A 56,548-nucleotide genomic window follows, 5' to 3' on the forward strand; every position below is an offset into this window, starting at 1 on the left:
ACCGGGGCAGCAACCGGAACAGGCGCCAGACTAGCCGGGACTTGTCAAAGGGAGACTGCTCCGGCACCCCCGCCGGCGTCAGCACCGCACGATAGGCCTGCCAGATAAACCTGGCGGGGAAAAGGAAGTCCATGCCTGCGGCGACCCCCATACCCCCATCCCCTGTGTCGGAGGGATCTTCCGCCAGGGCAAGCTTCAGCCACTGGGCAATGCCATTGCTCTGCACCAGGAAGGTTTCGCTTTCCAGGGGCGGCAGCGGACTCTGCCGGCAGATCCAGACCACTGCCCGTCTCAGGTCCTCCAGATGGTTCGCATGGATGGCGTGAAAGCCGGGCTCTATGGTTGGCGTCGCTGGCATACCTGCCCTGTATTGTTCCGGGGTAAGAACTGAGAGCCTATCACAACTTGAGCAGGCTGCCGGGACCCGTAGCGTTCAGCCCCATGTAAATTTGCCAATTTCTTGCGAAATCGCCATTGTTTTGCCAGTCTAAATAAATGTAACAGATCATTTCAGCAAAAAAATAAGCGGAGACAACGCGATGAGCACCATAAGCAAGTTCAAGAAACTGGCAGGATTTTCTGCGTTTGCATTTGCCGCGATGACAGCGGCAAATTCGGTAAATGCCGCCAACTGGCGCTATGCGCACGAAGAATACGAGGGTGATGTCCAGGACGTATTCGCTTACGACTTCAAGGAATACATCGAGGACAACTCCGACCATACCATACAGGTCTACCGGTTTGGTGAGCTTGGCGAATCCGACGACATCATGGAGCAGACCCAGGCTGGCATCCTCAACTTTGTGAACCAGTCGCCCGGTTTCACCGGCTCCCTGATTCCTGAGGCGCAGATTTTCTTCATTCCGTACCTGATGCCGACCGACATGGATACGGTGATTGAGTTTTTCCGCGAAAGCGAGGCCATCAACGAGGATTTCCCGGAGCTTTACGCTGAAGCCGGCCTTGAGTTGCTGAAGATGTATCCGGAAGGCGAAATGGTGGTTACCGTTGATGAGCCTGTTACCGAGCCGGAGGACTTCAACAACAAGAAAATCCGCGTAATGACCAACCCGCTGCTGTCGGCAACCTATGAGGCATTTGGTGCCACACCAACGCCGCTTCCCTGGGGTGAGGTCTATGGCGCACTGCAGACCAATATGATCCAGGGTCAGGAAAACCCGATTTTCTGGATTGAATCCGGCGGTCTTTACGAGGTATCTCCGAACCTGGTCTTTACCAAGCATGGCTGGTTCACCACCGCAATGATGGCCAACAAGAACTTCTATGATGGTCTGCCCGAAGAAGATCAGAAGCTGATCCAGGACGCAGCCGACTACGCGTTCGAGAAGATCATTGTGCACATTGACGGCCTCGCCGATCGGTCCCTTGAAAAGATCAAGGAAGCCAGCGACGAAGTGACCGTTACCCGCCTGAACGATGAACAGATCGAAGCCTTCAAGGCCCGTGCACCACAGGTCGAAGACAAGTTCATCGAGATGACCGGTGAAAGTGGCAAAGAACTGCTGAACCAGTTCAAGGAAGACCTCAAGGAAGTTGAGAACAACTGAACCTGAAGGAAGCATTCCCGCCGGCTCCGTCCGGCGGGAATCAGTTTTAACCCCGCCCCGCCGGGGACCTCCTACCGGCCGGGAGCGATATGTTCTGGAGCAGAACCCATGTCCGAGAACTCCCCGGATCTAGAAGACGACACCGGTACCTTTGAGTCCGGCCTGCCCGGATTTCTGGGGACCATCGATGTCTTCATCAGTAAAGTAGAAGCCGTCATGCTCGCTATGGGCGTAATTCTCATGGCAACCAACACCTGCGCCAATGTTATTGCCCGGTTTGTGTTTGGCGAAGGCATGTTCTGGTCAGGTGAGGTCAACCGGATACTGATTATCCTCGTTACCTTTGCCGGCATCGGCTATGCAGCCCGCCACGGCCGGCACATCCGGATGTCTGCCATCTACGATGCCATTCCCCCCAAGGGCCGGAAAGTACTCATGATCTTCATTGCCCTGCTGACATCTGTGATCATGTTTTTCCTCTGTTATCACTCGGTTGGCTATATCGAAACCCTGTATAGCCGCGGCAGGATTCTCCCCGCACTGGGGATCGAAATCTGGTGGATTTACATCTGGGCACCGGTCGGTTTTGCGATCACCGGCATTCAGTATTTCCTGACGGCCATCAAAAACATCACCAGTAAGGATGTGTACCTGTCCACCGGTGTGGTCGATGGCTACACGGATACAGAGTCCGAGGTCTGACCCCCCTGAAGTTGCACTAATAAAGGATAGAAACCATGGCAACTATTATGATGGTGATCATGATCGGGCTGCTTCTGCTGGGCTTCCCGATGATGGTTCCTTTAATCGCCGGTGCCGTTGTCGGCTTCGTAATGATGTTCGATGGCTTCGGGCAAATGAACACTTTTATTCAGCAGATGATGGCAGGTATTCGGCCGGCGTCGCTGATTGCGGTTCCGATGTTTATTCTCGCGGCGGATATCATGACCCGCGGTCAGTCCGCTGATCGGCTGATCAACATGGTGATGGCATTTATCGGCCATGTGAAAGGCGGCCTGGCAATCAGCACCGCGACTTCCTGTACTCTCTTCGGTGCGGTTTCCGGTTCTACCCAGGCCACTGTTGTGGCCGTAGGTTCGCCCCTTCGGCCAAAACTGCTCAAGGCAGGTTACTCCGACTCCTTCTCGCTCGCGCTGATTATCAATTCCAGTGATATTGCTTTCCTGATCCCCCCCAGTATCGGCTTCATTATTTATGGGGTTATCTCCGAGACATCCATTGCCGAGCTGTTCATTGCGGGCATTGGCCCGGGCCTGATGATTCTGTTCATGTTTTCGGTTTATTGCCTGATCTACGCTCGCTACAACAACCTGCCCACCGAGGAAAAATCCACATGGGGCCAGCGAGCCGTCGCCATGCGTGAGGCCTTGTGGCCGTTGTTCTTCCCGGTCATTATTGTCGGCGGTATCTATGGCGGCATTTTCAGCCCCACAGAGGCAGCGGCAGTCTGCGTGTTGTACGCCTTCCTCCTGGAGTTCGTGGTGTTCCGGTCACTCAAGTTGCCGGACATTTACCGGATCGCAAAGTCCACCGGCCTCATTACCGCAGTGGTGTTCATCCTGGTGGCCGTGGGTACCGGCTTCTCCTGGATTATTTCCTTTGCCCAGATCCCTCAGGCCATTCTTGACTCGGTCGGCATCAGTAATATGGGCCCGGTTGGCGTCATGATCACCATCTGTATTGCCTTTTTCATTGCCTGTATGTTTGTTGACCCGATTGTGGTAATTCTGGTGCTTACACCCATCTTCGCGCCGGCCATCGAAGCCACAGGCCTGGACCCGGTACTGGTAGGTGTGCTGATTACCCTGCAGGTGGCCATCGGCTCGGCAACACCGCCGTTTGGTTGTGACATTTTCACCGCCATAGCGATATTCAAGCGTCCCTATTGGGAAGTTATCCGCGGCACACCACCGTTTATCATTATGCTCATAACCGCTGCGGCGCTGCTCATCACCTTCCCGCAGATTGCTTTGTTCCTGCGTGACATGGCATTCCGCTGAGGGCTGTAGAGACCGATTTCAGGGAGAAAATCATGTTCAAGAGAATCCTGGTGGCTGTTGACGGTTCCAAGTCGTCCTTCAACGCCGTGGATAAGGCCATTGCGTTACAGAAGCTCACAGATGCGGAGATCTATCTGATCTGCGTTTACAAGCACCACAGCCTTTTTGAGGCATCGCTGTCGATCGGGCGCCCTGAAGGCATGGACATCCCTGACAAGGTTTTGTCTGATTACGCCAAGGAGATCGTCAACCACGCCAAAGAAAAGGCAAAAGAAAAGGGGGCTGTGAAGGTCCGGGGATTCGTGAAAGCCGGGCGCCCCTCCAGTGTGATCGTCAAATTTGCCCAGGATAAAGAAGTCGACCTGATCGTGGTCGGCACCCGCGGCACTCACAGCGACAAAGAAGGCGTGCTGCTGGGCAGCGTGTCGCACCGCGTCGCGTCCAAGGCAAAGTGCCCGGTACTTGTAGTCTGAGGAAGACCGTTTAAGAACGAACAATGACGGCTATCGTGGACTTTCTTAACCCCATTTCTCTGGGGTTATGTTCTGGTATAGGGCACCTAGGCAATCTCTACCCTGTCCCGGCCAGCCTCCTTGGCCCGGTATAGTGCCCGGTCAGCAAGCCCCAGCAGACTATCCGGGGATTCGCTGCACTCAGGCCAGCTTGCTACCCCTACCGAGATTGTAACGTGGTCGAGGTTAGCGGCGCCGTGTTCTACCGCCATTGATCGGATTGCCCGAGCAAGCTCTCTTGCCTTGTCGTAGGCGGCTTTGGCATTGGAGCCCGCCATAATGATGACAAACTCCTCACCACCAAAGCGACACACCACATCGCTGTCGCGGAAGTGCCTGGCCAGCATTCCCGCCACGGCCTTGAGGGCCGCGTCACCAGCCTCATGGCCGTGGGTATCATTGAACTGTTTGAAATGATCAATATCCACAATCAGCAACGACAGTGGCTGACCACTACGCAGAGCAACGGCCGACTCATGCTCAAGCAACTGATCGAAATAACGACGGTTTTTTAGGCCGGTAAGCGCATCTTCATAGGAGTATCTGTGCAATTCCTCCCGCAGGCTGATACTTGAAAGAGCAATACCGATTTTCTGGACACCCTGGTTCAACGCCTGAATCAGCCTGGCTGTGCCGTAATCCGGGCCATCACCTGCGAATTCTTCCGGCACTTCCACAAGCAGGAGTGCCACGGTCACCTGCCCTGCCGTTGCCGATTGGACATTGATCCACATACAAAGAGATCCATGCGGCTCCACCTGTCCCTCAGATCGGGGGTAGTGGAGTTCCGCGCCGGGGTGGGCCGGAAGCAGATTCTGTGGTGGCGGGCCCTCGGGAGTTTCAATTCGGGCGGGCGATTCAGGTTCTCCCCTATAGCCCCAGCGGGTCAGCAATGCATAAGCCTGACCGTCTTCAACCCGCTGGTAGAGGGATCCTCTCAGTGGGCTGCAGAGATCGGGGAGCCGTCGTGCCAGCACGGGGAAAGTCTGATTGAGGGTAATGCAGTCCTGTAGCTCGGAAATAATGTCATTGAGAACCCGGCTTTTCTCGTTCTCAAACGTCAGTAACCGGGCCCTGGCTTGCTCAAGGCGAACCAGGGACTCCGCCTTTTCAGTTCGCTCGGCAACTTGTTGTTCAAGCGACAGGTTCAACTGGTGCAGTGCCTGCTGGGTACGGGCATAGTGCCATAATGAAATCAGCACAACAGCCAGTGAAAAGATCAGCGTGCCCCAGCTGACCGGAACCCGCCACCAGGGTACAACTCCGTGAGCGACTGCCATATCCACCACCAGAAGGGTGCAGAAGACGCCGTATGCCGCAAGGATCACCCGCTGCTCAATTCTCAGATCCCTGAAGCGTCTTGCCACAACAACTGCAATGGTTGTCAATGAAACCAACAGGATCCCGTCAAACACCGGAAACGTTGATGACAGATCAACCACACCTGCCAGCGCCAACCCGATAGCCGCCACCGCATAGATCAGATGTATTTTCCAGACCAGATTGATGATCCTTGGCCGGCGATCACTGAACCATTGTTCCAGTAAGAGCGCCATAGCGACGGGCAGCAGATAGTAGGAACCTGCGGCAAGATAATCCCACACCAGCGGTGCGTTCCAGAGCAACTGACTGGCCTGGCTTTCAGCCACAAGCATTACAGCCGATGACAACGAGAAGAGCGCAATACTGCCAAAACTCTTCTTCTCGGTCTGCAACAGGGCAAAGATCATCGCAAGAAGGGCAATCAGGGCTGAGAAGCCCGCAATAACCAAAGCTTTGAGGGAGTTCTCCAGGATAAAGAGGGTAAGGTCCGGCCGGTCCATGATGGAGACCTCTCCCCAGAGGCCTATATCGGTGTAATCGGAGAATATTCGGAAATAGGCTCGCTTGCCCTCAAACCCCTCTGGCAAAGGAACCGCATGCCAGGGCCAGCCTTCAAATCGCCCCCTGCCCTGGTCGTCAAACGAGCCGTATTGGTAGACCTTCTCACCGTCAAGCCAGACCTGGACAATCAGATCAACACTGAAGATATAGAGCACCGGTTCCTGCCATTCACCCTCGGGCAGGGTGACGCGGTACCACACGTGCTCCCGGCCGTTGCGGTCAGGTGGATTGGATGGAAAATCAATAGCGTGCCACTGCCCGGAGTCCTGCCCGAGAACCCATTCCGGAACGCCTTCTTCAGTGAATGGAGAATCGCCCCAGCGATATTCCCATCCCTCATCCAGATCAACTGCAGCATAAGCCGTCTGTGGAAGCAGAAAGCTGAAGGCAATCAATAGCATCAGCCCTACGGCGTTTGAGGGATACAGCATCTGCATACAGTCAGGTTGCCTGTCGCTAAAAAGTACATCAATATAATTATATACCAGCTATGCCGCCAGGCCCGCGCAATAAATCCTGGCGCTAAAGGTAGGCACAGCGGTATGCTAGGCTAGCTCCATGACCGATACCCACCCTACTTCCTTTAAAGGCACCACACCCACCCCGGCCTGGGCCTTCCGCCAATATGAGCAGATCCGTCGCTGGCTGCCGGATGGCCTGCCAGCAGCGCAGCAACCTCGTCCGCAAGTTCTGGAAAATCTCGCCCCGCTAACCGATCAATTCCAGGTGTTTGTGTTTGACGCCTTTGGCGTGCTTAACGCCGGCCCGAGGGCTTTTGTCACCGCCGTTGAACGGTTCCGGGAATTGCAGAGACTGGGCCGAGAGGTTCTGATTCTCTCCAACGCCGCCACCGCCAGCCACCCCAGGCTGGTGGAAAAATACCTGCGGATGGGGTTCGAGATTACACCGGACCAGCTGATCTCCAGCCGTTGGCTACTGGAGCAGTCCCTCGCCAACCCGGCCCGGCAAGGCACCTGGGGCGTGATTGCTCCAGAGAAGTCAGAGCCGGCCACGTTGCCGGTGGACTGGCACCCGGTCCGGCCACCGGTAACCAGCAGACAGAAACGGGAGCTGAAAGGCTACGATGGGCTCATCATGCTGAGCAGCGAAGACTGGAACGAAGAGATGCAGGCGGCTCTTGAGGCCAGCCTGCGTGAAAAGCCGAGACCACTGGAAATAGCCAACCCTGATCTGGTCGCACCCCGCGGTGACTGTCTCACTCTTGAGCCGGGTTTCTTTGCCCACCAGGCAAGGGAAGCGAGTGGTGTAATCCCGGGTTTTTACGGAAAGCCCTACGCACCGGCTTTCCGGGCAGTGTTGCAGAGGTTTGCGGGGGTACCGCCGGAGAGAATGCTCATGGTGGGAGACACCCTGCACACGGATATCCTCGGGGGGCAAAACGCCGGTATGAAAACCCTGCTGATAACAGCCGCGGGGTCGCTGCAGGGTCTGGATATACCGGCATGCATTGCCCAGTCCGGCATTGCACCGGACTTTATCGCCCCGGAGATCTGACCCCGGGGCCCGTTTCAGTCCCCCGAAACGCTGTTCAGATAGGCCTTGTCGGAAATATTGGTCCACTGGCGTACCTGCTTCAGGTACTCCTGCTGGGAGTTGATGATTTCCCTTGCCAGCTCGTCCTTCTGTGCCTCTTCCGCCAGCAATTTTTCTGTGGCTTCGCGCAATGCTTCAATAACTTCCGGCGGGAACGTCTTGTGGGTCACGTCGGGATAGTCTTCTTTCATGCGGTCCCAGGCCACGCCACTTTCATGGGTGCTCTTGATATACATGTCGTAGGCAGCGGTGCGCATGGCGACCCGCAGGATTTCCTGCAGTTCAGGAGAGAGCTTGTTCCAGGTTTTGTCGTTAATCAGGAACTGCACTTCCGCGCCCGGCTCCTGCCAACCCGAGTAGTAGTATTTTGCGATCTGGTGGAACCCCATCTGGAAATCGAGTGCCGGGCCAACCCATTCAAGAGCGTCGATCGTGCCCCTCTCCAGCGCACTGTAAAGTTCGCCAGGGGGTATATTGGTCACAGCCACGCCCAGCTCGGACATGACTTCGCCGGCAAAGCCGGGGGTACGCATTTTCAGGCCATCAAGGTCTTCCACGGATTCGATTTCCTCGCGGAACCATCCCCCCATCTGATTGCCGGTATTACCGCCCGGAAACGACAGCAAACCATGAGGCTGGTAGACCTTTTCCATCAGCTCCATACCGCCGCCGTAGTAAAACCAGGCGTATTGCTCCGGCGCAATCATCCCGAAGGGTACCGTGGTGAAGTACATGGCGTTGGGAATCGTGCCCTTGTAGTAATAGGACGCGGTATGCCCCATATCGTACTGACCCGCCTTCACCATATCGAAGATGCCAAACGGTGCCTTATGCTTGTTGGAAGAATCTATCCGGAACTGCAGGCGGCCACCGGACATTTTCTCCGCCATGTCAGCCATGTGCCGGGTGGTTTCGCCCAGAATCGGCGAGTTGGGCCCCCAGGTTTCAGCCAGGCGAATGGTGTGGGTTTCTTCTGCCATCGGCGTGGTACTGACCAGGGAGAGCATCAGCGCAAACGCCACAAAGAACGGTTTGCGGATAGTCATCGTTGGCATCTTGTTACCTCTTATCGGTTGTTTTCTGGTAATCCCGACAATAGTAGCGTGCCAGATACCGCTTAGCCAATGCGGCGGCCGCTCATCCCCTGCGACCGCTACATTGAATGCGACTAACGCGCCGGTTCCACCAGGCGATACTCTACGAGTGCCGGGTCACTCTCGATAGCTTCCTGAGTGTAAGGAAAGCGTATCCACTGTTTCCCGGAGTAGGCCTCCGTCATATCCCGGTAGTACGGCGATGCCGGATCGGTTGACTGGGAGTAGGTCACGAACCCTTCAGCAACCGGCTGACCTTCGTCATTCCAGGTCACGGTCTGGATATAGCTGTTGCCGTATTTTACGTCGTATCGACCATCGCTGATATCGTGCGGCCGCGAACTGGCGATGGTAAACGCTCCTTCGAATCCCTCACCGCCAAACAACGGAATTACCGTGTCGTGAATGCCGGAAATCTGGAGATCACCCATAGCGGCCCCCATCGCCATCGGCGAGTCCTGAATGGTTTTCACCCCATCGGCGAACGCCGCCTGGACCAGGGGGCTGAGGACATTGAGGGTGGCCGGGGTGTTGACCGGGTCAGATGGGTCAAAGGGGGTTAACCACTTTTCCGGGGATTCCACCGGCAATGGATCGATATGGCGCCAGAACTCACGCCAGATATGACCGCCCACGGAACCAAGGTTGTGGGTACCATCCCAGCTCCGCAGGATCGAACAGGCCTCGGAGATATCAACCGACTGACCATCGCTTGCCACCGCGACACCGAGCGGGCAATAGGCGTTCAGCACGTCATCACGCGCCAGCTGCTCAGACTGAAGCGAACTGTCGAGGACAATGCCCTGCAGATTGGCCAGGTCGAAGCCGGTACTGCCCGGCTTGCCATCAGAACCATCCAGGCGCTGTATGACCTGCTGCATACATTTACGGGTACGCAGGCTTCGCGGTGTTTCCTCATCACCGATAATGGCGGCGAATCCGGTGAGTGGTTCAGCGGGGTTGGTCACCCAGTAACTGTCATTACAGTTATGCACCCAGTCATCCCGTTGCAGGGACGGCAGATTGGCGCGGCCAAAAATGCCTTCCGCAGGCGCATCCGCATCCGTATCCCACTGGCAATCGGCACGTGCCCCATCCATCAACGGCAGGCCCGGGGCTAGTAGATCAAATACCGGAGATAACGCCGTGGCACAGGCCTGCGCCTTTTCATCCGGCACATTGGGCACCACCGTCAGGTCACCGTAATAGGCCGGTTTTCCCGGTCCGGTTGCCACCGTATTTACCCAGGGCACACCGAGTACACTGCCATGCAACTCCACAAACTCGTCGAAACTGTCAGCCTGGTTCCAGCGAAAAAACTGGTTCAGCAACCGGTCATTCTCGGCATTGGCATCACGCAGGGTGTAAGCCTTGGCGTTTGACCAGTTCAGGATGGGAACACCTGCTGCCTCAAAGGTCAGCATGGGGCCGTACCGGGAATCGTAGAGTGTGCGGGTAACATCACTCACGTTCCCGTTTTCGTCCATTGCCTGCACGGTAATCTCGGTGGCTTCCATATCCACAAACTCACCCTCGTAAAGATATTGGGTGGGATCGGCGGGGTTCAGGGTCAGCTCGTAAAAGCTGAAGCGGAAAGCCGTGGAAACCGTGTGGCTCCAGGCAAACTGATCATTGAAGCCAATCAGTACCGCCGGGAGGCCGTAGAGTGCTGCCCCCATAATCTCCGCCTGGTCACCGACCTTGAGATGGGCCAGGTAAAGGCGTTCGGTTTTCTCCCACGGGAAATGAGGGTTGCCAAACAGGATGGACTCACCGGTTCGGCTGGCCCCGGCGGACAGTCCATACATATTGCTGCCAATGGGCAACTCATCTGCAAACGGGAATGGCAGGTCTCCACCACCCTCAATGCCCACTTCGGCCAGGGCATCCAGAACCTGGTCCGCGGACAGTTCCGGCACGTCTGTTTCTGGCGGCTGAGCCGTGGCCACACCATCAACAAAGACTGATGAGGATGCCAGTACCGCAAGGCGGAGATAACGACGATACATGTCGTCCTCCTCCATTGGCATCAGCCAGGGCTCGTCACGGCAGGCCTCGTGCCGACCCGGGTGTTGCCCGTCGCGCAGCTCCCGCAGGTAGCGGTTAAACCCGGCAACGTATCCACGGGATGCTCCGCCGACCTCAGGATCACTGCCGGTTTTAAGGGGCTGAATGGCTCCGTCCGTTGCGGTTGCCCGCCAGAAAAAATCGGCGTTTAGGTTGGTTGTCGTCGCACCGTTGGACGGGATCTGATAGGTACCTTCACTCCCGAGGAAACGGGCGCGCAGGCCCCGAACGGTCAGGGTATCTTCGGCCAGCAGGCAGAGATTGTCTTCTGCCTGTGCGTAACCATAGGCGTACCCCATGCTGGCGAAGTCATCCGCTTCGATGTGGGGGATACCGAACGCTGTACGTTTGAGGGTTGCTTTGAAAACTTTTTGCCCGGCACCAACAAGAGGTGCCGGAGCCTCGGAGTCATCGCCATTGCCGCCACCGAGGCAGCCGGAAAGGAGGATTGCCGTCAGTGCAATCCCGCCCAGTCTGATTTTATGGGTCATTGTCTCATCCGTCGTTGTTATTGTCGGTCACAAAGCTGATGCTCTGTCACCATCGCACGGACGACGGAGAGAAAGGGTTCCAAATTTATACCTTGAACTGGCCCACCAGAGACCGCAGGCTTTCACCGAGACGCGCCAATTCCTGGCTGGCTTCGTTGGTCTGGGTGACGCCGGTATCGCTGCGCTGTGCCGCATCGACGATGCGCACCACGTTCTGGTTGATCTCCTCTGCCACCTGGCTTTGCTGCTCTGCGGCGGTGGCAATCTGGGTAACCTGGTCGTGGATATGGCCCACCGACTTCTCAATGGTACGCAGGGCATCGTTGGCGTGATTGATGCGTTCAACGGTCTCGCTGGATCGCGTACGGGAGGCATCCATCCGCTCTACAGCTGCGCGGGACTCGGTTACGAAGCCATCGATCATACCGCGAATCTGGTCAGCGGACTCGGCACTTCGCTTCGCCAGTTGGCGCACTTCGTCCGCCACTACCGAGAAGCCACGCCCGTGCTCACCCGCGCGGGCGGCTTCAATGGCCGCGTTCAGGGCCAGCAGGTTGGTCTGGTCCGTCACCGCGTGAATCACGTCCAGAACCTGGGTGATCTCATCGGTTTTCTCGGCCAGGTTACTGATGCGGGTGGAACTTGCTTCGATTTCATCGGACAACTGGTTCACGGAAGACTGAGCATTGGCAATGGTCTCACCGCCGTCCCGGGCCAGCTTGTCGGCATCGGAGGCGGCGCTCTCTACCGAGTTGGCGTTGCCGGAAATCTGCTGGATGGTAGCCGCCATTTCGTTGATGGCGGAGGCGATCTGGTCGGTCTCCGAGCCCTGCTCCTGGACCGAGGCCCGGGTTTCGTTGGCAACACGACTCAGCTCTTCAGCGGCAGAGGCAACCTGATCGGTGGTAGCTCCCACTTCACGGATGGTTTCCTGGATTTTCACCACGAAGGCGTTGAAGCGACGGCCCAGCTCTGCCAGTTCGTCATTGCCCTCTGCCGGCAGGCGGTGGCGAAGATCGCCCTCACCTTCGGCAATGTCTTTCATCATGGCAATAACGCTGTTCAGCGGATTGGTGACGGTGCGTCCGACGAACATGCCGATAAGCAGAGCGATTATCACCACGACCACTGTTACCAACCCAATAAAGCCCAGTGCTTCCGCAATCTCCTCGTCAATCTCAGCATGCGCTGCAGACACTACCCGCTCAACATCGGTAACATACACCCCGGTGCCAATCATCCAGTTCCAATCCGGAATAATGGTCGAGTAAGACACCTTCGGTTCTACCTCACCGGATTCAGGGTTCGGCCAGTCATATCCGAAAAACCCTTCATTTTTGGCCGCATCAAATAGCGACCGCACCAGCTTCTGCACATCCGGATTGGTAGTAGGCCCTTCCCGGGATGGGTCCGGTGCATAAGCCAGATTTTCCAGGTCACGGGCATAGGCGAACACGTAGTTGCCACCTTCAAAGCTAATGGAACGCAAGCGGCTTCTGGCAGCTTCGCGGGCCTCCGCATCCGACAGATCGGGATCATTCTTGGCTTCGAGAACCACAGAGCGGGCTGCATCAACCAGGTTCTTCAAACCTTCCTTTCGGGCCTCAAGCAAGCTTGCTTCCAGGCGTTCCAGCTCAGCCTCACCGCCACTTTTTATCTGAGCGACTGTGGTCCAGGCAAGGGCTACCGCCGTAATAAGTACTGGGATAAGCACGCCCAGCAGAAGACGGGAACGAATGCGCAGCCGGCTCAGTAATGTCATTGGTTTTGTACTCCATGAAATATTGGATAATGGGCGCAATTATCCACAAAGGCGCGCCAGGGTGTGTTCCAGTTTGTAAAACGCATGCATGCAGGCAGACTGCATCCTGGTGGTGCGCATACCTCAACCAGTTAATCTGCCAGCATTTATTGTTTACAGTGTTATCGGCCAGAAGGTCAGGAGCTTGAGCCCACTTAAGACTAAATGGGTAGCCCCTGCCTTGCTGAAACATCAACCCAGACGCCCAAAGGTTTTTTAGAGCAACAGATGAAATACCTCTATCTGATTCGACATGCCAAATCCAGCTGGGCCGACGACAGCCTTCGTGATGATCAGCGCCCCCTTAATAGCCGCGGGACCAGGCAGCTCGGCGCCATGGGCAGAGCGATCCGGGCCGCGGGCGTCCTGAATGGCCCGATATTCTGCAGTAATGCGACCCGGGCCCGGCAAACCCTCGACGGGCTGATACCTGAAGACCTGCGCCAGAACACCCATATTGTCCCGGAGCTCTACACCTTTAACTACAAGACTCTGATTAACTGGTTGCGCAACAGACAGGACGAAGACAGCATTACCCTGATTGGTCACAACCCCGCCCTGGAAGAGCTGGCGAGTTATCTGTTGCAGCAGGCGCCGGATAGCTTCCCCACCTGCGCTTTCATGCAGATCGCGCTGCCAGTAAAACACTGGCATAAGCTGGCACGGAACAAGGGCCGGCTGGAACAGTTCCTCACGCCCAAGGATGTCAGCTACGAGCAATTCAACCGTAAGCGCAAGAAGATGCCAGGCGGCAACGACACCCCCCTTGCCCGGCACATCCCTGAAACATTGCAACACCAATACCTGCGAATGCGGGATCTGGAAACGGGCGTAATCCGAGGCTTTGATAGCGAGTTCCTGCACCAGTATCGCATTGCCATCAGGCGCAGCCGCGCCATCGCCGAATCCGTAAGCGAGATCAGCGGGGATTCCAACCTGCGCAAGGCCACCAGGGCATTGAAGAGGCATGCCCAGGCAACCAGCCAGCTCAGAGACCTCCACGTACTGTTGGCAGACCTGGAACGATGGCAACTGGAGGAAGGTACAGAGTCGGCACTAATCAGCTCCGGAGCGAGAAGCTATTTTGCCAATCTGGCAGATCTTGAGCACCAGGCACTCGCCAAGCGCCTGTGCAGCAGGAAATACCAAAAAGACATGGATGAGTGGTTCCAGCTCATCACCTCCCACCACTTTGAGAAAACAGGCCGGAAACTGACAACCGGAGACATCCGGAAAGCATTGGACAAGCGTATAAAACAGCATAACGCGCAAGCGCGGCAACTGAGCACGCAGTCCCCGGACGATGACTACCATAGCCTGCGAAAGTTGCTGAAACGCATACGCTACCTGGCTGAACTGGACAAACCGGCGTTCCGGGCAATGCTCAGGCAGTTGAAACAACGCCAGCAGCGATTCGGAGACTTTCAGGATCTGCACGTACAGATAGAAATGCTGACAACCTTCCGTGACGGTATTGCCACCGAACCCGATATGTTTGAGCCCGTGGCGGGGCTGAATGACCTGATTGCAGGCCTGGCCTCGGAAAAGGCGGGCGTACGGAATGACATCCTGACTCTTGGAGGTATTGATGGACACCCTGTTCTATGACGGACGATGCCCTTTGTGTGCAAAGGAAATCAGTACCCTGAGAAAACTGCAGCGCGGTGAGCTGGTTTTTGCCGACATCCACAGACAACAGAACCGCAAGGGTATGCTGCCAACCCGGGAAGCGCTGCTGCGCCGGCTTCATCTACTGACTGGCGAAGGAGAGTGGGTGGTTGGCCTGCCTGCCAATGTCCGCGCCTGGTCACATACCCGTGTCGGATTCTTTTTCAGGCCACTGTTATGGCCGGTCATTTACCCCTTGGCAGCTCGCATCTATGAGAACTGGGCAGACAGGCGCTATGAGAAAAAATATGCCTGCGAGACGTGCCAGGTGTAGCAAGAAACATTGGAAGCGGAGTTACGCATAGCGCGCCCGCCCCATCCAGGCTGACCAGGAGTACAGCCCCAGGGCGACCCATATCATCACGAAGCTCAACAGCTTTTCCCCGCTCATCGGCTCATCAAACACAAACAGGGCAATAAAGAACTGCAGCGTAGGGTTGATGTACATCAGAAAGCCAACGGTGGCCAGGCGTAAGCGTCGTGCGGCACCGGCGAAGAACAGTAATGGGACAGCAGTGACGATACCGCTGGAGATCAGCAGCCAGGTGATGATTGTACTGTCGCTGAAATGGGACTGGTCGGCTGCCCCCAGCCATCCGAGAGCCAGCAGGCCTACCGGGAGCAACAACAGTGTTTCCACGAACAGGCCGGACAACCCATCCAGTTCCACCTGTTTGCGTAGCAGGCCATAGGTACCGAAACTGAAAGCCAGCACCAGGGTTATCCAGGGCACCAGGCCCAGCAGGAAAAACTGGTACAGAATCGCGATGGCTGCCAGTGCTACGGCCACAACCTGTAACCGTGAGATGGTTTCCCGCAAAACCAGCATGCCCAGCCCCACGTTCACCAGCGGCGTGAGAAAATAACCCAGGCTGGCCTGGAGCACGTGGCGGGTCTCCACCGCATAAATGTAGACTCCCCAGTTCAGGGCAATAAAGACCGCACACCCAAACACGAAGCCGAGTTTTCTCGGGCGCGCCAATGCGCCTATTATCGGCTGCCAGCGTTTGAGAGCCGTCACCACAATGGCCAGAAAAATGCAGGACCAGACAACCCGGTGAATCAGTACCTCGTAGGAGGGCACCCCTGCGAACAGGGCAAAGTACAGTGGGAAACAGCCCCATATGGTATAGGCGGAAAGGCCATATATAACGCCTTTTGTGGCTTCGGGGGTTGCGGTTTTCATAGCTTCCTCATTGTCCGGTGCGTCAATTTAGCACACTGCTGGTGACGCCTGCCCGACAAATACCTTACCCTCGATGCATCACTTCACCGCTTTGGAGAACGACCATGAAAACAGCCCACGATCTTGTTGCACAGGCCAAACAGGAAATTCACGAAGTCCCTGTGGACCAGGCGGACGATGCCATCAGAAAAGCCGATCTGCTTCTGGATGTGCGAGATGCAGACGAATATCGCGCCAGCCATATTCCCGGAGCCGTGAATATTTCACGAGGCATGCTGGAGTTCAAATTCACCAACGATCCGGCACTGGAAAACCGTGATCTGAAGATTGTGTGTTATTGCAAAACTTCTGGCCGCGCGGCGCTCAGCGCGAAAGCTCTTAAAGAGATGGGCTACCTGCATGTGACATCAATTGCGGGCGGATTTGATGCGTGGCAGGAGGCGGGCAAGGATGTGGTGCAACCGGATCTGCCATCTTTCGACTAGCCTTAGCGTGACTGATCTTACCCTGCTGCAGATTATCCTCGCCAACCTTGCCCTGCTGGCAGGCGCCTGCCTGCAAGGCGTGGCCGGCTATGGTATCGGCACGCTTGCAGCACCGCTACTCTTCCTGATCAGCCCCATACTGGTGCCGGCTCCGCTGATACTCAACGCAGTGATACTGACGATACTGATGGTGGTGAGAAACCGCGGGGCACTGCAGATTCGGGAGGTGCGTTTCGCCATCGGCGGTGGGGTTGCCGGGACGTTGCTGGCAGGGGGGACACTGGTGCTCATATCACCCAAAGGATTCGAGCTGGTATTCGGAATTCTCATCCTGATCGGCGTGCTTCTGAGCGTCGCCGGTTTAAGACCTACACTGAACGCCCGCAACAGCGTCCTGGCGGGCGCAGCCTCCACGTACATGGGCACTATTACTGCAGTGGGCGGCCCGCCGATTGCACTGATTTACCAGAACCAGAAAGGCCCGCTGGTGCGGGCCAACATGTCTGCGTTTTTTCTGGTGGCAAGTTTTTTCAGTATCGCCGCCCTGGTGGCCTCCGGTTACCTTGGACAGCGGGAACTGCAGCTGTTTGCCGTCACCTTCCCCGGTGTGCTCATCGGTTTCTGGCTGTCGGGAAAGCTGGTTAACCGCATGCCCTTCGATGGACTGAAGCCCATCATTCTTGGCATTGCTGCTGTCGCTGGAGCTGCCGCGCTGATTCGCGGCCTGATGTCACTGTAATTCCTTATTCAGCCCACAGACGTGCCCGGAAGCGACTCTGTTTCCATAGTACGGCGATCCAGATTGCATGCAGGTTGATCAGCAACGCCAGCACCCATTCGAAGGCATCGTCTATCTGGCTGTAGATCTCCGGCACCACGGCCGTCAGGATCACCGACAGTATGCCCACTGCCAGCGCCAGTTCGCATAGCCATAGCAGATTCCTGCCACTTCGGTGCCAACGAGGGAGGCCCCTCAGAGCCGAGCTGATCAACAACTGCGCGATGTAGGTGAGCGAGAAGTAAAGCACCACTCCAGTGCGGCGAATGATGTTGAAGCCGTCCCCCTCGTGGCCCAGCGCCAGGGTGTAGGCCGCAAGTGATGCGCAGGCGACAAACCCCAGCCAGGGGATCCAGGGACGACCCCGGGTTGCAGCGCCCAGTTGCAGCAACCAGCGGCCATTCAGGTACCAGAACAGAATACCGAGAAGCGCCGCCGGCAGCATGGTGCCCTTGAAAATAAAGTAGCTGGTACCGTAGCGACCGGTTCGACTGATGCTGGTGCAGCTGTCCCAGTAGGGAATGCACCAGGAAATGTGTCCTTCCAGAATCGACACGGCAAAGGTGGTATGAATGGTTATCAGCGGCGTCAATGCCGCTGCCATGGCCAGCCACCACAGTGGTATACCATTCTTCATGTTGGTCATAGCCTTGTCCCCAATACCCTGGCGCACACGCGCAAGCGGCACGACTATCGGTTTCTGCTACTCTTCGATGATACACACCCGTTTTCGTTACAGCATTTGACAATGTTTTAGAAAGAGGACGATACATTGAAGCCACTTTCACATCATACTTTAGTCTAGGCCCCTGTAACCTGACCCCCTGTGTGATACGCGCTTTGCATCGCGGTCCGAAGAGTACGCACTATGAATCCGGCCCATAAAGACATCGTCGAAACCGAGATTTCTGTCACCGAATTGAAGATCGGTATGCACGTCGTTCGTCTTGACCGGCCGTGGGAGGACACCGACTTTCTGCTGCAGGGTTTCATCCTGCAGACCGAGGAAGACGTTCTTGCTATTCAGGAACAGTGTGACAAAGTCATAGTGTTAGGCAAGGTGGATCGCCCCAGACAGCCCTATGACAAACCTTCGGCCAGCAGAGCGGGGAAGTCACCCCGGTCAGATGCGCCAGCCACAGACCGCCAGGCTTCATCCATTCCCAAGCGTAAAGTCACCTACATCAATAAAATTGACGCCAACCGTGAAATGGCCGCAGCGAGAATGAGCTATTCCGACGCCAAGGCCACCGCAAAGAACATCATGTCCAGCCTGCGGTTGGGGCGAACACTGGAAATGAACCATATTCACAAGGTAGTGGACAGCTGCGTGGACAGCGTGTTGCGTAACGATAACGCCCTGCTACTGCTTACCAAGATCAAGAACAAGGACGAATACACTGCCGAACACTGCATCAATGTATCGATTCTTTCGGCAGCGTTCGGCAAACATCTGGGGCTTCTGGAAGGAGAGATCAGGAATGTCGCCCTGTGCGGCCTGCTTCACGATGTCGGCAAGATGCGAATTGACGATCAGATTCTTAACAAACCCGGTGCCCTGACTCCTGAAGAATTCGCAGTGATGAAAAACCACACCACCTACGGGCGTGACGTGCTGGCCGCCCTGCCCCGGCTTGCCCATTCGGCGGTTGATGTGGCCTACTCGCATCACGAACGGATGGATGGCAAAGGCTACCCAAGGGGTCTGGCGGGGCACCAGATTCCTTTGTTTGCCAAGATCGTGGGGTTAGTGGACACCTATGATGCCATCACCAGCTCCCGGGTTTACGATAAAGGCCGCGCTTCCATGGAGGCGCTGCAGATCATTCACCGTAACAAGGGTTCCCAGTTCGATGCCGGCCTGGCCGTGGAATTTATTCGCATGGTCGGCGTGTACCCACCCGGCTCCATCGTGGAAATGACCAACGGGGAAGTCGGTATTGTGGTGGCAACTCACAGCACCAGCAAACTCAAACCCCGTGTTCTCATGGTGCGGGATGCGAACAAACACCCACTGGCCACCTTCCGCGAAGTGGATCTTCTGAAAGGCATCCTCGACAGCGCAGGACAGCCCTACAAGATTGGCCGGGAAGTGCCGGATGAAAGCTATGGCATCGTGATGAAGGAGTTCATCGAGCAGGGCATTCTCGGCCGCAAGGCGCCGGAGATCTCAGCCCCGGTCGATGACAGCCATGGTGAGCCTTGAGATACAGGTCAGTTTGCCGTCCTCGTCTTCCAGGCGTATTTCCCACACCTGGGTTGTACCGCCAATGTGAACAGGGCGTGCCGTACCATAGACCCAGCCCTTGGTGACCGATCGAATGTGATTGGCGTTGATATCCAGCCCCACTGCGATCTGGCTTTCCTTCCTCAGACAATAGTTGGCAGCCATGCTGCCCAGCGTTTCCGCCAGCACCACTGACGATCCGCCGTGGAGAATGCCAAATGGCTGCACGGTGCGCTCGTCCACTGGAATCCGGCCAGTTACATAGTCATCTCCGATCTCCACGTACTCAATGCCCATGGTCTCAACGGCAGTGTTTCTGCTAGCCTCGGCCATTTGTTCAAGGGTGGGAATGCTACGGGTCCAGATCGCCATGGTGGTACTGCCTCCTGATGCGGGTGAATAAGGTTAGAGCAGGAATGAGTTTATACAGTTAGGCTGCGAACGACTATTGGAAATTTGTTGATGCAGCTCAAATATTAATGATAGTCATTTGCATTTAACCCATGCACTGCTATGCTCGATCAAATCAAGTCAACACGCATCCCTGCCGGGCAGGGGGAGGAGCGCGACAATGAGCAACAGCGCCATTCAGATAGCCGGTTCACCCAGCCATATTCTCAACGCCTGGCGGATTTTGAAGTCATCGAGGAGATCGCCTGAAAGCAGACTGCTCAATCAGCGCCTCAAACGCGGATACGGGCAACGGCCGGCTAAATAGATAGCCCTGAAAGCGTTTACAGCCCATCTGCAACAAACGCTCCCGCTGCCTTTCCGTTTCCACACCTTCTGCCACTGCAGATAACCGAAGCGCGGACGCAAGGGCAAGGATGGTTTCTGCGATTGCCGCATCGTTGGGATCATCAAGGATGTCCCTCACAAAACCCTGATCAATCTTGAGCTCATCCAGTGAGAGGCGTTTGAGATAACCGAGTGATGAATACCCGGTGCCGAAGTCATCGAGAGAGACTCGCACGCCCATACTCCTCAAGGTACGGAGGGTTTCCTCTACTATTGTCAGGTCATAAGCCAGTGCGCTTTCGGTAATTTCAATCTTCAGATTTCGGGGCGAAGCACCAGTTTTTCTCAGGATCTCCATTACTGTTGAACAGAACGAGGGGAGGTGAAACTGCTTCGCGCTCACATTGACCGCGATCGGAAGTTCTGACAACAGATCGCCCCGCAACTGCCAATTGGCAATCTGGAACAGAACATCCTCCAGAACCCAGTAGCCCAGTTGTCCAATCAGTCCACTTTCCTCTGCCAGCGGAATAAACTCGGAGGGCGATACCATGCCGCGACCGGGGCACTGCCAGCGCAACAAGGCTTCTGCACCCACAGAGTTTCCGTCCTCATCCACCTGCAACTGGTAATGGACCGAGAACTGGTTTCCCCGGATCGCTGCCCGTAAGTCAGACTCCAGCGCCAGCCGTTCGGACACTTTCTTCTGCATGGTGCCGTCGTAAAACCTGATGCAGTTCCTGCCGTCTTCCTTGGCGCGAAACATGGCCATGTCAGCCTGGCTCAGGAGCTCTTCAAGGGGAGCGTCATGATCATGGAACAGGGTTATGCCAATACTGGGCGAGCCGTTATATTCAACACCATGAAGGTTGTATGGCTCATTCAGGGCATCACGTAGTTTTTCGCACACCTTCTCGACCCTGGCAGCTGCTCTCGCCGGATCAGAAGGGAAGCCTTTCAGGACAAGAACAAACTCATCCCCACCGATTCTGGCGACGGTATCCCATTCACGAACCGAATTCTGTAAACGTTGGCCGACCTGGACCAATAACTCATCGCCAACGACATGGCCGGCTGAGTCGTTGATAGTTTTGAAGTTATCAAGATCTATGAAGACCAGAGCGCCACTGTTACCCTGCCTTTTGCTTCCCGCGAGAGCCTGCGCCAGGCGATCACGCAGCAAGCGGCGATTTGGCAGACCGGTCAGCGGATCATAGAACGCCAGTTGCTCTATTTCAGATTCCGCCATTTTCTTCTGGGTAATATCGTAAAAATAGCCGTGCCAGACAACACTTTTGTCCGCCAATTCCGCGGGCACTGAGCGCGCCTCAATCCATGCAGTCTCGCCATTGCCTTTGATTGCCTGGAACTGGACCTCAAACGGAGTCAACGTTTGCCACGACTGGTCGATGCCACTGAAAACAGCCGCCTGGTGCTCGGGGACAATGCATTCGAGCAGAGGCGTGGCATCAGGTTTTACACTCGCCTGTGACAGGCCAAACATCTCCTCGACCTTTCGACTGATAAAGGGAAACGTCATTCGGCCAGATGGGTAAACGCGGAATTGAAAAATAACGCCCGGGAACTGCTCGGAATAACGGAACAAGCTGTGCTCGAACTGCTGGTTTCTCACAGATAGTAGCTGCCGGTGAACCGAAGAGCCCAGAATCGCTGCAAGCTGTCCAAGGAACTGTCTCTCAGGCTCACCCGGTGATACAGAGCGGCTGAGGAAATCGAAGCCGAATGCACCCACGACTTCTCCGTCCAGCTTCAGTCCGACCAGCACCAGGCTGCGTATATCCTGTCTCCGAAACTCAGATTGCTCCTCGGCAGCCTCTGCGGCAAGCTCTTCCACCTCCGGAACCGATACCACTGTCATAGCCGCAAGTTGGGCCGCAAGCCAGGGGAAGCGTGCCATAGGCACATTCTGGATTGCCTCTTTCTGGGGGGTTATGCCGGGCGGACAGAATTCGTGGGTAACAGATAGCGTTTGAGTGGCATCATCAATTAACAACAGATAGCTGCGGTCCGCACCGAAGTGGAGTCCAAGCTGGCCTATAAAGCTCTGAACGCTGCCATCAAACTCATCGGTCGAGGCACTGGCCAGCTCCAGAGAAAGCTTGTTAAAGAGTTTGCCCAGGCTTTGAGGCATCTTCTCTGCCATCCATTCGGACTCCTGTCCTGAAGAACCAGATAATCGCCTATTGACCGTATCTCCTCACCAAAGGTTAGTACGAAATGGCAGCAAGGAAAGTTCACGTAACGTCAGTCTGCTCCGGTAAAGGCCTTGCTGTACTCACGAATCAATTGATCGATACGGCCGGACGCCACCATAGTGGCCAACCGATCTGCAATGCGCTCCCTCAACTCGAACGTGTTGCATGGCGACGCCTTGGCAAAAGTGAAGAACAATCCCTCCCTGCTGATCGGGGTTTCCAGGGCTGAGAAATCATCCGCGATACCCATTTTCTCCAGCGTCACCTGCCCCTGCAGGGACTCGTAAAGAACGTAATCGACCCGACCGGCCAGGGCCATCTGAAATGACTGCTCAATACTTCGCACCCCTTCGATATGGAGATTCTCATCAGCGTAACGGTCAAAATTCTGTCCGAAGCTGTTATTAATCAGAGTGCTACCACGCTTTCCCAGCAGATCCGGCCAATGACGGTAAACAAACTCCCCACCCTTCGGCACCCAGACAACGGTTGGCAGGTGGGTTATCGGGGGAAGCAGGTAGTCCATGTAGCGGATTCGCTCCGAGGTGATAAATGCACCGGCCAGCATATCGATGTCACCCAGGCGTGCCACATGCTGGACCCGCGCCCATGAGCCAATGTCCCTGACAACCAGTTCCAGACCCAGGGGCTCGACAATCTCCTTTAGCAGCGTCGGCACAGCACCGACGAGATAACCAGGCGCCTGCGAATCGCGCCACAGTAGCGGCGGGTATTCCGGATTGCCACTTACTGTCAGTGTCTGGCAAGGAGGCGCCGGTGACGCATTCGCGGGAGACAGTACAGACAGTGCCACCACGAAAGGCAGGAACCAAAGATCATTCTTGTCGGGCATCATTTGCTGGCGTAATCCCTGTAACCCCTGACCAGCCTGTCATAGGTACCGTCCTGTCTGATTTGCTCAAACATCTTGTTTACCTGGTCCTGCCGTGAGAGCACTGGGGACTTTCTTGATATGGCAATGTACGAATGCTCACCCGGGACCTGATAGGGGGAAACAGCGACGTCGACACCCAGGTTTTTCACGGTATAACGCCCAACCAGCTCGGGGGCAACAACTACATCCACCCGCCCCATCTCCAGCATTCGCATCAGGTTTTCGTAACGTGCAATTGGCTCTTTAATAAGCTCTTCATCGTTATCGAACTGTTCAAAATAGCTGGCACCGGAAAGCACGCCAATTTTCTTGCCGTACAGATCGTCGTACCCAGTGATCCGGTTTTCGTCGCGATGATAGAAGAACAGTTTTGGTTCCGGCGGGAAGACCGGAGCCACAAAGGCCATCAACTGCTCCCGTTTTTCAGATTTCAGGGGGCCCAGCATGACATCCACCTCGCCCTCTTCCATCATCAGCAGCACACGGCGAAACGGGGCTTCCACATAGCGCACCTGCCAACCAATCCTGCCGGCAATTTCATTGAAAATGTCAACATAAAGGCCGGTTACGCCCTTATCGCTCACCACCCGGTATGGCGGCGCGTGGTTTATCCCCACGGTTACGGAATACCCGTCGTTGCCAGCGGATACCAGCGAAGAAGCCAGTAACAGCCCGGCCATGACGAAAAAAATAAGGTGACGCAAAAGAACAGCCCTTCCATGAGATATTTATCAAGACAGGAAACCGGAACACCGGTTCAGTCTTTTTTCCATCATCGCCCAGAGTATAGACCATGGACAGTAAGGGACATCCCTAGTGTCCCGTCTGGCATCTGGATGTGATCTCCGGGCGTAAAACAGGTCGACGGTTGATTTACCCCACTGTCGCCGCAACAGAGGTGATATGAGGCAGTAACACCGAATTCATTTCTCCAATCAAAAAGGACAGACCGGATGAAAGTACTGATGGTTCTTACTTCACACGATCAGATGGGAGATACCGGACACAAGACCGGCTTCTGGCTGGAAGAGTTCACCGCGCCCTACTACGTATTCAAGGACGCCGGTGCGGACATCACCATTGCCTCGCCGAAAGGCGGTCAACCGCCGGTTGATCCCAACAGCGAGACAGACGATGCATTGACGGAAACCACTCGCCGCTTCCAGGAAGATGCCCACGCCAGGGAAGCCCTCGCCAGTACCAAAAAACTGGCGGATGTGGATATGAACGATTACGACGCTCTGTTCTACCCAGGCGGTCACGGCCCGCTGTGGGACCTGGTAAATGACGACAAGTCCATTGCCCTGATCAGGACTGCCTATGAGCAGGACAAAGTCATCGGTGCCGTTTGCCACGCGCCGGCAGTGTTCAAGAACGTGGAAATCAAACCAGGGCAGAACATTGTTGGAGGCCGGAAAGTCACCGGTTTCAGCAACAGCGAAGAGGAAGCCGTGGGCCTGAGCGGCGTTGTTCCTTTCCTGCTGGAAGACATGTTGAAGGAAAATACCGCCACCTATTCCAAGGGCGATGACTGGGCACCACACATCGTGGTGGACGGCAAACTGATCACCGGCCAGAACCCGGCCTCTTCAGAAGGCGCGGCCAAGGCAGTGGTCCAGACCCTTCAGGAAGGCTGAACGCCCTCCTGACTGTTGTCATTCCCCGGCGTGGCTGATCAGCACGCCGGGTGCTCCCGCCTCAAGCAACTCCCGAATTCTGGCCGGTACCGGCGTTTTTGCCATTTTCGATGGCTGAATCAGTACATAGGTGATATCCGCCTCGGCCACCAGCTGCTCATCCCCATACCGATAGAATTCCAGGTGCACCGTGAATGAGGTGTTGCCAATCCGACCCGCCCTGACCCTGGCCTCCAGCACGTCATCAAAGCGTGCAGGCGCACGATAGTTCACCGTCAGGCTCACCACTTGAATGTCCAGATCCTGATCCAGCAGGTTCTGGTAGTCCCCGAACAGGGTGCGAATGTATTCATTGACAGAAATATCCACGTAATCTGCATAGCGGGCGTTGAACACGACGCTCTGTGCATCGCATTCGCCATAGCGGACGCGGAAACGGAAGCGGAAGGGCAGGTCGGTCATGGGATCACTCTGGTCAGCCGGGTTTCTCCGCCTCAATTGCCAGCAAGGCGGTCACAGTCGAGGTATAGGGTGCCTCGATACCCAGATCCCTGCAACGTCGCAGTACCGCACCGGCAATGCTGTCCAGCTCCAGCGGCCGCCCCTTCTCCTTGTCCACCAGCATGGATGTCTTGATGGCGTTGAACGAACTGATCAGCTCGAACATGTCGTCGAGGTCTGACTGCCCCAGGTTCACGCCATCCGCCCTGGAGGCTGCAACGGTTTCAGCCATCATGCCATACACGATACGGCTGAATTCCGGATGATGAGTAAGGCTGCGGGTATCAAGTCCCGTCAGCGCTGACAGGGGATTCACACCATTGTTAATCACCAGCTTGCGCCAGAGTTCATGGCGAATACGGTCCGAAAGCGTGGTGGGGATGCCGGCAGCGTTGAATTCGCTCACCAGCGTTTCCAGCAGTTGCTGATGGGGGCAGGCTGTGCGTTCGGCGGCAGGCCACTCACCCATCACTATCTGGGCCACGCCTTCAGCTTCAATGACACCGGGCCTGACAATGTGCCCGCCAATCCTGACGGCGAGCCCGCCAATAACGCGGCCGGCACCAATCGCGTCTGCCAGAAGCGGCTCGTTATCAACACCATTCTGCAGCGACAGCACGGGAACCCGCCCCTGGGCCAACCAGTCACCAAGTTCCTCCACCACGGAAGCTGTGGCTGTCGCCTTGAGAGCAAGCACAATAACGTCGAAGTCATCCGGGTGAAATCGGGCAATAAGTTGCTGGTGGTCAGACACTTCTGGCCGATGGACCAGGTCACTCCCGTCGTAGCGAACGGTCAGACCATTTTCCCGGAGGGCAGTAAGGTGTTCGCCGCGGGCAGTCAATACAACCTGATGTCCGGCATCCAACAGCCTTGCTGCGTAGTAACCACCAATGCCACCGGCACCAACCATCAACAGTCTGAGCATTTACGGAATCCTTCGTGTTTTCCGTAGTTTATTGCATCCAGCCATAGCCGGCGAGCGACTGGCTGTTTTCATTCAGTGAAAACCCGAACAAGCGCTGGGGCGCCTTCATTCCGCCCAGACTGAATGCGGTATTGAGCACGCATAATGTCGGATCTGCAACGGGGCGGCCTCTGGCGGCGGATGAACCAGTACCTTTCAAAGCCGAGTTCGACATGGCGTTCGCCCACCGCTGCTCATCAACCCACTGGCGAATCAGATTGCGGATATAGCTGTCGTGGGGCTGGTGATAGCTGGCATTATTGCCATCGGTTTCCAGCCTGTCCAGGCAGATCAGCAAAACGCCCTGATCCCGCAGTGCTTCCAGGCAATGGCCAATGTTCCGATAGTGCTCGCTGGTCATGCCGGTGTTGAGCCGCAGCTCGATCACTTCCTCGGGTACCAGTTGCATCATGCTCTCAGCCAGTTGTTTCAGGCCTTGCTCTCGCGAACCGCTGACAGCGACATCAAACCCGCGTGCCTGCATACTGGATTGCAGGTGCCTGGCGAGGAAGCCCTTTCCACACTGGTGAAAAATTTCCGGCCGCGTGCCGCCCTTTTCAGACGTTATAAATGCCACATTGTTCACGACAATGTCCTTCGGTACCAGACGGCGCAGACTGGATTGGGCTTTGGAGCCGCCCAACGCTTTCGTCTCACACGACAGATACAGTACTGGCAATCTGTTCACAATTTACCCCGGCAATCCACATTGACCTGAAGACCTGTCTAGGGCCTGACTTTACTGGCAGGTTCACCGGCTATTCCGAAATGGTTTTTTGGCATTTCGGTGATGATGACCCGCACACGCTCAATCGGTGAATCGATGGTGCGGGACATGGCTTCCGATACCTCCCGGATAAGGTTCTCCTTCTGTTCATCGGTGCGCCCTTCGAGAATGTACAGCTGTGCTATTGGCATGGTGTTTCCTCAAGTAAGATCAAACAGAAAGTTCCTCACCCGTTCCGGGCTCGCAGATACAAACGCGGGGTGAGCGGCCATGCGCCCAAGCCATTGACGAATGGCAGGAAACTCTTCGGGAACCTCCACATCATTGGCTAACGCCAGCGCAAACCTCGGAAACAGGGCACACTCAGCCAGAGTTGGCTGGTTGCCGGCCAGGAAGTGCTCCGTGCCGAGAGCTGTTTCCAGGGCCGGCAGCCCTTCCATGAATCCGCGGATCCCCGCACGAATTCTGCTCTGGTCCCACTCCTTCTCAGGTTTATCGCGCTTCTCGAACACCACTTCCCGGATACTGCGCCCCAGAACATTATCGCCATATACCATCCAGCTTCGCGCCTCCGCCCGCTGGCGGGGGGAATCAGGCAGCAGCGCCGGGCCCGTTTCTGCCAGATACTCCAGCATGGGCCCGGAGTCCGTCAGCACCAGATCCTCGTCTATCAACACCGGCACAGTGCGATTGGGTGCCAGCCTCTGCCATCGGGCAAGTACATCTGGATCTGACCGGTCCAGGCTGTCTGCAGCTCTTTCCTGCAGCGTCAGGGCAATCCGGACCCGCCAGCAGAACGGGCATTCGGGCTTGTCGATCAGCTCTAACCTGCTCATCAGCGTGCCGCTCCCAGTTCCTGCAGGTGCTCCGCCACGAAGTCCAGTCTGTCCTGACCCCAGAAAATCTGATCGCCGATGACAAATGTGGGGACCCCCAGAGCGCCCTTTTCCTGTGCTTCCTGCCAGTTCCGGTCGATCTGGGCATGGTTTTCAGGATCATCCATTGCCCTGGCAAAGGCTTCCCCGTCCAGTCCGACGCTTTCGGCAACCGAGAGCAGCACATCCGTATCGCCTATGTCCCGGCCCTCTGACCACTCCGCTTGCATCATCGTCACCAGGTAGGGCCTGAGCAAACCTTCCTTTTCTGCCAGCAGGGAGCCTGCACCCGCCCGGGTCGGGTCCGTGGTTTTTGGCGGTGGAGTAAGGGGCATACCGAACCGGCGCGCCCAGCGCGCCACATCCTGCCGGGCAATAGGCATTTTGACCTTTGCGCGATCCGGATCGGACCGACCATGCCAGCCCCCCAGTGGCCGCCAGACAATATTGACTTGATACTGGTCGAATACCTCGAACATGCGACTGCTGACCAGGTAGCAGTATGGGCTGCGAAAGTTGAAATACAGATACAGATCGATAGCCTTATTCATAAATTTCGTGCTCCGGCGGCAGTATTTGTTGAAGGTCTAGATGAACCTCCCGGACACGGTTCCCAGCCCCTGGTAACGCACGGTGATATTGTCACCAGGCTCTACGGCGATGGCGGCGGTAATGCCACCGGTCATGATGAAGGTACCCGCGGGGATGTGTTCGCCCCGCTCTGCCAGCAGGTTCGCCAGCATGGCCACGCTGGAAGCAGGATGGCCCAGCACGGCTGCGCCTGCACCCACGTCTACAACTTCTCCATTCTTCTCGACCACCACACCCAGGGTCTTCAGGTCCACATCCGCAACGTCTGCCATCTGACCACCAGTGATGAAGCGGGTCGACGAAGCGTTATCGGCAACCACGCTCACCAGATCGAACTTGAAGTTCTCGTAGCGGGAGTCGATGATTTCCACGGCGGGAATCACGAAGTCCGTCGCCGCCAGTACCTGGCCAATATGGCAGCCCGGGCCCTTCAAGGGCGCCTTGGTAACAAAGGCAATTTCGGCCTCGATTTTCGGGTGAATCAGCTCCTTGGTGTTGACCACACCGCCATCCGGAACACTGAAATAATCCGCCAGGAAACCGTAAATCGGGGTTTCCACGCCCATCTGGGCCATCTTGGCCCAGGAGGTGAGGCCCATTTTCATGCCCACGATCTTGTTGCCCCGCTCCTCCTTGCGACGGCGGATTTCCCACTGCACGTCGTAGGCATCCTCGAAGGTCATGTCCGGGTAGTCATTGGTGACCTTGGTGATGTCGTGGGCCTGCAGTTCGGCATTTTCCACGTGTTCGGCCAGGGCCAGCATCTGTTCACGGCTTAGTGTCTTGCTCATGCGTTCTGCTCCTTTTGCGCCGCCAGCAGATCCAGCGCCACATCCACAATCATGTCTTCCTGGCCACCCACCATGCGGCGTTTGCCCAGCTCTACCAGAATATCCACGGTCTTCAGGCCGTACTTCTGCGCCGCCACTTCGGAATGGCGCAGGAAGCTGGAGTAGACACCGGCGTAGCCCAGGGCCAGGGTTTCGCGATCCACTCGAACCGGGCGGTCCTGCAGCGGCCTGACAATGTCATCAGCCGCATCCATCAGGGCGTACACATCGGTACCATGTTCCCAGCCCATCTTGTCGAAGGCGGCCACACAGACTTCCAACGGCGCATTACCCGCACCGGCACCCATGCCGGCCAGGCTGGCATCAACACGATCACAGCCTTCTTCCACCGCCACGATGGAGTTGGCCACACCCAGGGCCAGGTTGTGGTGGGCGTGAATGCCGGTTTCGGTTTCCGGCTTGAGCACATCCTTCAGCGCCCGGAAGCGGTCACGGATGTCGTTCATGTTCATGGCGCCGCCGGAGTCGACCACGTACAGACAGGTAGCGCCGTAGTCTTCCATCAGCTTGGCCTGTTCCGCCAGACCCTGCGGAGTCTGCATGTGGCTCATCATCAGGAAGCCGACGGTGTCCATGCCCAGCTTTCTGGCGTGTTCAATGTGCTGCTTCGAGACATCCGCCTCAGTGCAGTGGGTGGCCACTCTGACGATTCTGGCGCCGGCGTTGTAGGCATTGTCCAGGTCGTGGACGGTGCCGATGCCGGGCAGCAGCAGGGTGGCGATCCTGGCGTGTTCAATCACTTCGGACACCGCTTCGATCCACTCCAGGTCGGTGTGGGCGCCAAAGCCGTAGTTGAAGCTGGAGCCCTGCAGGCCATCACCGTGGGCCACTTCGATGGAATCCACCTTGGCCTTGTCCAGGGCCCGTGCAATGTCCTGCACGTTCTTGATGGAGTACTGGTGACGGATGGCGTGGCTGCCGTCCCGCAGGGTCACGTCGGAGATATAGAGTTTCTTGCCGGGGTTATAAGTCATGAGTCAGTCTCCTCACTTGACCAGCGATTCGGCGATGCGCTCGGCAGTACCGAGGGCCGCGGAGGTCATGATGTCCAGGTTGCCGGCGTAGGCCGGCAGGTAATGGGCGGCGCCTTCCACTTCCAGGAAGATGGAGGTCTTCAGGCCGCTGAAGCGGCCCAGGCCCGGGACGTTCATGGGCTGGTCTTCCGGAATCACGTCAAACTGCACTTTCTGCTTGAGGCGATAACCGGGCACGTAGCTGTTGACGGCCTTGACCATTTCTTCCACCGAGGCTTCCACTTCCGCCTGGTCGGCGGCATCGGAGAGCACGTAGACGGTATCCCGCATCAGCAGGGGCGGCTCGGCCGGATTGAGGATGATGATGGCCTTGCCCTTCTGGGCGCCGCCCACCACTTCGATGGCCTTGGAGGTGGTTTCGGTGAATTCGTCGATGTTGGCGCGAGTGCCGGGGCCGGCAGACTTCGACGAAATCGAGGCGACGATTTCGGCGTAGTGTGCCTTGGCCACACGGGAGACCGCTGCGACCATGGGAATTGTCGCCTGGCCACCGCAGGTGACCATGTTGACGTTGCCTTCCTTCAGGTTCTGCTCCAGGTTGACCACCGGGACGCAGTAGGGGCCGATGGCCGCCGGGGTCATGTCGATGATCTTGATGCTTTCTTTATGACCCCGCAGGAACACTTCGTTGTGCATGTGGGCCCTGGCGGAGGTGGCATCAAACACGATGTCGATGTCGGCGAACTCCGGCATCTTCACCAGGCCATCCACGCCCTCGTGGGTGGTGGCGACGCCCATACGCGCAGCACGGGCCAGGCCGTCAGACTCCGGGTCAATACCGACCATGGCGCCCATTTCGATGTTCTTGCCATTGCGCAGAATCTTGATCATCAGGTCGGTGCCGATGTTGCCCGAGCCGATAATGGCTGCTTTGATTTTCTTGCTCATAACGTTGTCCTCATTAATCCCGATCAGGCGAAGCGCACCGAGGCACTGCCGATGCCACCAATATCTACGCGCATGTAGTCACCGGCCTTGACCGGCTCCAGCGGAACCAGGGAGCCGGACAGGATGACTTCGCCGGCCTTGAGGGTGATGCCGAACTCGCCCAGGGTATTGGCCAACCAGGTCACGCAGTTCACCGGGGAGCCCAGTGCTGCAGCACCGGCACCGGCACTCAGCACGCTGCCGTTCTTTTCCACCACCATGCCGCAGGTCACCAGGTCCACCTTGCGGGGAGAGACCGCCTGGTCACCCAGTACAAACAGGCCACAGGAGGCGTTGTCGGCAACCGTGTCCTGAATCGCGATCTTCCAGTCCTGGATGCGGGAGTCGACGATCTCGAAACACGGCATGACGCATTCGGTGGCAGCCAGCACATCGGCATTGGTAACGCCCGGGCCGCTCAGGTCTTTCTTCAGGATGAAGGCGATTTCGCCCTCGGCGCGGGGGGCAATCAGGCGGTCGCTGATGGGCATGACCTCACCACTGTTGAACACCATGTCGTCGGTCAGGTACCCGAAGTCCGGCTGGTGCACATTCAGCATGTTCTGCACGGCCTTGCTGGTGACACCGATCTTCTTGCCGATGATGGAGGCACCATCCGCCAGCCGGCGTTCCAGCATCCTCAGGGAAATGTGGTAGGCGTCATTAATGGTGATGTCTTCGCCGCGGCTGGTCAGCGGAGAAACGGCTTCCCGGCTGAGCATGGCCTGGTAAAGCTCATCACCCAGTGCCTGAATACGTGTCTGTTCCATTATTTTTCTCCTGCAGCCGATTGATCGGCCTCGGTCAGAAAATCGTTCACCAGCCGGGCGAACCGGCTGGCATGTTCAATCTGGGTCCAGTGGCCACAACGGCCAAAGACGTGAAGCTGTGCCCGGTCGATCCAGTCCGCCAGGGTCAGGGACGTCTGCAGGGGAATCACTTCATCTTCCCGGCCGTGGATCACCAGGGTTTCATGGGGCAGTGCCCGGATGTCTTCTTCCGGGCTCGCCAGGTTGTCTACCCAGCGCTGGCGCGGAGCCGGGAACATGGCTGCAAAAGACTCCTGGAAACCGGGGCGGATGCTGGCCTGGTAGCGCATCTCCGCCAGTTCGTCGGTGAGCAGGCCCTTGTTGAAGGCGAACACGTCCATCAGGCGGCGCATGTTTTCAAGGGAAGGCTCGTAACCCCAGACCTCATCCAGCCCTTCGGTAATTGGAAAGCTGACGCCAACCGAGCCCATCAGCACCAGACGACGCACCCGTTCCGGGTGCTCGATGGCCAGGGCAAGAGCCAGGCCGCCACCGAAGGAGTTGCCCACCAGATCCACTTTCTCCAGGTCCAGCGCGTCCATAACACCGATGGCGTGGGCCACCCAGCGTTCACGGTTGTAGGTGTTGTCTTCCGGGCGTTCGGTGTAACCGAAGCCGAGCATGTCCGGCGCCACCACACGGCGGTGCTTCGCCAGCTCCGGAATCACCAGGCGCCAGTTGGCCCAGGCAGTCACTCCCGGGCCGGAGCCGTGGATCATCATCACCGGAAAGCCACCCTGACCATGGTCGTGCACGTTGGTGCGGTAGCCAGCAGCCGTTATCTCACGCCCGATTTCCGGACTGTTTTCAGATGCAGTCATGATCGGCTCACAGTTTCACGCAGATGTTCTTCATTTCGGTGTAGAACTCCAGGGAATGCACACCGCCCTCGCGACCAATCCCGGACTGCTTGCTGCCACCGAACGGCGTCCGCAGATCCCGCAGGAACCAGCTGTTGACCCAGATAATGCCGGCTTCGACCTGGCCCGCCACCCGGTGGGCACGGGTGATGTTCTCGCTCCAGATCGCCGAGGCCAGCCCGTAAGGAAGACTGTTGGCCAGCTCGATGGCCTCTTCTTCGGTATCGAACGGGCAGAGGTGGACACAGGGGCCGAAGATCTCGTCGGTAATCACCGCGGAATCTTCCGGCAAACCGGTCCAGATAGTTGGCTGAACCCAGGCCCCACCGGCAAGCTCTGCCGGCATATCAGGAACACCACCACCGGTGATCACAGTGGCACCGTCATCAACAGCCTTCTGGTAGTAGGAGAGGACTTTTTCACGATGTTTGAGACTGACCAGCGGCCCCAGGTTTGCTTCAGCATCGTCCGGCGGGCCAATTTTCAGGCCCTCGGCAGCCTCTTTGAGACGTGACACAAACTCATCGAAGATGGAACGTTCGACATAGACCCGCTCGGTGCCCAGGCATACCTGGCCACAGTTGGCAAAGGCCGAGCGCATGGTGCCCTCGATCGCCTTGTCCATGTCACAGTCGGCAAACACCAGGCCGGCATTCTTGCCGCCCAGCTCCAGGGAGATGTCCCGGATGCCCTTGGCGGCGGCTTTCATGATGACTTCGCCGGTACCGGTTTCGCCGGTAAAGGTGAAACCATCTACCTGAGGATGTTCAGTCAGGAAAGCGCCCGCCGAGTCGCCACCGAAACCGTGCACTACGTTATAAACCCCATCCGGCACACCGGCCTCTTTCATGACTTCGCCCAGTAGTGCTGTGGTCGTGGGGGTCTCCTCGGAAGGCTTGACCACCACAGTGTTACCACAGGCCAGGGCGGGACCGACTTTCCAGGTCATCAGCAGCAACGGCAGGTTCCAGGGGCTGATGACACCAATCACACCCTTGGGGCGACGTACCGCATAGTTCAGCGCGCCGGTGCCATCCGGTGTCGGCATTTCAAAGGATTCCGTGGGCACGTTCTTGATCATGTCCGCGAACACCTTGAAATTGGCCGCACCCCGGGGAATATCGATATGGCTCGCCATGGATTTTGGCTTGCCGGTATCGAGGCACTCCGCTTCCAGGAACTCGTCAAACCGGGCGTTGATGCCGTCGGCTACCCTGTGCAGGATGCTGGTGCGTTCCTCCAGCGTCATCCTGCCCCAGGGGCCGCGCAGGGCCGCTTTTGCGGCCTTCACTGCGGCATCCACCTCGTCCCGGCCGGCTTCGTGAACCTTGCTGATCAGTTTGCCGTTTGCCGGGTTGACGTTGTCGAACAGCTTGCCGCTGGCGGAGCCAACATACTGCCCGTTGATGTAGTGCTTGATGTCTTTCATTGCTGCCTAATCCTGTTATAGATAGCCCTGTTGAACTGCTGAAAAGTCAGGTCAATACCGTCAGGAACCGTTCATTCAGTACCCGGTCGTGGTAGAAGATGGCCTTGCCCAGTTGCTCGGCCTGCCAGGTAACGGGCTTGTGGTCCGGGTAGTTGTAGTCGCCACCACAGAACACCTCGTTGCGGTTGCCAGACGGGTCAAAGAAGTAAATGGTCTTGCCGTGGGTCAGGCCATGACGGGTAGGCCCGATATCAATGGAGGTATCGGTCATGGAAATCAGGTCCGCCGCCCTCAGCACGTCTTCCCAGGTTTCCAGGTAGAAGGAGGCGTGGTGGAACTTGCCCATTTCTTCGTGATGAATAAAGGCAATGTCGTGGGCCTTTGTGGACAGGCTGAGGAACTGGGCAATACGGGTGCCGTCGCCGTCCAGAACCTGTTCGGCAAGGTAGAAGCCAAGAACATTGACGAACAGATCGTAGGTGGCAGCCAGTTCCGGACCATACATCAGGCAATGGTCAAAACGGACGACCTTCATCCCTTCCAGGTTGCGCGGCCAGGCTTCCGGATTCACCTCGGTGATGCCCCACTTGCCGGTGTACTGCTTGTCAGCGTAAAGCTCGAACGTATGGCCCGAGGGAGCCTTGAACCGGACCCGTCGCCCACAGTCTTTGAGCTCACCTTCGGGGACCTGTTCGATGTCGACACCGTGCTCTACCAGATCCTTCTCCAGTTGCTGCAGGGAAGGCTCATCCACCACCTTGAAGGCCATGAAATCGCAACCGGGTTCATCCGCCTCGCGCAGAACCACGGAGAACTTGTCCACCTCGGTCCAGGCCTTCAGGTACACCCTGCCCTGGTCATCGCGGTCGGTTTCAATCAGACCCAACAGGTCCGTGTAGTGTTTAACAGCCGCATCCATATCGAGTACACGGATCTGGACATGGCCGGGACGCATTACACCTTTTCTCATGACGTTACCTCATCGATTTTGTTGTTGTTTGCTGCCTGGCCGTCTCCACCACTTCGCGGGGACGGCATTCAATTGTCAGGTTGCTCAGAGGATAAATGCGGCAAGCCAGTACCTCGCCACATGCCCTTGATTCCGGTGGTACATGCACCCTGCTCATCTTTCCGCATTCGTAGTCACCGCTGAGCACGGTAACCTTGCAGAATCCGCAGCCGCCGCCACGGCAACCTACCGGAACACACTTCAGGCCCTGCTGTTCCATGGCCTTTAACACACTCTGGCCAGGCTCACAGTGAAAGCGGTTTCCGCTGCACTGTTCGGTGATCTCGAAGCCGTCGCTCATGGCGCCGCCCCGGTCAGATTTTCTTGAACAGCGCCGAGCGCTGGGTTTCTTCAGCCCCGTCGGCTGCGGTCAGGAACTTCTCCATGAAGATGTCCCTCTCGAACAGCCGGCCCTGCATCAATGCCGTGATGGCGGCATCAATCATCGGTGGCGGCCCGCACAGATAGGCTTTGTGGTCGGCAAAACGTCCACCGAAGTGCTCCTTTGCCGCATCGTGGACATAGCCCCTGAACCCCGGCCAGTCGCCATCTTCTTCCGCCTGGCTCAGTGCCGGTACGTAGGTAAAGTTGTCGTTGTCCCGGTCCAGAGCCTCGAAGAGCTCATGGTTGTAGAGCTCCGCCAGGTTGCGGGCGCCCTGGAAGAGAGTGATCTGACGATCGTCGCCCTGCTCCAGAAGATCGAGAATCATCGATTGCGGGCTTGAAAGCCCGGAACCACCGGCAATGAAAATCAGGTTGCCTGGCTGCGAACTGCGCACGAAAAACTGGCCATAGGGGCCTGACAGATGCAGCTTCTCACCTACCTTCAGTTGCTGGTGGATGTAGGTGGTTGCAGCGCCGCCTTCGACCAGCCGCACGTGAAGTTCCACTTCATCGGCCTTACTGGGCGGATTGGCGAGGGAGAAAGCTCTCGGGCCATCAACGCCCGGCAGCTCGACATTGATGTACTGGCCGGCCTGGAAGGTCATCGGACGGTCGAGTTTCAGATGCACGCCCTTGATGGTCGGGGACAGTTCGACGATATCGGTAACCGTCGCCGCATAGTCTTCAACCGGGTAACCCTCAAAATCCTCGTCCACATCAATATCTGCCTCGATGGTGACGTCGCTTTCAACGGTGGCGCAGCAGGCCAGGACCTTGCCTTCGTCCCGCTCGACATCCATCAGTGCAAAAGGTGAGGCATCGCCGATTTCCACATCGCCTTCGATGACCTGAACCTTGCAGGTGGCGCAGGTGCCATGGCCGCAAGCGAAAGGAAGCCAGACGCCCTGGCGCAGGGCAGCCGCAAGGATGGTCTGGCCGTCCTCTACTTCTATCTGTTCGCCGATTGGCTCTACGGTGACGGTATAACTCATGACATTGTCCTCAGGATCCGGAACCGCTGATGCCATCCAGGCCAGGGGTGGTTACTGTCAGCATGCTCTTATGGTCAATTCCACTGTCCTTCATGGTGGCGGACACATCTGGCGTGAACGGTTCGTCGTTCAGCTTCCATTCCGCTTTCAGGAAATCCGCTCTGGCGCTGTCGGGATGGCTTGCAACGGCAGGCTTCAATACCTGCTCCAGGAAGTCGCCGAAGGTCATGTCCGGCGCAACCATCACGGCAAACGGCGAGCAGAACATCAGGTGGTGTGGCCAGTAGATGTAGAGCAACTGCATGCCATGGAAGTTTTCCACGCGGTCTTTCGGTTCGGCCTTGTACTCGGAAATTGCGTTGACACTCATGGTGATCACCTTGTTGTTTTCGTGGTCACTGCGTCCGGGCAGTCAGCGCCCGGACGCGCTACAACTCAAGCTGCATCCTGCTCGCTGCCAGGCTTGCTGGCCCTTGGTTTCAGGCCCTTGATCTCCAGCCAGCGCTGATGATCCGGCGAGCCCAGATACTCCAGATTGTCCTCGCCGAGCTTGATGTGGTAGTACTTCGATACCACTGTCTCGACGTCTGCGCCTTCGCAGTTGCCCTGGTAGATCTGATGTACCGGCAACCAGGCCTGGATGTACTTTTCAGGCTCGTTCTTGAAGATGTCGCAGCAGCCATCGGAGCAGAAGTGATAGCGCTCACCCTCGTGCTGGATCTGCCGATGGCTGAGCATCGAAGGATCATCCTTTTCGGTAAAGATGGTCGGAATCTGGCAGACCTGGCACAGTTGCGGCAGGGTGTTGTTATAGAAGCGCCGACCGGCTTTCTGCTCTTTGTCCCAATGCTCGAAGCGGTCCCGGTAGTACTTGTCGAAAGTTTCCGGGTACTTCTCTGACAACCACTTCATTTCATCCTCTTCCGGCATCCAGGTATGGAAATTGGTGGCCTGGCTGTACTGGTAGAAGGTGCTCCACGCCTGGTGACTGACGTGATTCTTGGCATCGTTGGCCACGTCCTGATACTTGGGCGGGCGAATGCCATAACGTTCAAGGTCCTTGAACAGGGCGCCACCATTCTGCTCGTAGTACACCTCCCAGGCTTCGGCCCAGGACATGACCTTGTTCGGCAGCATGTAGTCCATCATCATTCCCACCAGGCTCAGCAGGCGGAAACCGCGCCAGAACCACTTGTCGATCCAGCGCTGGACAATGGGAACGTTGTCTTCGTGCTGCTCGAGGATGAACTTGATCACCTCAAGGCCCAGGGTCATGTGCCGCGCCTCGTCAGACTGGGCTGAAAAGCCGAAGGTGACGGTCGCCATATCGCCGTTGTAGGCGGCGCCGGACATGAACGGCACGAACAGCAGGTTGGTCAGCACATATTCGAACGAGAATGAAATTGCCGTCAGGAATTCGAACGGGCCGGCGGAACGGGCATCGTCGAAGAACGACTTGGGCACCGACAGGAACCACACCCGGTCGTGCATGTGCGAGGCATCATGCAGGCCGTTGAAGTGCTTGTTGTAGTGGCTCATGGCGTGTTGCTGGGTCTGGGAATGACGCAGTTCGTCAATGGCCTGCATCTGGCAGGCCACACGGGCGCCGGCACCGCTGAACTGACGGCCAACCCGGGCGTATCCCTGGAATGCTGCGTACTCGAGCGGTGATACACCTGTAAGGAACAGCTTCAGTGCATTCACATAACGGGCATCAGAAATGTTCTGGTGGCCGTTGTTCTGGGCAAAGGCGTCAAAGATGGCGTACAGCTTTTTCTCTTTTTCAGCCTGGTACTTCCAGTAGGCGTCCATGGTCAGCCGGAACGGATCTTCCCACTGGGACCAGTCGGTAATCTTGATGCCCTCAAAGTCCTCATCCGGAAAAATGTCTTTCTTTTTCTGGTAAGTGGGCTCCCAGGCCATGTCCCGGGTCAGGTACTGGTATTTGTCTTTAAGATTAAGCTTTTTGTTTTTAACAGCCATGATGTGTCTCCTGATCAGTTCCACTGAAGAATGAAGTGGTCGTCGTCTTCATCGACGTTGCCGCCGATACTGATCACATCGATCAGCATCTCCTGCACGTCCCAATCGCGACCGAGCTTTTCTTCCATTGTTTCCCGGTTGATCACCAGGCGTTTTTCCGCCTGAATCCGGATCATTGCCGGCTGGTGCTGAACTTCCGCTTCAGGGTTGTCCTCCTGGATGGCTTCCACCAGGTACCGTGCGTTGTCGTTGTCCTGGAAGGCGATAAATACGAGCTGGCTCATGCCTGTACTCCCTTGCCCTGTACTCCGAGCTTGTCGAGACGAGTGGCGAACTGGGCGCGAATTTCATCCAGCACCTCAGATCCGGTGGTTTCATTGGCAATCGGCAACAGGGCTTCGTATACCCGTGGTTCCCAGTGATCGATCCAGGCCTGGATCTGCTCCCGGTTGGCGTCGCTCTCCGCGACCACAGTCTTGAACATGGCATTGGTCCAGCGCAGTGATTCCTTGAACCAGTCGCGCATGAACTCGGTCAGCATGGAGACATCCTCCGCGCCCTGCTCTCCCAGCCACTCATCCATCTTTTCGTAAATCAGCGGATAGAGCTGGCCGTCGATCAGCAGGTTCTGAACCACGGTCAGCTCGAACCAGTCGTCAACCACAAGGGTGTCCTCAACCAGTCTGCGCATTGGCTGCCAGAGCTCATCGTCCATCCAGTAGGATTTGGAGTGATCCAGAGCGGTACCGGTACTGCCATCGATCATCAGAGCAATGCGGGAAAGATACTGGCCCATGCCCAGGCGGTCGGTGGCCTGGTAGATGTGCATCTGGGCCACGGTGGTGGCAATGGCGTCGCCTGCAATCTTGCTGTTGTTCATGTTGGCGCCCAGCTCAACATGACGCAGCGGAACCAGCAGGCGCAGAAGCTGCTCCCGAGTCTCTTCGGGCAACCGTGTCAGCAGGTTACGCTTCTCGCAGAAGGAATAACTGGTCTCTGCGGACTCCTGCATCTTCGCGCGATTGCCCACATAAGCGCCGTAATAGAACTGACGCGGGTCGGTCACTGCATACCAGTCTTGCATGCGAATGGCGGTTCTGCGGGGATCGTTCAGAGTGCGCTCCGGGTCCCACAGCGGCCGGTAATGGAAGTTGGTTGTGGCTTCAATATCGAAGCTGGCTTCCTGGTAACGGCTCGCCGGCTTTTCACCAAAACGCCGGGCAATATGTCCGTAGGTGTGGCGGATGGGTTCCACCGAGTTGGTTTTGATCTCAATGCTCATATCAACTTACCGTCTTGTTGTTGTGAGTGAAGATTCGATTGAACGCGGGTTAACGGTGGCCCTTTTCACCAAAGCGCCACTTGACCATGTCGGCATCGATCTCACGGATCATGTCGGAATCCATGTGGATCACCTTGTTGTGCCGGCAAAAGATGTCGAAGGCATCCCGGGGGAGCACCAGCTCAACAAACAGTTCGGGGTAACCGATGGCAAAGTCGAACTCCACGAACCTGTCTTCCGGCCCACTACGCACCCGTATGTAGCGGGGCATATCGTCGAAGCTTATGGCTTGATTGGTCATTGTTGGCACCGTTGTGTTTGTTATCGGTTGCCATGACATGAGCAACGGCTGTGCCAAGCTCTGAAAAAACCTCGCAATGAAGTCTTCACACGATTGTTTTCAATGGATTTTCCGGGATTGTTAGACAACTCCAGGCAACAGGTTCCCTGAGAGTTTCAGAGTATGGAAAGGGATATTTTTCATCATTTGATCAACCTGAAAACCTGAACTGAGCAAATGCTCAGCTCACCGGCCACCAGGGGTTTCGTTCAGGAATTGATCATTTGATTGATCTTTACCAGGGATAGGGTGTTATATAGAAAAGAGCAGCGATTTGCTGCTTTCGCACTGGATGACCTCAACCCGGATGCGACCCCCCATAAAACAACAAACGGGGCTTCCTGAACATGGCTATTACCTATAAACCACAACTGCAGTATGTGGATTTTCAGGATCTCACGGAGCAGATCCGCTTCCAGAGCACGGAGGGCAAAATCTGGTTCGGCGAACAGCGCATGCTGCTTATGCAGGTCAGCGCTATGGCCGCTTTTCGCCGAGAGATGGTGAATACCATTGGCATTGAACGTGCCAAGGGCTTTTTCCTGCGCCTGGGCTACCAGTCGGGACTAAAAGATGCCGAACTGGCCCGAAAACTCCGCCCCCATTGCAGCGAACTGGATATATTCCTTGCCGGCCCGCAACTGCACTCCCTCAAGGGCATGGTCAAAGCCGTTCCCATCGAGATCGATATTGACCAGGATTCCGGCGGTTTCTATGGCGAGCTGGAATGGATCGACTCCTTTGAAGTGGATATCTGCCAGACGGAACTGGGACAGATGGACGAGCCTGCCTGCTGGTCCCTGCTGGGATACGCCTGCGCTTATACGTCTTCTTTCATGGGGAGGGAAATCATCTTCCGGGAGGTCAGCTGCCGCGGCTGTGGCGACGACAAGTGCATGATTGTAGGCAAACCGGCTGAAGAGTGGGAAGACGCCGCCGAGTTCACCAAGTACTTCAAGGCCGATGCCATCATTGAGGAATTGTATGACCTTCAGAGCCAGGTGAGCTCATTGCGCAGCAGCCTTGAGAAACAGCAGGGGCAATACTACGGCATCGGCCAGTCCGCCTCCTACAACAAGGTCTGCAAGATGATCGACAAGGCCGCCATGGGCAAGGTGTCGGTCCTGTTGCTGGGCGAAACCGGGGTTGGCAAAGAGGTGATTGCACGAAGCGTTCACCTTCGCAGCGATCGCGCCGAACAACCTTTCGTGGCCGTCAATTGCGCCGCTATCCCCCCGGATCTGATCGAGGCCGAATTGTTTGGTGTCGAAAAGGGCGCCTACACCGGTGCAAACCAGTCCCGGCCCGGTCGATTTGAGCGCGCAACCACCGGCACCATTTTTCTTGACGAAGTCGTTGAACTGACACCCCGGGCCCAGGCCACATTGCTCCGTGTATTGCAGGAAGGGGAACTGGAACGGGTGGGTGATAACCGCACACGGGCTGTGGATGTCAGGGTGATTGCAGCCACTAATGAAAGCCTGGAAAAGGCTGTTGAGGAGGGCCGCTTCCGCTCCGACCTGTTTTACCGGCTGAACGTGTTTCCAGTGAAAATCCCACCGCTTCGGGAACGACTGGAAGACCTGCCGTTGCTTGCGGAGCATTTCCTGAATAAATTCCATTCAGAATACAACAAACGCACACTCGGGCTGTCTGACAAAGCCCTCGATCTCTGCCAGCACTACCACTGGCCGGGCAACATCCGGGAACTGGAGAATGTCATTGAACGCGGGGTAATCCTGACCGATAACAATGAATCGATCAGCCGCGAATCACTATTTGCCGGTATCCCCGAGCCACAATCGAGCCAACCTCAGGGAGTTCTCGACAGCCAGGGCCAGCTTGTTACAGAGGGCAGTGAGGTGCCAGCCGGGGACTGGGCCAGCCAGATTCTGGGAAATGGTATCGGCCTGGACGATGTGGAAGAAACATTAATGCGCCGCGCCATGGAAGAAGCAAACCAGAATGTTTCCGGCGCCGCCCGTATACTGGGGCTGACCCGCCCGGCGCTCGCCTACAGGCTGAAGAAATCCGGAATTCTGGCTGAAAGCTGACCACCGAAAAGCAAGCACCGACACGGACGTCGCCCCTTCCCCCTACACCCGCTTCACGAAATCAGCAAGTCCCTTCCAGACTTTATCATTTGATGAAAATCAATCGCCGGGATTTCTTCCCAACGCCTTAACCTGCGCTAACACTGATCTGGTTTTTATCTATTTTTCAACACTTTAATAAAAACATCCCGGGCATGGCATAAGCGTTGCTATCTCACCCTCAGTCGCTTTATCCACAAAAACAAAGACGGTGACATAAAATGCGAAATGCCCCCCTGCGCCCATGGCGCACCGCTGGCAAAGCCGTATCGTTAGCCGGACTGTCCACGCTTTTGATGACAGGCTGTGAGGCGTCCCTGAATCTGGAAGCCGTTCGGGAACAGTCGCAACAGGCTGTCAAGCGAACAGACTTTTACCAGGCCATGGCCCGTAACAATGAAGTGATTGTCCTCTCCGGCAACAACGGCGTTGTACTGGTAAGTTCCGACAATGGCGAAACCTGGCGCCGACAGACCCCCACGTCCGACAGCTTTCTTGCCCTGGACGTATGCCCGGACAACAGTTTTATTGCCCTGAGTTTCAATAACGAGCTCTGGCATGGTGACGCCAGTGGCGAGAACTGGACTGCGCATGCTTTGTCCAGTCAGGAACAGATGATGACCGCAGCCTGCGCTCCCGATGGAAGCTGGTGGGCCGCCGGCAGCTTCACCACCATCCAGAGCAGCAGCGACAGGGGTGAGACCTGGACCGAAACCTCACTGAACGAGGACGCCATCCTCAACAATCTGCAATTCCTTGATTCCAATAACGCTTTTATCACCGGTGAGTATGGCCTGGTACTCAGGTCCAGAGACGGTGGCAAAAATTGGGATTATGCCGGCTACCTGCCGGATGAATTCTACGCCCATACCAGCTATTTCAGTTCGCAGGATGAAGGTTGGGTTGGTGGCCTCAATGGTTTCATCTATCACACCACTGATGGCGGTGAAAGCTGGGAGAGATCACCAACCGGAATCAACACCCCTGTTTTCGGCTTTGTCTCCGGCCCATCCGGACTCTATGCCCTGGCGGATAACGCCACGGTACTGAAACACGCCGATGGGTCCTGGCAGAAGATATCCACCTCCGACCAGCCCCTGTATCTGCGCAGCGGACTGTTACTTCCCGATAACCAGCTGCTCGCCGCAGGCGCTCGTGGTCTTCTGCTGAACCTTGAAATTCCCGCGGCCTTCTCGGCCAGCACTGACTGAGGAAATCCGCCATGCCTGGATTGCATCGCTTTACCCATCTGCTCCACATGCTGGAGGTATGGATCTTTAACAACCCGCGCAAGGTGCTGAGTGTTATTGCCATTCTCACACTGGCGTTTGCGCTACGTATTCCCGGACTGAAGATCTACACCGATTTCGCCGATCTTCTGCCCCAACAACATCCCTACATCGAGCTGCACAACAGCATCAAGGACAGTTTTGGCGGGGCCAATGTTCTTGTGGTGGGAGTCGAGTTCGAGGACGGCGACATCTTCACCAACGAAAAACTGGCCAAGATCGACAGGATAACCCAGGCAGTGGATAGCCTTCCGGGAGTCAACCACAACCTGGTTTCCAGCGTGACTCACCGCAACTCCCGCAAAATCTGGCTGACCGAGGTAGGCAGTATCAATTCGGAGCCCTATTACGACTCCACGTCCGGAATGTATTCCGAGGAAGCCTTACAGGCCATGAGGTCAGATGTGTCCGCCAATCCACGGGTTTATGGCCCGCTGGTGTCGCCAGACATGAAGATGGCGCTGGTCAAGGCGCAGCTGATTGAGGGCCAGCTGGATTACGAGAAAACCTTCGCCCAACTTCAGCAATTGCGCGCCGAGGAAGATCAGGCCGGCGTCACGATCTATGCCACAGGCCAGCCTGTGCTGGTGGGCTGGGCCTATACCTACATGGAACAGATTCTCCAGATCTTCATTTTCACCGTGGTCACCATGCTGGCCCTGCTTATCTTTCACTTCCGCAAGGCCTATGGCGTTCTCATTCCTCTGGGCGGGGTGCTTGTCTCCACCATCTGGGGCCTGGGCATTATCAGCCTGCTTGGCTACAACCTTGACCCACTGGGCCTGGTCATCCCCTTCCTGATTGCGGCCAGGGCCATGAGTCATGGTGTACAGCTTGTGGAACGCTACTACGCGGAAACCGTGGAACGTGGCAGTGGGCCAGAAGCAGCAAAAGCAACCTTCGACAGTCTGTTCCGTCCCGGCTCCCTGGGTGTGGTTTCGGATGCCATTGGCCTGTCGCTAATCGCAATCGGGTCCATACCACTGAATACGCACCTGGGCATCTATGCCTCCCTGTGGGCCATCACTGTGGTGTTCACCGTGCTGATTGGTGTGCCCCTGTTGCTGTCGATCCTGCCAACACCAAAGAATCCGGAAATTCGCGAGACTTTCCTGCGCCACATCGGTGCCAGCTGCTCCCGCACCGTCACCAGGCCCGGCGCCGCAAGAGTTGTCCTCAGTGTTGCCGCCCTGGCCATGGTGGCGGGACTGCTGGCGTCATCCAACGTGCAGATTGGCGATTCCGAGCCCGGGTCACCGATCCTGTATCCGGACCATGACTACAACATCTCGTCACGTGTGGTGAACGACCGCTTCCCCGGATCCGAGGAACTCTACATCGTGGCCGAAACTGACGAAAAAGGCGGCCTGAAGCGACCCGAGGTGCTGGCAGCCCTGTCGGACCTGCAGTCCCATATGCTGCAGGATCCCGAAGTGGGCGGCAGCAAGGGCCTGCCGGACCTGGTCAAACAGGTTAACCGCCTGATGCACAACAATGACCCCCGCTGGTACCAGATTCCCCATGATGCCGGTTACGTGGGGGGCCTTATGTTCACTTACATGGCCTCCAGTCCGATTCCCGGGGCTCTTGATGAATTCAACGACACCGACGATCGCATCGCCAATCTGGTGTTCTATTACAAGGACCGCCAGGGCGAAACCATTCGCCGTGCCATTCACATGGCCAAGGAGTGGATTTCGGAAAACGGGGACAGCGTTGAAGGACTGACCATCCGACTGGCTGGCGGCACCCTCGGTGTGGCCGCGGCGATGAACGAGTCCGCCTTTGAAACCAACGTCATTGTGCTGCCACTGGTGTTCCTGCTGATTTTCATCTTCGTGATGCTGTTCTACACCTCCTGGCATGCCGGACTGATGATGCTGCTGGCGATGCTGTTTGCCACCACTCTCACCTACGCCTACATGGGGCTGAACGGCCTTAGCATCGACATCAATACCGTTCCGGTGATTGCCGTGGGCATTGGGGTCGGCATCGACTATTCCATTTACATGATGGACCGCATCCGGGAAGAAATGGCCCGATTCGGCAATCTCCGTGATGCCGTCAGGCGTGCTATTTCCACCACTGGTATGGCGATCAGTTTCACCGCCCTGACGTTGATGGCCGGGATCATCATGTGGGTCATCTTCTCGGACCTGCGTTTCCAGTCCGATGCGGCGCTGCTGCTGTGCGTGATGATTGTGATCAATGGCATGGCCGCCATGCTGCTGGTGCCCTCCTGGGTGCTGGTGTTCAAACCGCGCTTTGTCACCGATGTCTACGCCGACGAAGACGGCATTCTCCACGCCGACCGTCCCAAACCAACACCATCTCCGTCGTCTGCGCCCCCGCGGGAACAGGATGATGGATTCGTGCCGGGAGAACCGTACCGGGCTTAAGCCCGGTATCGAACTCCAATAAAACCTGTATGAGGACCTGCCATGCAAACAACAATAAAAGGCCTGAGGGTCTGGTGCTATACCCTTGCGGGTAGTGCCACCCTGGCGCTGTTTCCGATCAACACGGCCGTAGCTCAGGACGATACCCGGGTTAACGGATTCTACGAGAATGCGACCTATGGCCGGGATGGCATAGGGCTTTCCAAGTTCCGCAACACTCTGCAACTGGAAGCGGAGAAGAGAGCGGGCGATGTTGGCCTATTCAGCAATGTCTCCTTCAACGCCACCCTTCGGGGCAGTTACGACGGTGTTTATGATCTCAACGATGATGAATACGGCCGCAACGCTGGCGGCCCTGTGCAGCTGGAAAACCGGGTAGCCGGTCCCGATGCCACAGTACCCCACGGTGGCGGCCTGAAACTGCCCAATTCCTTCGATGAGTCCAACAACCCCAACGAGGGCATGATCGTGCTGGGTGAAAACCTGCACAGCACGGACGGCGGTGTCAGCTTTGGCGTACCGGTGCGCCCGTGTGACAAGGACGAAAGGGGCTGTATTGACGGTTACCTGGACAAGGACTCCAACGACATGCGGTTCCAGGAATTCAACGACCGTGCCGATTTCATCCGTGAACTCTATGCAGACTTCGATGTGAGGTTCTCCAACGGCGATATCCTGAGTACCCGCCTGGGCAAACAACAGGTGATCTGGGGCCGCACCGACCTGTTCCGGGTTCTGGACGTCATCAACCCGGTGGACTTCTCCCGCAACAACATCTACGACGAACTGGAAGACATCCGCATTCCCATGTGGATCCTCCGTACCGACTATCGTATGGGGCCCACCGAGGTGTTCGACGGCTTCGCCTTTGACGACCTCAACTTCCAGCTGGTGTGGAATTTTGACAAATTCCGGCCCCATGACATCGGCCAGTGTGGCCAGCCCAACGTCATCCTGGATGCCGGCTGTTTCTTCCGCGGCATGAACAGTCTCTGGGAGAACGGCGGCACGGTTTCCAACTTCGCCAATGGCGAGATTGCCACCGACTTTGGCCCCGGCCAGATCGGTATTCGCAAAGCGAATATGCCAAGCTGGAGCCTGTCCAATACCCAGGTCGGCCTGAAGATGGAAGGTGTCTATGGCGACCTGGGCTTCTCGCTGAATGCCCTGACCTATCGTTCCCAGTTGCCATCATTGCGCGGGGGCATCCCGGCACAGAATGGCTTCACCGGCGAGACCGGCGTATGGCCAGCCCTGATTGCCTTCGACATTCATTTCCCGCGAGTCAACCTGTTCGGTGGTTCTCTGGACTACTACTCCCAGGGCATAGATACCGTGTTCCGGGTTGAGGCTGCCTACACCACCGGTGAGGAGTTCGCCAACACTCTCGAAGAGAAGCTGTACTCCGAAAGTGATGTGGCCCGCTACGTGGTCGGTGCTGACAAGAACATCTTCATCCCCTTCCTGAATGAACACCAGGCCTTCCTGTTCTCAGGTCAGATTTTTGGCCAACACATTCTGGAGCATGAACGCGAGCAACGCCTTCTCGGCGAAGCGGGCATTCCTGACTGGGAAGAAAACTGGACCGGCACATTGCTGATCAAGGGCTTCTACATGAACGGTCGCCTGAGCCCGCAGATCATCACCGCCCACGATTTCCGCGCCGGGGCTACCGCCATCGCGCCGTCCATTGAGTGGCTGGTCAACGATAACTTCCGCGTGACGGCAGGTGCGAACATCAAGGTGGGCACCGGTGCCCGTGAATTTGATGACTGTCGCACCTGCAACCCATGGGACCCGTTCACCGCCGCCTATCCCGGGCATCCTGAAGGCGAATCCGCCGGTCTTGGTGGCTACGAGCCTTTGGGCCGCTTCCAGTCAGGCCCCATCGGCATGGCTCAGGAAGAAGACGAACTACAGCTGACCATGCGTTACAGCTTCTGATAACGAGGAAACAAAATGACTACGACAAAGACAAGATCCGTTTTTCGCTTCCTGATGGCAGGCTGCACCGCTGGCCTGATGTCGACAGCGGCTTTGGCGAACGAGACGGTAATCACCGACTCGTTCTATCCCTACAAGACTGAAACACCGAGCTTTGAGGGCCTCGAGCCCGGCATGGTGATCAATCAGAGCAATGTTGCGCAGTTCAAGGACGCCATCGATCCGGCCTTCTATGGATTTATCGAGCAGGGCTGGACCACCATCACCGTTGGGGAGACAACCTCATTCGACCTGCACCCGAATTATGTTGAAGCTAGCCGGGTTGCACTCGGCCAGGTGACTCTTGGTGATGAAGTCGGTGAGATCAGTGGCTGGCGCGCTGGCCGCCCCTTCCCCGAGGAGCCCAGCGCGGATGACCCGCGAGCCGGCGAAAAACTGGCGTGGAACTACAAGTATGGCTACAACTGGGGAGACAGTGCCGCCATCTACCCGTTCTACTGGAAGTACCGGGATATGGATTCAGGCAAAGTGGAGCGGACAATCAAGTTCAACTTCCACTTCCTGAACTACAAGGGCCGTGTGATTCAGGAGCCGACTCCGGAAATCACCCCCAACCCTTCTGACCTGTTCCGCGCCATCTACGTCCAGGTGCTGGACCCGGCCGACGTCCGTAATACCCAGTTGCTGATCCACCGCGCCGCGGACGATCTGAAGCGCGATAATTCCTGGCTATACCTCGGTTTTCAGCGCCGGGTTCGTCGTCTTGCTACAGGCCAGGTTACTGACGCCTTCCTCGGATCTGACCTGATGATCGAGGACTTCGAGGGTTATAACGGCCGCATTTCGGACATGAACTGGACCTATAAGGGTACCCGGTACATGCTGATGCCCTTCTATAACCACAACGATCTGACGCTGGATTCTGAAACCCACAGCGACAGTGACGGTTACCAGGTTGTGGCCTTCAGTGGCCAGGGCGGTTGCTTCCCGGACATCACCTGGCAGCTGCGCAAGGTTTATGAGGTTGAAGCGGTCCCGGTCGATGAAAGCCACCCGCTGTCAAAGCGTATTCACTACATGGATGCCCAGACATTCACCATCCCGCGTACGGTTGCCTATGACCGCAAGGGAAGCCTGTGGAAAACCTTCACTATCGGCCAGGCACACCCGGACCACCACCTGCCGAAGAACAAGGGAACCGGCGTGTCTATCGATGACAGCTTCAGCATGATCGATGTGCAGGCCAGTCACTGCACGACAGGCCAGTTCAAGGGCCAGGTGGATCCTGAGCTGTCCCGCCCCAGCATGTTCAACGTCCAGCATCTCCGCGCAACCGGCAGCTAAGGCTGTTGCTTAGCCCCTTGGGCCCGCTTGCGCGGGCCCTTTTTTCATTTCGGAGGATGAACAAGATGTCCCGATATGAGCGTTTGCCCGACTCCCACCAGGCAGATGATCAGCTTCTTGTGCTGACCGACAGCAACGGCGGCATCACCTACGCCAGCTCGGCATTCTGCCGGATGAGCGGCTTTTCTGAAGAGGAGCTGAAAACCGGCTCCTTCATCAGGCTCAGACATCCCGGGATGCCCAAGGGCCCGTTCAATGATCTCTGGGAAACCATCGGCCGTGGTGAATCGTGGATGGGCATGATCCGTAACAGGACGGCCGATGGGTCTGACTGGTGGCTGGATGCCTTTATCAGTCCCATTACCGACACCGACGGCACCGTACTTGAATATCAGGCCATCTACCGCCTGCCTGATGCTGCCACCATTCAGCGCACTGAACAGGTTTACCATGCCCGTAGCAAGGGCCGGCAGCCTACACCCCTGAGAATCCCCAGGCTTGCTCCAGCTACCCTGCAATGGCTGGCGACCACCCTCTGTTTCGCCCCATCTCTGGCAGCAGGTCTGGTCGGCAAGCCGGTACTGTCTGCCACCCTGTTTGCCCTCGGCAGCGCCGCTTCTTTTGCGATTCTTTACAGCCTCAACCGCCCCCTGACACGGCTGTTCAACCGTTGCCGCGATGTAGTCAACCATCCAATCAAGCAACTGGTCTATACCGGCAATGCCGGTGTAGTGGGCCAGATCGAACTTGCCATGCGACTGGTGGAGGTAAGGCTCGAAGTCATGGTGGCCCGGATCCGCGACAGTGGCCGCCAGATTGAAGACAATGTGCTTCGAGCCAACGCCTTACTGCAGGGAAGCACTGATGCATCCGAGCAGCAGCAATCGGCTCTGTCTACCGTGGCCACATCCATTGAGGAATTTACTGCCACCATCCGTGACGTCTCGGAGAATACCCAGCAGGCAGCAGCCCTCAGCACACGCAACCGGGAGTCCGGAGAGGACAGTGCCCGGTCTGCCGCGGCCGCTCAGGACAGTATCCGCACACTGGCCCACGAGCTTGAAGAATCCGGTCGGATTGTGGAGGTGCTGGACCAGAACAGCCAGTCCATTGGCCGGATTCTGGATGTGATCATTGCCATTGCAGAACAGACCAATCTACTTGCCCTGAATGCAGCCATAGAAGCTGCCCGGGCCGGCGAAAGCGGTCGCGGATTCGCAGTGGTTGCCGATGAAGTCCGCTCTCTTGCCCAACGGACCCAGGCTTCCACCGATGAGATTCAGGAAATGATCACCGCCCTGCAGGAAGGCTCACAACGGGTTGTGGAGTCTATCGAAAAGGGCAAGCGGCAGTCAGCCACCAGTGTCGAGCAGGTGTCCGCCAGCGCCGAAGCAATCAGCAATATCGTGGCGGGCATTACTGAAAGCGACAGCCTCAACCAGCAGATTGCAGCCGCCAGCGAGCAGCAGAGCCAGACTGTATCGCAGCTCAACCAGGAAGTGCACGATATTCATCAGCTTGCCATCAAGACAAGTGAACAGCTTGTGGATACCGTCAAAGCAGGCGAGGCAGTGGGCTATCATGCCGGCCGCCAGCAACTGCTGATAAGACACCTGATGCCTGCCCCTGCCAACAACGTTCGACAGGTACATCTAAAGGAAGGCGAGTCATGACCGAGGACGCAAATGCAGAAATCACTTCTCCCCTGACCGTTGTCGTTTCACGAAGGGTAAAAAAAGGGCAGGAGGCCGAATTCGAGAAACTGAGCAGCCGGATGACCGAAAGAGCGTCGGCTTTTCCGGGTTATCTCGGCGCAACCATGTTTCGCCCTTCATCCGCGGACGACCCGGAATACCGCATTGTGTTCAGGTTCCGGGACAGGGAAACCCTGACTGCCTGGGAAGAGTCCGAAGAACGCGCTGAACTGCTGGAGCAGATTGAGAGCCTGCTGGTCCAGCCCAGCGAACGGGAAGTCACCTCGGGCATTGTCACCTGGTTTACCCTCCCCGGCCAGAACCCGGTGAAGCCGCCCCCCAAATGGAAGATGACCATCGTCAGCTGGTTGGCGCTCTATCCGGCGGTCACCCTGGTGTTTGTGCTGTTCGGAGACTTGCTGGCCGGTATCCCCCTGCTACTCAGGACACTGATTGTCACCGTTGTGGTCATGCTGTTGATGACCTATGTGCTGATGCCGCGAATGACCCGCTGGTTCTCGTTCTGGCTGTTTCCCGAGAAGAACAAGCAGAGCCGTTGAGCAACGGCTCTGGCATGGCCCGGTGCCCCAGGCATCAAGGGCATTTTGCCGTGCTGTCAGAAGTGAATAACCGATCGGATACTCTTGCCCTCATGCATCAACTCAAACGCCTCGTTGATATCCTCCAGGGGCATGTTGTGGGTAATGAATACATCCAGAGGAATATCCCCTTTCTCGGCCTTTTCCACATAACCGGGCAGCTCGGTGCGGCCCTTGACGCCGCCAAAGGCGGAGCCTTTCCAGACCCGACCGGTCACCAGCTGGAACGGGCGGGTACAGATCTCCTCGCCGGCACCGGCCACGCCGATGATAATGGATTCACCCCAGCCCTTGTGGCAGCACTCCAGGGCTGAACGCATCACATTCACGTTGCCGATACACTCGAAGGAGTAATCCACGCCGCCATCGGTCATTTCAATGATGACTTCCTGGATTGGCTTGTCATAGTCCTTGGGATTGACGACATCGGTGGCACCCAGCTGTTTCGCGATGTCGAATTTGCCGGGGTTGATATCAATGGCGATGATACGGCTGGCCTTGGCCATGGTGGCACCGATAATGGCCGCCAGGCCGATTCCGCCGAGACCAAAGATGGCAACCGTTGCGCCCTCTTCCACCTTGGCGGTGTTCAGTACCGCCCCAATACCGGTAGTGACACCACAGCCCAGCAGGCAGACTTTCTCTAGCGGTGCTTCCTTGGGAATTTTCGCCAGGGAGACTTCCGGCAGTACCGTGTATTCGGAGAAGGTGGAACAGCCCATATAGTGATAGATGGGCTCGCCCTTGTAGGAAAAACGGGAGGTACCGTCGGGCATCACACCTTTACCCTGGGTTTCACGCACCGCGCCACACAGGTTGGTCTTCCCAGAGGTACAGAATTTGCACTTGCCACACTCGGCGGTGTACAGAGGAATAACATGATCCCCCACCTCCACGGACGTCACGCCCTCACCAACAGCTTCAACAATGCCGCCACCTTCATGGCCCAGTATTGCCGGGAAGTTGCCTTCGGAATCGGCGCCGGAAAGGGTATAGGCATCGGTATGGCAGACGCCGGTGGCAACGATGCGAACCAGCACTTCACCTTTTTTGGGTGGCTCAACGTCCACTTCCACGATTTCCAGTGGTTTATTGGGGGCAAACGCCACCGCAGCACGGGATTTAATCACTGGCAGACTCCTTCAAAAAGATTGGGGATTAAACGTCTCGGGTTTTACAGGTTTGACGCATTGTAGACGACCGGTCTAATATCACAACCATGACCTCCAACGACACGCGCAATCACATCATTCACACCGGTGCCGACCTGATCGGCCAAAAAGGCTTCGGTGCTACCGGCATCAATGCCGTGCTGACCACTGCCGGTGTGCCAAAGGGGTCGTTCTACCATTACTTTAGCAGTAAGAACGATTTCGGGTTGGCTGTCATCGACACCTTTGCGCAGGAATACGACACCAAGCTTGATCGGATTCTTGATGACCGTAGCCGCTCCTGTGTGGATCGTCTTCGCGCCTACTTTGACACCGGCCTGGAGACCATGACCAGCTGTGAATTCACCCGGGGCTGCCTGATCGGCAACCTTGGCCAGGAATTGGCCGGGCAGAACGAGACCTTCCGCAAACGCCTGGACACTGTGTTCCAGGGCTGGGAGAAGCGCTTCGAACGTTGCATTGAAGAAGCCCGTCAGGCAGGGGACGTGGATGAATCCGTCAACCCCGCCGACGTGGCCAGCTTCCTGCTGTCCGGCTGGGAAGGCGCTATTCTCAGGGCCAAGGTTCTGAAATCCACTGAGCCCATGGAGCGGTTTGTGCGGGTCTTTTTCCATCAATGCCTTGGCATTCGCTGAACACACATCTTTTTTTCCAAAGTCACTAGTAGACTGGTCTAATTACATCTTAATAATCCTGAAGGAGAATGGTTAATGAACAATGTAAACGATGCACTGTTTCAACCGCACGATCTCGGCACCCTAACACTGCCCAACCGTGTGCTGATGTCGCCCTTGACCCGTTCCCGCTCCAGTCAGCCTGGAGACGTACCGAACGACATGAATGCTCAGTATTACCAGCAGCGTGCGGGCGCCGGCCTGATCATCAGTGAGGCCACCCAGGTGTCTCCTCAGGGCAAGGGCTATGCATTCACGCCAGGCATCCACTCAGAAGAGCAGATTGAGGGCTGGCGCAAAGTCACCAGTGCGGTGCATATGGCAGGCGGTCGCATTCATATGCAGCTTTGGCACGTCGGTCGCATTTCCCATACGGCTCTGCAGCCCGACGGCAAACAGCCTGTAGCGCCATCGGCGATCAAACCCGAGGGTGCCAAGACATTCATCAGCGCCGATTCCGGCATGGTGGACGTCCCCGAGCCCCGAGCTCTGGAAACGAGCGAGATGGCAGACATCGTAGAACAGTATCGCCAGGGCGCACTGAACGCCAAAGCCGCCGGCTTTGATGGTGTTGAAGTACACGCCGCCAACGGCTACCTGCTGGACCAGTTTCTCAAGAGCGGCAGCAACCAGCGCAGCGATGAATTCGGCGGTTCGGTTGAGAACAGGATGCGTCTGCCACTGATGGTAATAGAAGCCGTGATCGACGTCTGGGGCAAAGAGAATGTGGGTGTTCGGGTCAGCCCGACCGGCAGTTTCAATGCAATGTACGACGAAGACCCCGAAGAAACCTTTGGTGAATTCGCGAAGCGGCTGAACGCTTTGGGCATCAGCTACATCGAGGTCGTGGAAGACTCCTTCCAGGGCAACCATGCGAACGGCCGCCCGGAGTCAGTGATCGATGCCATTCAAGCTGGATTTCACGGTACTTATATCGCCAACGGCGCCTATACCGCTGAAGAAGCCCGCAAGCGCATCGGCAGTGGCCGTTGTGACCTGGTTACCTTTGGCCGTCTATTTATCGCCAACCCAGATTTGCCAGAGCGCTTTCGCCAGCATGCCGAGTTGAACAAGTGGGACGACAGCACTTTCTATGGTGGCGATGAGCGCGGCTATACCGATTATCCGACTCTGAAAGAGCTTGAAACCATCGCCTGAACATTTTCCCTTTCGCAATGCCGCCAAACGGAAGGCGGCGTTGCGGCATCCGATTCAAAGACTTCCCCTCCTTCCATCGCGACTCTTCGCACACCAAGACTCAATATTCTCCAGGTATGTTTGATTATCCGGTTTGAAATCGTCGGCAATCTGGACTAACCCTTAATATGTATCTGGAATAACTGCATCTCTGATTTTGAGTAACAGCACGAAGTATTCAGATTTACAACAAGCCCCTGAATGCACCCATTAAAGGGAGAGCAGGCTCATGAATCATAAATTTTCCCGCAGGAAGTTTCTAAGGAACTCTTTACTCGGCACCGGCGCAATGACCCTTGGTTTTCCAGCGCTAAACGTTAACGCGAAAGAGCACAAGATTCGTGTTGGTGTCGTTACTTCGTTATCAGGCGCAAATCGTTTCGGCGGTAACCTGACACGCCGGGGATACGATCTCTGGGCCGAAGAAATCAACAAGCTGGGCGGCATCGAAATTGAGGGAAAACGGTATCCCGTGGAAATGTTCTATGGTGATGCCCAGTCTCGACCCGCTTCCGGTGCAGATGCCGCCGAAAGGCTGATCATTCAGGACGAGGTTGATGTTCTGTTCGGCCCCTATACCTCTGGTGTCACCCTCGCAGTGCAACCCATCAGCCAGAAATACAGGGTGCCGATGATTTCCGGTTCCGCGGAGTCTCCGAACGTCTGGCTTGCAAAACCCGCCTTCAACTTCGGCATGATTCCCGCAGTGGATCTCACCACCGATAAATCCATGGTGGTACTGGCGGAAAACCTTGGCGACCGGGCAAAAACCGCTTCGGTTATCGGGGTTGATGAACCCTTCTCCAAGGAAACTGCGGAAGGCTTCCGCAAGGGTGTCGAAGAGTCAGGCTTGGATCTCCTGAGTTACGAGCTGTTTCCCGCCAACTCTGATCTCTCTGCCATTGTATCCAAGCTGAAGTCGAGCAACCCGGATATTGTGGCTGTCGGGGGGCATGAAGATATCTTTATCAATTTTGTGAGTACGGCAAAGGCGCTGAATTACAAGCCCAAGGCCCTCATCATGCACTACGGTGTAACGTCCGCGGCATTCATCAACGAGACCGGACCGGAGTCAAACGGGATTCTCGGTGTTTCCGTGTGGACAGAGGGGTTACCTTACAAGGACGAACTGTTCGGGACTGCAAGCGACTATTCAGAGCTGTCCTTTTCCAGGTGGGGAACACGGCCGGATTACACCGAAGCGGCCTGTTCGGCCAGTGGCCTTGTGCTACAGGACGCTGCACGCCGGCTCGGAAAAGCGCCACCCTGGGATCAGGGAACGCGTGCGGAACTCGCCAAGGCCATTGAAGATACCGACATTGAGACCTTTTACGGCCCAGTAGGGTTTGCCAAGGAAGGAAGTCATTACCACAACAATACCAAGCCGGTGCCGGCTGTCGTCCAGATCAAGAGTGGCGATGTTGTGCCAGTGGCTCCGGAGAATGCGTCCAAGGGAGAGCTTGTTTACCCGATTCCCGGCACTTCGTGACACAGGGCCGGATGTACAGTCGCCGACAGCGCTCCTGAAAGAAAGGCTGTCGGCGACTGTGACAAGCGTGGATGACGAGCGTGGATAAGGAGTACCGACTTGGACCTTTTCCTGCAGACACTTGTAAACGGCATCCTGATCGGCGGCATCCTGATTTGTCTGACCATCGGATTCCAACTGACCTTCGGCGTGCTGCACGTGATCGACTTTGCTGTCGGGGGCTGGACCATGCTCGGCGGCTACACCGCCTATTGGCTGGTAACCCTGGCCG

At 56.7% G+C, this 56,548-nt stretch carries 55 protein-coding genes (2 of these 55 only partly in view); 23 read left to right on the forward strand and 32 right to left on the reverse strand.

Translation table 11 applies throughout. The features are described from left to right. Positions 1–358 carry the beginning of an exodeoxyribonuclease V subunit gamma gene (recC, locus tag QPM17_RS11760; protein WP_285390937.1) on the reverse strand. The gene continues 3,230 nt to the left of window position 1, outside the view, so only the first 358 of its 3,588 coding nucleotides appear in the window; it begins with the start codon at positions 356–358; the stop codon falls past the left edge of the window. A gap of 181 nt (positions 359–539) precedes the next feature. Between recC and QPM17_RS11765 the strand changes: the two genes are divergently transcribed. From QPM17_RS11765 to QPM17_RS11780, 4 genes are all read left to right on the forward strand, one after another. Beyond that, positions 540–1,568, forward strand: coding sequence for a TRAP transporter substrate-binding protein (locus QPM17_RS11765; protein ID WP_285390938.1), 1,029 nt, complete (start codon positions 540–542; stop codon positions 1,566–1,568). Positions 1,569–1,676: 108 nt separating this feature from the next. After that, the gene (locus tag QPM17_RS11770; protein ID WP_285390939.1) at positions 1,677–2,270 is read left to right on the forward strand and encodes a TRAP transporter small permease; all 594 of its coding nucleotides are present in this window, start codon (positions 1,677–1,679) and stop codon (positions 2,268–2,270) included. Positions 2,271–2,305: 35 nt separating this feature from the next. Beyond that, positions 2,306–3,589, forward strand: coding sequence for a TRAP transporter large permease (locus tag QPM17_RS11775; RefSeq protein ID WP_285390940.1), 1,284 nt, complete (start codon positions 2,306–2,308; stop codon positions 3,587–3,589). 32 nt (positions 3,590–3,621) lie between these two features. Then, complete coding sequence (locus QPM17_RS11780; RefSeq protein ID WP_285390941.1) at positions 3,622–4,062, forward strand: universal stress protein; 441 nt, start codon at positions 3,622–3,624, stop codon at positions 4,060–4,062. An 86-nt stretch (positions 4,063–4,148) separates the two neighbouring features. Here QPM17_RS11780 and QPM17_RS11785 read toward each other — a convergent pair whose 3' ends face one another. After that, positions 4,149–6,422: a sensor domain-containing diguanylate cyclase gene (locus QPM17_RS11785; RefSeq protein ID WP_285390942.1), complete on the reverse strand. Its 2,274-nt coding sequence runs from the start codon at positions 6,420–6,422 to the stop codon at positions 4,149–4,151. A 121-nt stretch (positions 6,423–6,543) separates the two neighbouring features. On the opposite strand from QPM17_RS11785, the gene QPM17_RS11790 reads away from it, so the two are divergent. After that, on the forward strand, positions 6,544–7,500 hold the full coding sequence (locus QPM17_RS11790) for an HAD-IIA family hydrolase (protein WP_285390943.1): 957 nt from the start codon (positions 6,544–6,546) through the stop codon (positions 7,498–7,500). 14 nt (positions 7,501–7,514) lie between these two features. Here QPM17_RS11790 and QPM17_RS11795 read toward each other — a convergent pair whose 3' ends face one another. The 3 genes from QPM17_RS11795 to QPM17_RS11805 all read right to left on the reverse strand — a co-directional run bounded on the left by QPM17_RS11795 (position 7,515) and on the right by QPM17_RS11805 (position 12,953). Continuing rightward, positions 7,515–8,585 (reverse strand): TRAP transporter substrate-binding protein, encoded by a 1,071-nt coding sequence (locus QPM17_RS11795; RefSeq protein ID WP_422732764.1) that lies wholly within the window; start codon positions 8,583–8,585, stop codon positions 7,515–7,517. A gap of 122 nt (positions 8,586–8,707) precedes the next feature. Continuing rightward, positions 8,708–11,191 (reverse strand): penicillin acylase family protein, encoded by a 2,484-nt coding sequence (locus QPM17_RS11800; protein ID WP_285390944.1) that lies wholly within the window; start codon positions 11,189–11,191, stop codon positions 8,708–8,710. Between the two features lie 85 nt (positions 11,192–11,276). Continuing rightward, positions 11,277–12,953, reverse strand: coding sequence for a methyl-accepting chemotaxis protein (locus tag QPM17_RS11805; RefSeq protein ID WP_285390945.1), 1,677 nt, complete (start codon positions 12,951–12,953; stop codon positions 11,277–11,279). 267 nt (positions 12,954–13,220) lie between these two features. On the opposite strand from QPM17_RS11805, the gene QPM17_RS11810 reads away from it, so the two are divergent. Both QPM17_RS11810 and QPM17_RS11815 read left to right on the forward strand, forming a co-directional pair. After that, positions 13,221–14,600, forward strand: coding sequence for a CHAD domain-containing protein (locus QPM17_RS11810; protein WP_285390946.1), 1,380 nt, complete (start codon positions 13,221–13,223; stop codon positions 14,598–14,600). Continuing rightward, a complete protein-coding gene (locus QPM17_RS11815) occupies positions 14,581–14,934 on the forward strand; it encodes a thiol-disulfide oxidoreductase DCC family protein (protein ID WP_285390947.1) in 354 nt (117 codons plus the stop codon). The genes QPM17_RS11810 and QPM17_RS11815 overlap by 20 nt, the downstream gene beginning before the upstream one ends. Positions 14,935–14,955: 21 nt before the next feature. On the opposite strand, the gene rarD is transcribed toward QPM17_RS11815, so the two are convergent. Next, on the reverse strand, positions 14,956–15,846 hold the full coding sequence (rarD, locus tag QPM17_RS11820) for an EamA family transporter RarD (RefSeq protein ID WP_285390948.1): 891 nt from the start codon (positions 15,844–15,846) through the stop codon (positions 14,956–14,958). A gap of 104 nt (positions 15,847–15,950) precedes the next feature. On the opposite strand from rarD, the gene QPM17_RS11825 reads away from it, so the two are divergent. Together QPM17_RS11825 and QPM17_RS11830 are read left to right on the forward strand one after the other, a co-directional pair. Further along, positions 15,951–16,331, forward strand: coding sequence for a rhodanese-like domain-containing protein (locus QPM17_RS11825; RefSeq protein WP_285390949.1), 381 nt, complete (start codon positions 15,951–15,953; stop codon positions 16,329–16,331). Between the two features lie 7 nt (positions 16,332–16,338). After that, complete coding sequence (locus tag QPM17_RS11830) at positions 16,339–17,070, forward strand: sulfite exporter TauE/SafE family protein (protein ID WP_285390950.1); 732 nt, start codon at positions 16,339–16,341, stop codon at positions 17,068–17,070. A 4-nt stretch (positions 17,071–17,074) separates the two neighbouring features. Here QPM17_RS11830 and QPM17_RS11835 read toward each other — a convergent pair whose 3' ends face one another. Continuing rightward, positions 17,075–17,755, reverse strand: coding sequence for a hypothetical protein (locus QPM17_RS11835; RefSeq protein ID WP_285390951.1), 681 nt, complete (start codon positions 17,753–17,755; stop codon positions 17,075–17,077). A gap of 222 nt (positions 17,756–17,977) precedes the next feature. Between QPM17_RS11835 and QPM17_RS11840 the strand changes: the two genes are divergently transcribed. Next, positions 17,978–19,315 (forward strand): cyclic di-GMP phosphodiesterase, encoded by a 1,338-nt coding sequence (locus QPM17_RS11840; protein ID WP_285390952.1) that lies wholly within the window; start codon positions 17,978–17,980, stop codon positions 19,313–19,315. On the opposite strand, the gene QPM17_RS11845 is transcribed toward QPM17_RS11840, so the two are convergent. Then, positions 19,280–19,708 carry a hotdog fold thioesterase gene (locus QPM17_RS11845; RefSeq protein ID WP_285390954.1) on the reverse strand — a complete coding sequence of 143 codons (429 nt, stop codon included), beginning with the start codon at positions 19,706–19,708 and terminating at the stop codon, positions 19,280–19,282. The two genes, QPM17_RS11840 and QPM17_RS11845, sit on opposite strands and share 36 nt — an antisense overlap. A gap of 141 nt (positions 19,709–19,849) precedes the next feature. Between QPM17_RS11845 and QPM17_RS11850 the strand changes: the two genes are divergently transcribed. Then, the gene (locus tag QPM17_RS11850; RefSeq protein WP_285390955.1) at positions 19,850–19,996 is read left to right on the forward strand and encodes a hypothetical protein; all 147 of its coding nucleotides are present in this window, start codon (positions 19,850–19,852) and stop codon (positions 19,994–19,996) included. Here QPM17_RS11850 and QPM17_RS11855 read toward each other — a convergent pair. The 3 genes from QPM17_RS11855 to QPM17_RS11865 all read right to left on the reverse strand — a co-directional run bounded on the left by QPM17_RS11855 (position 19,977) and on the right by QPM17_RS11865 (position 23,889). Then, entirely contained in the window at positions 19,977–22,238 is a 2,262-nt protein-coding gene (locus QPM17_RS11855) for a putative bifunctional diguanylate cyclase/phosphodiesterase (protein ID WP_285390956.1), read from the reverse strand. The genes QPM17_RS11850 and QPM17_RS11855 overlap by 20 nt on opposite strands. Positions 22,239–22,339: 101 nt before the next feature. Then, a complete protein-coding gene (locus tag QPM17_RS11860) occupies positions 22,340–23,146 on the reverse strand; it encodes a substrate-binding periplasmic protein (RefSeq protein WP_285390957.1) in 807 nt (268 codons plus the stop codon). Further along, positions 23,143–23,889, reverse strand: a complete 747-nt coding sequence (locus tag QPM17_RS11865) for a substrate-binding periplasmic protein (RefSeq protein WP_285390958.1) — start codon at positions 23,887–23,889, stop codon at positions 23,143–23,145. Before QPM17_RS11865 ends, QPM17_RS11860 begins: the two co-directional genes overlap by 4 nt. A 249-nt stretch (positions 23,890–24,138) precedes the next feature. Here QPM17_RS11865 and QPM17_RS11870 point away from each other — a divergent pair, with 249 nt between their 5' ends. Beyond that, positions 24,139–24,822 (forward strand): type 1 glutamine amidotransferase domain-containing protein, encoded by a 684-nt coding sequence (locus tag QPM17_RS11870; RefSeq protein ID WP_285390959.1) that lies wholly within the window; start codon positions 24,139–24,141, stop codon positions 24,820–24,822. An 18-nt stretch (positions 24,823–24,840) separates the two neighbouring features. On the opposite strand, the gene QPM17_RS11875 is transcribed toward QPM17_RS11870, so the two are convergent. The 20 genes from QPM17_RS11875 to QPM17_RS11970 form a co-directional block, all read right to left on the reverse strand. Then, on the reverse strand, positions 24,841–25,284 hold the full coding sequence (locus tag QPM17_RS11875; protein ID WP_285390960.1) for an acyl-CoA thioesterase: 444 nt from the start codon (positions 25,282–25,284) through the stop codon (positions 24,841–24,843). A gap of 13 nt (positions 25,285–25,297) precedes the next feature. Next, on the reverse strand, positions 25,298–26,251 hold the full coding sequence (locus QPM17_RS11880) for a ketopantoate reductase family protein (RefSeq protein ID WP_285390962.1): 954 nt from the start codon (positions 26,249–26,251) through the stop codon (positions 25,298–25,300). A 28-nt stretch (positions 26,252–26,279) separates the two neighbouring features. After that, positions 26,280–26,978 (reverse strand): class III extradiol ring-cleavage dioxygenase family protein, encoded by a 699-nt coding sequence (locus QPM17_RS11885; RefSeq protein WP_285390963.1) that lies wholly within the window; start codon positions 26,976–26,978, stop codon positions 26,280–26,282. A gap of 38 nt (positions 26,979–27,016) precedes the next feature. After that, entirely contained in the window at positions 27,017–27,208 is a 192-nt protein-coding gene (locus QPM17_RS11890; protein ID WP_285390964.1) for a 2-hydroxymuconate tautomerase, read from the reverse strand. 9 nt (positions 27,209–27,217) lie between these two features. After that, entirely contained in the window at positions 27,218–27,853 is a 636-nt protein-coding gene (locus tag QPM17_RS11895; protein WP_285390965.1) for a glutathione S-transferase family protein, read from the reverse strand. Beyond that, complete coding sequence (locus QPM17_RS11900; RefSeq protein ID WP_285390966.1) at positions 27,853–28,443, reverse strand: 2-hydroxychromene-2-carboxylate isomerase; 591 nt, start codon at positions 28,441–28,443, stop codon at positions 27,853–27,855. The genes QPM17_RS11895 and QPM17_RS11900 overlap by 1 nt, the downstream gene beginning before the upstream one ends. A 36-nt stretch (positions 28,444–28,479) precedes the next feature. Next, on the reverse strand, positions 28,480–29,274 hold the full coding sequence (dmpH, locus tag QPM17_RS11905; RefSeq protein WP_285390968.1) for a 2-oxo-3-hexenedioate decarboxylase: 795 nt from the start codon (positions 29,272–29,274) through the stop codon (positions 28,480–28,482). After that, positions 29,271–30,308 (reverse strand): 4-hydroxy-2-oxovalerate aldolase, encoded by a 1,038-nt coding sequence (dmpG, locus tag QPM17_RS11910; protein WP_285390969.1) that lies wholly within the window; start codon positions 30,306–30,308, stop codon positions 29,271–29,273. The genes dmpH and dmpG overlap by 4 nt, the downstream gene beginning before the upstream one ends. Positions 30,309–30,320: 12 nt before the next feature. Then, positions 30,321–31,256 (reverse strand): acetaldehyde dehydrogenase (acetylating), encoded by a 936-nt coding sequence (locus QPM17_RS11915; protein WP_285390970.1) that lies wholly within the window; start codon positions 31,254–31,256, stop codon positions 30,321–30,323. Positions 31,257–31,279: 23 nt separating this feature from the next. Continuing rightward, on the reverse strand, positions 31,280–32,065 hold the full coding sequence (gene dmpE / locus QPM17_RS11920; RefSeq protein ID WP_285390971.1) for a 2-oxopent-4-enoate hydratase: 786 nt from the start codon (positions 32,063–32,065) through the stop codon (positions 31,280–31,282). After that, complete coding sequence (locus QPM17_RS11925) at positions 32,065–32,925, reverse strand: alpha/beta fold hydrolase (protein WP_285390972.1); 861 nt, start codon at positions 32,923–32,925, stop codon at positions 32,065–32,067. The genes dmpE and QPM17_RS11925 overlap by 1 nt, the downstream gene beginning before the upstream one ends. 7 nt (positions 32,926–32,932) lie before the next feature. Further along, positions 32,933–34,393, reverse strand: coding sequence for a 2-hydroxymuconic semialdehyde dehydrogenase (locus tag QPM17_RS11930; protein WP_285390973.1), 1,461 nt, complete (start codon positions 34,391–34,393; stop codon positions 32,933–32,935). Positions 34,394–34,439: 46 nt separating this feature from the next. Further along, complete coding sequence (locus tag QPM17_RS11935; protein WP_285390974.1) at positions 34,440–35,363, reverse strand: catechol 2,3-dioxygenase; 924 nt, start codon at positions 35,361–35,363, stop codon at positions 34,440–34,442. Positions 35,364–35,367: 4 nt separating this feature from the next. Further along, on the reverse strand, positions 35,368–35,703 hold the full coding sequence (locus QPM17_RS11940; RefSeq protein WP_285390975.1) for a 2Fe-2S iron-sulfur cluster-binding protein: 336 nt from the start codon (positions 35,701–35,703) through the stop codon (positions 35,368–35,370). Positions 35,704–35,716: 13 nt separating this feature from the next. Further along, on the reverse strand, positions 35,717–36,778 hold the full coding sequence (locus QPM17_RS11945; RefSeq protein ID WP_285390976.1) for an NADH:ubiquinone reductase (Na(+)-transporting) subunit F: 1,062 nt from the start codon (positions 36,776–36,778) through the stop codon (positions 35,717–35,719). 10 nt (positions 36,779–36,788) lie between these two features. After that, on the reverse strand, positions 36,789–37,148 hold the full coding sequence (locus QPM17_RS11950; RefSeq protein WP_285390978.1) for a phenol hydroxylase subunit P4: 360 nt from the start codon (positions 37,146–37,148) through the stop codon (positions 36,789–36,791). Positions 37,149–37,213: 65 nt separating this feature from the next. Continuing rightward, positions 37,214–38,761, reverse strand: coding sequence for an aromatic/alkene/methane monooxygenase hydroxylase/oxygenase subunit alpha (locus tag QPM17_RS11955; RefSeq protein WP_285390979.1), 1,548 nt, complete (start codon positions 38,759–38,761; stop codon positions 37,214–37,216). Between the two features lie 14 nt (positions 38,762–38,775). Then, entirely contained in the window at positions 38,776–39,045 is a 270-nt protein-coding gene (locus tag QPM17_RS11960; RefSeq protein WP_285390980.1) for an MmoB/DmpM family protein, read from the reverse strand. After that, positions 39,042–40,043 (reverse strand): aromatic/alkene monooxygenase hydroxylase subunit beta, encoded by a 1,002-nt coding sequence (locus QPM17_RS11965; protein ID WP_285390981.1) that lies wholly within the window; start codon positions 40,041–40,043, stop codon positions 39,042–39,044. The genes QPM17_RS11960 and QPM17_RS11965 overlap by 4 nt, the downstream gene beginning before the upstream one ends. Before the next feature lie 49 nt (positions 40,044–40,092). Then, a complete protein-coding gene (locus QPM17_RS11970) occupies positions 40,093–40,344 on the reverse strand; it encodes a phenol hydroxylase subunit (RefSeq protein ID WP_285390983.1) in 252 nt (83 codons plus the stop codon). A gap of 386 nt (positions 40,345–40,730) precedes the next feature. Here QPM17_RS11970 and QPM17_RS11975 point away from each other — a divergent pair, with 386 nt between their 5' ends. The 7 genes from QPM17_RS11975 to QPM17_RS12005 all read left to right on the forward strand — a co-directional run bounded on the left by QPM17_RS11975 (position 40,731) and on the right by QPM17_RS12005 (position 51,706). Next, positions 40,731–42,437: a sigma-54-dependent Fis family transcriptional regulator gene (locus QPM17_RS11975; protein ID WP_285390984.1), complete on the forward strand. Its 1,707-nt coding sequence runs from the start codon at positions 40,731–40,733 to the stop codon at positions 42,435–42,437. A 260-nt stretch (positions 42,438–42,697) separates the two neighbouring features. After that, on the forward strand, positions 42,698–43,687 hold the full coding sequence (locus tag QPM17_RS11980; RefSeq protein WP_285390985.1) for a WD40/YVTN/BNR-like repeat-containing protein: 990 nt from the start codon (positions 42,698–42,700) through the stop codon (positions 43,685–43,687). Between the two features lie 11 nt (positions 43,688–43,698). Further along, positions 43,699–46,164: an efflux RND transporter permease subunit gene (locus QPM17_RS11985; RefSeq protein ID WP_285390987.1), complete on the forward strand. Its 2,466-nt coding sequence runs from the start codon at positions 43,699–43,701 to the stop codon at positions 46,162–46,164. 42 nt (positions 46,165–46,206) lie between these two features. Continuing rightward, entirely contained in the window at positions 46,207–48,108 is a 1,902-nt protein-coding gene (locus tag QPM17_RS11990; protein WP_285390989.1) for a DUF1302 family protein, read from the forward strand. 15 nt (positions 48,109–48,123) lie between these two features. Then, complete coding sequence (locus tag QPM17_RS11995) at positions 48,124–49,452, forward strand: DUF1329 domain-containing protein (RefSeq protein WP_285390990.1); 1,329 nt, start codon at positions 48,124–48,126, stop codon at positions 49,450–49,452. Positions 49,453–49,517: 65 nt separating this feature from the next. Continuing rightward, positions 49,518–51,125 carry a methyl-accepting chemotaxis protein gene (locus QPM17_RS12000; protein WP_285390991.1) on the forward strand — a complete coding sequence of 536 codons (1,608 nt, stop codon included), beginning with the start codon at positions 49,518–49,520 and terminating at the stop codon, positions 51,123–51,125. Further along, on the forward strand, positions 51,122–51,706 hold the full coding sequence (locus QPM17_RS12005) for an antibiotic biosynthesis monooxygenase (protein WP_285390992.1): 585 nt from the start codon (positions 51,122–51,124) through the stop codon (positions 51,704–51,706). The genes QPM17_RS12000 and QPM17_RS12005 overlap by 4 nt, the downstream gene beginning before the upstream one ends. A gap of 56 nt (positions 51,707–51,762) precedes the next feature. Here the strand turns inward: QPM17_RS12005 and QPM17_RS12010 are convergent, their stop codons facing one another. Next, complete coding sequence (locus tag QPM17_RS12010; RefSeq protein WP_285390993.1) at positions 51,763–52,875, reverse strand: S-(hydroxymethyl)glutathione dehydrogenase/class III alcohol dehydrogenase; 1,113 nt, start codon at positions 52,873–52,875, stop codon at positions 51,763–51,765. Positions 52,876–52,964: 89 nt separating this feature from the next. Here QPM17_RS12010 and QPM17_RS12015 point away from each other — a divergent pair, with 89 nt between their 5' ends. The 4 genes from QPM17_RS12015 to QPM17_RS12030 all read left to right on the forward strand — a co-directional run. Beyond that, a complete protein-coding gene (locus tag QPM17_RS12015) occupies positions 52,965–53,552 on the forward strand; it encodes a TetR/AcrR family transcriptional regulator (RefSeq protein ID WP_285390994.1) in 588 nt (195 codons plus the stop codon). Positions 53,553–53,627: 75 nt separating this feature from the next. Further along, positions 53,628–54,749, forward strand: a complete 1,122-nt coding sequence (locus QPM17_RS12020; RefSeq protein ID WP_285390995.1) for an alkene reductase — start codon at positions 53,628–53,630, stop codon at positions 54,747–54,749. Between the two features lie 268 nt (positions 54,750–55,017). Further along, complete coding sequence (locus QPM17_RS12025; protein ID WP_285390996.1) at positions 55,018–56,277, forward strand: amino acid ABC transporter substrate-binding protein; 1,260 nt, start codon at positions 55,018–55,020, stop codon at positions 56,275–56,277. A 99-nt stretch (positions 56,278–56,376) separates the two neighbouring features. Next, a protein-coding gene (locus tag QPM17_RS12030) for a branched-chain amino acid ABC transporter permease (protein ID WP_285390997.1) crosses the window boundary here: on the forward strand, positions 56,377–56,548 show its beginning. It continues 701 nt past the right edge of the window; the window shows 172 of its 873 coding nt (coding positions 1–172); it begins with the start codon at positions 56,377–56,379; its stop codon lies beyond the right edge, outside the window.

This window comes from Marinobacter azerbaijanicus, assembly GCF_030250645.1.
Lineage (GTDB): Bacteria > Pseudomonadota > Gammaproteobacteria > Pseudomonadales > Oleiphilaceae > Marinobacter > Marinobacter azerbaijanicus.

Excerpts from the sequence above, each read along its gene's own strand:
- QPM17_RS11875 (WP_285390960.1), bottom strand. The coding sequence starts at position 25,284 with ATGACCGACCTGCCCTTCCGCTTCCGTTTCCGCGTCCGCTATGGCGAA.
- QPM17_RS11785 (WP_285390942.1), bottom strand. The coding sequence starts at position 6,422 with ATGCAGATGCTGTATCCCTCAAACGCCGTAGGGCTGATGCTATTGATT.
- QPM17_RS11925 (WP_285390972.1), bottom strand. The coding sequence starts at position 32,925 with ATGACTGCATCTGAAAACAGTCCGGAAATCGGGCGTGAGATAACGGCT.
- QPM17_RS11890 (WP_285390964.1), bottom strand. The coding sequence starts at position 27,208 with ATGCCAATAGCACAGCTGTACATTCTCGAAGGGCGCACCGATGAACAG.
- QPM17_RS12020 (WP_285390995.1), top strand. The coding sequence starts at position 53,628 with ATGAACAATGTAAACGATGCACTGTTTCAACCGCACGATCTCGGCACC.
- rarD (WP_285390948.1), bottom strand. The coding sequence starts at position 15,846 with ATGAAAACCGCAACCCCCGAAGCCACAAAAGGCGTTATATATGGCCTT.
- QPM17_RS12025 (WP_285390996.1), top strand. The coding sequence starts at position 55,018 with ATGAATCATAAATTTTCCCGCAGGAAGTTTCTAAGGAACTCTTTACTC.
- QPM17_RS12005 (WP_285390992.1), top strand. The coding sequence starts at position 51,122 with ATGACCGAGGACGCAAATGCAGAAATCACTTCTCCCCTGACCGTTGTC.
- QPM17_RS11805 (WP_285390945.1), bottom strand. The coding sequence starts at position 12,953 with ATGACATTACTGAGCCGGCTGCGCATTCGTTCCCGTCTTCTGCTGGGC.
- QPM17_RS11950 (WP_285390978.1), bottom strand. The coding sequence starts at position 37,148 with ATGAGTGTCAACGCAATTTCCGAGTACAAGGCCGAACCGAAAGACCGC.
- QPM17_RS11940 (WP_285390975.1), bottom strand. The coding sequence starts at position 35,703 with ATGAGCGACGGCTTCGAGATCACCGAACAGTGCAGCGGAAACCGCTTT.
- QPM17_RS11945 (WP_285390976.1), bottom strand. The coding sequence starts at position 36,778 with ATGAGTTATACCGTCACCGTAGAGCCAATCGGCGAACAGATAGAAGTA.
- QPM17_RS11790 (WP_285390943.1), top strand. The coding sequence starts at position 6,544 with ATGACCGATACCCACCCTACTTCCTTTAAAGGCACCACACCCACCCCG.
- QPM17_RS11980 (WP_285390985.1), top strand. The coding sequence starts at position 42,698 with ATGCGAAATGCCCCCCTGCGCCCATGGCGCACCGCTGGCAAAGCCGTA.
- QPM17_RS11955 (WP_285390979.1), bottom strand. The coding sequence starts at position 38,761 with ATGGCTGTTAAAAACAAAAAGCTTAATCTTAAAGACAAATACCAGTAC.
- QPM17_RS11870 (WP_285390959.1), top strand. The coding sequence starts at position 24,139 with ATGAAAGTACTGATGGTTCTTACTTCACACGATCAGATGGGAGATACC.
- QPM17_RS11895 (WP_285390965.1), bottom strand. The coding sequence starts at position 27,853 with ATGAGCAGGTTAGAGCTGATCGACAAGCCCGAATGCCCGTTCTGCTGG.
- QPM17_RS11780 (WP_285390941.1), top strand. The coding sequence starts at position 3,622 with ATGTTCAAGAGAATCCTGGTGGCTGTTGACGGTTCCAAGTCGTCCTTC.
- QPM17_RS11765 (WP_285390938.1), top strand. The coding sequence starts at position 540 with ATGAGCACCATAAGCAAGTTCAAGAAACTGGCAGGATTTTCTGCGTTT.
- QPM17_RS11935 (WP_285390974.1), bottom strand. The coding sequence starts at position 35,363 with ATGAGAAAAGGTGTAATGCGTCCCGGCCATGTCCAGATCCGTGTACTC.
- dmpG (WP_285390969.1), bottom strand. The coding sequence starts at position 30,308 with ATGACTTATAACCCCGGCAAGAAACTCTATATCTCCGACGTGACCCTG.
- QPM17_RS11975 (WP_285390984.1), top strand. The coding sequence starts at position 40,731 with ATGGCTATTACCTATAAACCACAACTGCAGTATGTGGATTTTCAGGAT.
- dmpE (WP_285390971.1), bottom strand. The coding sequence starts at position 32,065 with ATGGAACAGACACGTATTCAGGCACTGGGTGATGAGCTTTACCAGGCC.
- QPM17_RS11915 (WP_285390970.1), bottom strand. The coding sequence starts at position 31,256 with ATGAGCAAGAAAATCAAAGCAGCCATTATCGGCTCGGGCAACATCGGC.
- QPM17_RS11815 (WP_285390947.1), top strand. The coding sequence starts at position 14,581 with ATGGACACCCTGTTCTATGACGGACGATGCCCTTTGTGTGCAAAGGAA.
- QPM17_RS11770 (WP_285390939.1), top strand. The coding sequence starts at position 1,677 with ATGTCCGAGAACTCCCCGGATCTAGAAGACGACACCGGTACCTTTGAG.
- QPM17_RS11970 (WP_285390983.1), bottom strand. The coding sequence starts at position 40,344 with ATGACCAATCAAGCCATAAGCTTCGACGATATGCCCCGCTACATACGG.
- QPM17_RS11860 (WP_285390957.1), bottom strand. The coding sequence starts at position 23,146 with ATGATGCCCGACAAGAATGATCTTTGGTTCCTGCCTTTCGTGGTGGCA.
- QPM17_RS11985 (WP_285390987.1), top strand. The coding sequence starts at position 43,699 with ATGCCTGGATTGCATCGCTTTACCCATCTGCTCCACATGCTGGAGGTA.
- QPM17_RS11800 (WP_285390944.1), bottom strand. The coding sequence starts at position 11,191 with ATGACCCATAAAATCAGACTGGGCGGGATTGCACTGACGGCAATCCTC.
- QPM17_RS11960 (WP_285390980.1), bottom strand. The coding sequence starts at position 39,045 with ATGAGCCAGCTCGTATTTATCGCCTTCCAGGACAACGACAACGCACGG.
- QPM17_RS11840 (WP_285390952.1), top strand. The coding sequence starts at position 17,978 with ATGAATCCGGCCCATAAAGACATCGTCGAAACCGAGATTTCTGTCACC.
- QPM17_RS11835 (WP_285390951.1), bottom strand. The coding sequence starts at position 17,755 with ATGACCAACATGAAGAATGGTATACCACTGTGGTGGCTGGCCATGGCA.
- dmpH (WP_285390968.1), bottom strand. The coding sequence starts at position 29,274 with ATGAGCAAGACACTAAGCCGTGAACAGATGCTGGCCCTGGCCGAACAC.
- QPM17_RS11845 (WP_285390954.1), bottom strand. The coding sequence starts at position 19,708 with ATGGCGATCTGGACCCGTAGCATTCCCACCCTTGAACAAATGGCCGAG.
- QPM17_RS12000 (WP_285390991.1), top strand. The coding sequence starts at position 49,518 with ATGTCCCGATATGAGCGTTTGCCCGACTCCCACCAGGCAGATGATCAG.
- QPM17_RS12015 (WP_285390994.1), top strand. The coding sequence starts at position 52,965 with ATGACCTCCAACGACACGCGCAATCACATCATTCACACCGGTGCCGAC.
- QPM17_RS11810 (WP_285390946.1), top strand. The coding sequence starts at position 13,221 with ATGAAATACCTCTATCTGATTCGACATGCCAAATCCAGCTGGGCCGAC.
- QPM17_RS11965 (WP_285390981.1), bottom strand. The coding sequence starts at position 40,043 with ATGAGCATTGAGATCAAAACCAACTCGGTGGAACCCATCCGCCACACC.
- QPM17_RS11900 (WP_285390966.1), bottom strand. The coding sequence starts at position 28,443 with ATGAATAAGGCTATCGATCTGTATCTGTATTTCAACTTTCGCAGCCCA.
- QPM17_RS11990 (WP_285390989.1), top strand. The coding sequence starts at position 46,207 with ATGCAAACAACAATAAAAGGCCTGAGGGTCTGGTGCTATACCCTTGCG.
- QPM17_RS11855 (WP_285390956.1), bottom strand. The coding sequence starts at position 22,238 with ATGGCAGAGAAGATGCCTCAAAGCCTGGGCAAACTCTTTAACAAGCTT.
- QPM17_RS11930 (WP_285390973.1), bottom strand. The coding sequence starts at position 34,393 with ATGAAAGACATCAAGCACTACATCAACGGGCAGTATGTTGGCTCCGCC.
- QPM17_RS11850 (WP_285390955.1), top strand. The coding sequence starts at position 19,850 with ATGCTCGATCAAATCAAGTCAACACGCATCCCTGCCGGGCAGGGGGAG.
- QPM17_RS11795 (WP_422732764.1), bottom strand. The coding sequence starts at position 8,585 with ATGACTATCCGCAAACCGTTCTTTGTGGCGTTTGCGCTGATGCTCTCC.
- QPM17_RS11825 (WP_285390949.1), top strand. The coding sequence starts at position 15,951 with ATGAAAACAGCCCACGATCTTGTTGCACAGGCCAAACAGGAAATTCAC.
- QPM17_RS11775 (WP_285390940.1), top strand. The coding sequence starts at position 2,306 with ATGGCAACTATTATGATGGTGATCATGATCGGGCTGCTTCTGCTGGGC.
- QPM17_RS11995 (WP_285390990.1), top strand. The coding sequence starts at position 48,124 with ATGACTACGACAAAGACAAGATCCGTTTTTCGCTTCCTGATGGCAGGC.
- QPM17_RS11880 (WP_285390962.1), bottom strand. The coding sequence starts at position 26,251 with ATGCTCAGACTGTTGATGGTTGGTGCCGGTGGCATTGGTGGTTACTAC.